Source organism: Geobacter sp., assembly GCF_027327745.1.
GTDB lineage: Bacteria > Desulfobacterota > Desulfuromonadia > Geobacterales > Geobacteraceae > Geobacter.
Window position 1 is genome coordinate 1 of record NZ_DAHVYG010000038.1, and the last position, 45,242, is coordinate 45,242.

40 protein-coding genes, 3 tRNA genes and 1 pseudogene are annotated in these 45,242 nt (G+C 62.9%); 9 read left to right on the forward strand and 35 right to left on the reverse strand.

Annotated elements, in window-relative coordinates:
- Window positions 1–444 precede the first annotated feature (444 nt).
- Entirely contained in the window at window positions 445–597 is a 153-nt protein-coding gene (locus tag M6689_RS08320) for a hypothetical protein (protein WP_298270177.1), read from the reverse strand.
- Between the two features lie 185 nt (window positions 598–782).
- Between M6689_RS08320 and M6689_RS16285 the strand changes: the two genes are divergently transcribed.
- Window positions 783–1,178: a type II toxin-antitoxin system PemK/MazF family toxin gene (locus tag M6689_RS16285; protein ID WP_366949739.1), complete on the forward strand. Its 396-nt coding sequence runs from the start codon at window positions 783–785 to the stop codon at window positions 1,176–1,178.
- 263 nt (window positions 1,179–1,441) lie between these two features.
- Here the strand turns inward: M6689_RS16285 and M6689_RS08325 are convergent.
- The 4 genes from M6689_RS08325 to radA form a co-directional block, all read right to left on the reverse strand.
- Window positions 1,442–1,517 (reverse strand) — tRNA-Ala (locus M6689_RS08325).
- 58 nt (window positions 1,518–1,575) lie between these two features.
- Entirely contained in the window at window positions 1,576–3,375 is a 1,800-nt protein-coding gene (locus M6689_RS08330; protein WP_298270179.1) for an ATP-binding protein, read from the reverse strand.
- Between the two features lie 54 nt (window positions 3,376–3,429).
- Window positions 3,430–3,786, reverse strand: coding sequence for an RNA polymerase-binding protein DksA (dksA, locus tag M6689_RS08335; RefSeq protein WP_298270181.1), 357 nt, complete (start codon window positions 3,784–3,786; stop codon window positions 3,430–3,432).
- A gap of 97 nt (window positions 3,787–3,883) precedes the next feature.
- A complete protein-coding gene (gene radA, locus M6689_RS08340; RefSeq protein WP_298270183.1) occupies window positions 3,884–5,236 on the reverse strand; it encodes a DNA repair protein RadA in 1,353 nt (450 codons plus the stop codon).
- Between the two features lie 142 nt (window positions 5,237–5,378).
- Between radA and M6689_RS08345 the strand changes: the two genes are divergently transcribed.
- Together M6689_RS08345 and M6689_RS08350 are read left to right on the forward strand one after the other, a co-directional pair.
- On the forward strand, window positions 5,379–7,049 hold the full coding sequence (locus tag M6689_RS08345; RefSeq protein ID WP_298270186.1) for a HEAT repeat domain-containing protein: 1,671 nt from the start codon (window positions 5,379–5,381) through the stop codon (window positions 7,047–7,049).
- Complete coding sequence (locus M6689_RS08350; RefSeq protein WP_298270190.1) at window positions 7,042–8,409, forward strand: HD domain-containing phosphohydrolase; 1,368 nt, start codon at window positions 7,042–7,044, stop codon at window positions 8,407–8,409. Before M6689_RS08345 ends, M6689_RS08350 begins: the two co-directional genes overlap by 8 nt.
- A 3-nt stretch (window positions 8,410–8,412) precedes the next feature.
- Here the strand turns inward: M6689_RS08350 and M6689_RS08355 are convergent, their stop codons facing one another.
- Complete coding sequence (locus M6689_RS08355; RefSeq protein ID WP_298270192.1) at window positions 8,413–8,997, reverse strand: HEAT repeat domain-containing protein; 585 nt, start codon at window positions 8,995–8,997, stop codon at window positions 8,413–8,415.
- Between the two features lie 111 nt (window positions 8,998–9,108).
- Between M6689_RS08355 and M6689_RS08360 the strand changes: the two genes are divergently transcribed.
- Both M6689_RS08360 and M6689_RS08365 read left to right on the forward strand, forming a co-directional pair.
- Window positions 9,109–9,447 carry a hypothetical protein gene (locus M6689_RS08360; protein WP_298270194.1) on the forward strand — a complete coding sequence of 113 codons (339 nt, stop codon included), beginning with the start codon at window positions 9,109–9,111 and terminating at the stop codon, window positions 9,445–9,447.
- Window positions 9,448–9,572: 125 nt separating this feature from the next.
- Entirely contained in the window at window positions 9,573–10,553 is a 981-nt protein-coding gene (locus M6689_RS08365; protein ID WP_298270196.1) for a beta-ketoacyl-ACP synthase III, read from the forward strand.
- Here M6689_RS08365 and M6689_RS08370 read toward each other — a convergent pair.
- On the reverse strand, window positions 10,540–11,601 hold the full coding sequence (locus tag M6689_RS08370; protein WP_298270198.1) for a chemotaxis protein CheR: 1,062 nt from the start codon (window positions 11,599–11,601) through the stop codon (window positions 10,540–10,542). The genes M6689_RS08365 and M6689_RS08370 overlap by 14 nt on opposite strands.
- Before the next feature lie 120 nt (window positions 11,602–11,721).
- Here M6689_RS08370 and M6689_RS08375 point away from each other — a divergent pair, with 120 nt between their 5' ends.
- The gene (locus M6689_RS08375) at window positions 11,722–12,048 is read left to right on the forward strand and encodes a hypothetical protein (RefSeq protein WP_298270200.1); all 327 of its coding nucleotides are present in this window, start codon (window positions 11,722–11,724) and stop codon (window positions 12,046–12,048) included.
- Window positions 12,049–12,053: 5 nt separating this feature from the next.
- Here M6689_RS08375 and M6689_RS08380 read toward each other — a convergent pair whose 3' ends face one another.
- The 5 genes from M6689_RS08380 to M6689_RS08400 all read right to left on the reverse strand — a co-directional run bounded on the left by M6689_RS08380 (window position 12,054) and on the right by M6689_RS08400 (window position 17,330).
- Complete coding sequence (locus tag M6689_RS08380) at window positions 12,054–13,145, reverse strand: chemotaxis response regulator protein-glutamate methylesterase (RefSeq protein WP_298270203.1); 1,092 nt, start codon at window positions 13,143–13,145, stop codon at window positions 12,054–12,056.
- Between the two features lie 2 nt (window positions 13,146–13,147).
- Window positions 13,148–14,023: an HDOD domain-containing protein gene (locus M6689_RS08385; RefSeq protein ID WP_298270205.1), complete on the reverse strand. Its 876-nt coding sequence runs from the start codon at window positions 14,021–14,023 to the stop codon at window positions 13,148–13,150.
- Window positions 14,024–14,058: 35 nt separating this feature from the next.
- Window positions 14,059–14,898, reverse strand: a complete 840-nt coding sequence (locus M6689_RS08390; RefSeq protein WP_298270207.1) for a protein-glutamate O-methyltransferase CheR — start codon at window positions 14,896–14,898, stop codon at window positions 14,059–14,061.
- 47 nt (window positions 14,899–14,945) lie between these two features.
- Window positions 14,946–16,769 (reverse strand): chemotaxis protein CheA, encoded by a 1,824-nt coding sequence (locus M6689_RS08395; RefSeq protein ID WP_298270210.1) that lies wholly within the window; start codon window positions 16,767–16,769, stop codon window positions 14,946–14,948.
- Window positions 16,770–16,835: 66 nt separating this feature from the next.
- Window positions 16,836–17,330 (reverse strand): chemotaxis protein CheW, encoded by a 495-nt coding sequence (locus M6689_RS08400; protein ID WP_298270213.1) that lies wholly within the window; start codon window positions 17,328–17,330, stop codon window positions 16,836–16,838.
- A gap of 492 nt (window positions 17,331–17,822) precedes the next feature.
- Between M6689_RS08400 and M6689_RS08405 the strand changes: the two genes are divergently transcribed.
- Window positions 17,823–19,217, forward strand: a complete 1,395-nt coding sequence (locus M6689_RS08405) for a sigma-54 dependent transcriptional regulator (protein ID WP_298270215.1) — start codon at window positions 17,823–17,825, stop codon at window positions 19,215–19,217.
- Window positions 19,218–19,226: 9 nt separating this feature from the next.
- On the forward strand, window positions 19,227–19,991 hold the full coding sequence (locus M6689_RS08410; RefSeq protein ID WP_298270218.1) for a lytic transglycosylase domain-containing protein: 765 nt from the start codon (window positions 19,227–19,229) through the stop codon (window positions 19,989–19,991).
- 84 nt (window positions 19,992–20,075) lie between these two features.
- Here the strand turns inward: M6689_RS08410 and M6689_RS16290 are convergent.
- From M6689_RS16290 to M6689_RS08515, 22 genes and pseudogenes are all read right to left on the reverse strand, one after another.
- A pseudogene (locus M6689_RS16290) lies at window positions 20,076–20,204 on the reverse strand (FAD-dependent oxidoreductase); the annotation flags it as partial.
- Window positions 20,205–20,276: 72 nt separating this feature from the next.
- Window positions 20,277–20,354 (reverse strand) — tRNA-Glu (locus tag M6689_RS08415).
- 51 nt (window positions 20,355–20,405) lie between these two features.
- A tRNA-Lys gene (locus M6689_RS08420) sits at window positions 20,406–20,481 on the reverse strand.
- A gap of 59 nt (window positions 20,482–20,540) precedes the next feature.
- On the reverse strand, window positions 20,541–21,833 hold the full coding sequence (locus M6689_RS08425) for an adenylosuccinate synthase (RefSeq protein WP_298270220.1): 1,293 nt from the start codon (window positions 21,831–21,833) through the stop codon (window positions 20,541–20,543).
- A gap of 13 nt (window positions 21,834–21,846) precedes the next feature.
- Entirely contained in the window at window positions 21,847–23,151 is a 1,305-nt protein-coding gene (locus M6689_RS08430; RefSeq protein WP_298270222.1) for an ATP phosphoribosyltransferase regulatory subunit, read from the reverse strand.
- Window positions 23,152–23,322: 171 nt separating this feature from the next.
- Window positions 23,323–24,843 (reverse strand): VCBS repeat-containing protein, encoded by a 1,521-nt coding sequence (locus M6689_RS08435; protein WP_298270224.1) that lies wholly within the window; start codon window positions 24,841–24,843, stop codon window positions 23,323–23,325.
- A 44-nt stretch (window positions 24,844–24,887) separates the two neighbouring features.
- Window positions 24,888–25,217 carry a nucleotidyltransferase domain-containing protein gene (locus tag M6689_RS08440; protein ID WP_298270228.1) on the reverse strand — a complete coding sequence of 110 codons (330 nt, stop codon included), beginning with the start codon at window positions 25,215–25,217 and terminating at the stop codon, window positions 24,888–24,890.
- Window positions 25,184–25,579: a HEPN domain-containing protein gene (locus M6689_RS08445; protein ID WP_298270231.1), complete on the reverse strand. Its 396-nt coding sequence runs from the start codon at window positions 25,577–25,579 to the stop codon at window positions 25,184–25,186. The genes M6689_RS08440 and M6689_RS08445 overlap by 34 nt, the downstream gene beginning before the upstream one ends.
- A 164-nt stretch (window positions 25,580–25,743) precedes the next feature.
- A complete protein-coding gene (locus M6689_RS08450; protein ID WP_298270234.1) occupies window positions 25,744–26,019 on the reverse strand; it encodes a hypothetical protein in 276 nt (91 codons plus the stop codon).
- Between the two features lie 119 nt (window positions 26,020–26,138).
- Complete coding sequence (locus tag M6689_RS08455; protein ID WP_298270236.1) at window positions 26,139–27,476, reverse strand: hypothetical protein; 1,338 nt, start codon at window positions 27,474–27,476, stop codon at window positions 26,139–26,141.
- Between the two features lie 533 nt (window positions 27,477–28,009).
- Entirely contained in the window at window positions 28,010–28,414 is a 405-nt protein-coding gene (gene mce, locus M6689_RS08460) for a methylmalonyl-CoA epimerase (RefSeq protein WP_298270238.1), read from the reverse strand.
- A 72-nt stretch (window positions 28,415–28,486) separates the two neighbouring features.
- Window positions 28,487–30,142 carry a methylmalonyl-CoA mutase family protein gene (locus M6689_RS08465; RefSeq protein WP_298270241.1) on the reverse strand — a complete coding sequence of 552 codons (1,656 nt, stop codon included), beginning with the start codon at window positions 30,140–30,142 and terminating at the stop codon, window positions 28,487–28,489.
- Between the two features lie 93 nt (window positions 30,143–30,235).
- Window positions 30,236–30,871: a dTMP kinase gene (locus M6689_RS08470; protein ID WP_298270243.1), complete on the reverse strand. Its 636-nt coding sequence runs from the start codon at window positions 30,869–30,871 to the stop codon at window positions 30,236–30,238.
- A 42-nt stretch (window positions 30,872–30,913) separates the two neighbouring features.
- Window positions 30,914–33,793: a biotin carboxylase N-terminal domain-containing protein gene (locus tag M6689_RS08475; RefSeq protein ID WP_298270245.1), complete on the reverse strand. Its 2,880-nt coding sequence runs from the start codon at window positions 33,791–33,793 to the stop codon at window positions 30,914–30,916.
- Window positions 33,794–33,961: 168 nt separating this feature from the next.
- Window positions 33,962–35,686 (reverse strand): carboxyl transferase domain-containing protein, encoded by a 1,725-nt coding sequence (locus tag M6689_RS08480; RefSeq protein WP_298270246.1) that lies wholly within the window; start codon window positions 35,684–35,686, stop codon window positions 33,962–33,964.
- A gap of 233 nt (window positions 35,687–35,919) precedes the next feature.
- On the reverse strand, window positions 35,920–36,483 hold the full coding sequence (locus M6689_RS08485; RefSeq protein ID WP_298270248.1) for an XRE family transcriptional regulator: 564 nt from the start codon (window positions 36,481–36,483) through the stop codon (window positions 35,920–35,922).
- Between the two features lie 292 nt (window positions 36,484–36,775).
- A complete protein-coding gene (locus M6689_RS08490) occupies window positions 36,776–38,038 on the reverse strand; it encodes a (Fe-S)-binding protein (RefSeq protein WP_298270251.1) in 1,263 nt (420 codons plus the stop codon).
- 56 nt (window positions 38,039–38,094) lie between these two features.
- Complete coding sequence (locus M6689_RS08495) at window positions 38,095–39,474, reverse strand: FAD-linked oxidase C-terminal domain-containing protein (RefSeq protein ID WP_298270254.1); 1,380 nt, start codon at window positions 39,472–39,474, stop codon at window positions 38,095–38,097.
- Window positions 39,475–39,545: 71 nt separating this feature from the next.
- Window positions 39,546–40,805 carry a nickel-dependent lactate racemase gene (gene larA, locus M6689_RS08500; protein WP_298270257.1) on the reverse strand — a complete coding sequence of 420 codons (1,260 nt, stop codon included), beginning with the start codon at window positions 40,803–40,805 and terminating at the stop codon, window positions 39,546–39,548.
- A gap of 9 nt (window positions 40,806–40,814) precedes the next feature.
- Window positions 40,815–42,029, reverse strand: a complete 1,215-nt coding sequence (locus M6689_RS08505) for an FprA family A-type flavoprotein (protein ID WP_298270260.1) — start codon at window positions 42,027–42,029, stop codon at window positions 40,815–40,817.
- Between the two features lie 44 nt (window positions 42,030–42,073).
- Window positions 42,074–42,187, reverse strand: coding sequence for a rubredoxin-like domain-containing protein (locus M6689_RS08510; protein ID WP_298270263.1), 114 nt, complete (start codon window positions 42,185–42,187; stop codon window positions 42,074–42,076).
- A gap of 15 nt (window positions 42,188–42,202) precedes the next feature.
- Window positions 42,203–42,664, reverse strand: coding sequence for a Fur family transcriptional regulator (locus tag M6689_RS08515; protein ID WP_298270266.1), 462 nt, complete (start codon window positions 42,662–42,664; stop codon window positions 42,203–42,205).
- Between the two features lie 231 nt (window positions 42,665–42,895).
- Between M6689_RS08515 and M6689_RS08520 the strand changes: the two genes are divergently transcribed.
- Complete coding sequence (locus tag M6689_RS08520; RefSeq protein ID WP_298270268.1) at window positions 42,896–44,950, forward strand: sodium-translocating pyrophosphatase; 2,055 nt, start codon at window positions 42,896–42,898, stop codon at window positions 44,948–44,950.
- A 63-nt stretch (window positions 44,951–45,013) separates the two neighbouring features.
- On the opposite strand, the gene M6689_RS08525 is transcribed toward M6689_RS08520, so the two are convergent.
- A partial coding sequence (locus tag M6689_RS08525; protein WP_298270271.1) for a sodium/proton-translocating pyrophosphatase occupies window positions 45,014–45,242 on the reverse strand: 229 nt, incomplete at its 5' end.

Below are 45,242 nucleotides of genomic sequence, written 5' to 3' on the forward strand. Positions count from 1 at the left end.
TCGTCATGAAAGGAGATTCCTATCGGGCAAAGACACGCCCACAGTCACCAGTACCTTTTTCCACATTCACCGGACCCACCGAAGAGTGAACTGCTCAATTCCGTTGGTTCAAGGGGTGCTCAATTACGGTGGTTCTTGACACCGCAGGCGCGGGGATGAACCGTTTACAATCAGCTTAACATTGAAGGCGGTTTTGAGGTGGCCTTCTTTAAAGGGTCTGCATGGATAGATGGTACCATGTCGATGTTACGCCCGCGCCAGACCACCAGACAAGATCAGACGATGAGTTTGCAGCAATTCTTGCTTAAATGGGACAAAGCAAGCGGCTCCTTCCGAGTGAGCGCCCCGCAATAGGCTGGAGCGAGTCTTGCCCCATGGCAAGCTCCCCAGAGATATTACTTGCGGGGCGTTTCTTTTTCTTGACCGCTACCCACAGTTTTGCGGTCAAAGCAACCCTTTGCCCTCGCCTCCGTCCGCCTGTTTCGGCTTCCTCCCCGGTTTCTTGCTCTTAGGCGGATCGTCCCCCATCCTCCGCACCTGCTCTATGGCGTCCTGTACCATCTTCAGCTTCGCCGCCTGGATGTCTTTCGCTTTCACGAGTTTACTCCTCTTCGTTTCCAGCAAAAAAGCACCGGTGCTGTGTGATGTCTTCAGGTCGACGAAGCTGTGAGGTTTTTGCACGTGCAAAATGGTCAAAGAGTTAGTATCTTTCCAGTCCGCCAATACAGAAAAGGTCAAGGGAGCTTGGGTATATGCCGTTATCGTTTCATCCGCAACAGGGCATGGTGTTAATCTGCGACTTCACTACCGGCTTCAAGGCCCCGGAAATGGTGAAAAGACGCCCCGTAGTAGTGGTCTCTCCCCGCCCCAGGCGAAATACCCAACTTTGCATTGTCGTCCCTTTAAGTACAACGTCACCTTCACCGGTAGAACCCCATCACCATTGCCTTGAAGCGGCCTCCCTTCCTGGTTCGCTCGCAGCGAGGCAGACTTGGGCAAAATGTGACATGCTCATGACGGTTTCTCTTGACCGGTTAGATCGGGTAAAAATGGGGAGAGACAAAGCAACTGGAAAACGGCTATACTTGTCTGGTTCTGTGACCTCTGATGACTTTCGGGCCATCCAAAAGGCAATCCTTGCCGCGCTTGGGTTAAAGCGATTGACAGGAAGTCTCTGATAGTGGATACTAAAACTGTTCCCGCTCTTCACCTTTTGGTGAATCGGGCTTGTGAGACTCCCGCAAGGGAGCCACCCTTGGCAACTGCGATGACAAGCTAGCCAGGGGTGCCGTTTCAAAGCCTCGTGTCTGACCGGCACGGGGCTTTTGTTTTTTGTGTCGATTTCATTTTATTCCATCTCTAGCCATACCCCAAGAGGTTACACAAATGCCGGAAACGAAAACAGGCACCTGCAAATAAATTGCAGGTGCCTGTTTTTATTTGGTGGAGACGAGCGGGATCGAACCGCCGACCTACGCGTTGCGAACGCGTCGCTCTCCCAGCTGAGCTACGTCCCCGATGAATGCCGAAATGCTCCTTTTATACATGAAAGAACGAAGCTTGGAAAGGGAAAATTTACGGTTTGAGGGGGATCGTGACCGTGAATTCGGCTCCCCCTTCGGGGCGGTTGGCCACGGTGATCCGCCCGCCGTGGTTCGTGATGATCCGGTGGGAGATGGCGAGTCCGAGGCCGGTGCCGGTCTCCTTGGTGGTGAAGAACGGGTTGAAGATGGTGTGGATGACATCCAGGGGGATGCCGCTGCCGGTGTCGGAGACCTTCACCGCCACGGCGCGATTGCCGTTGAGAAGTGTGGGGGAGGTCTCGATGGTCAGGGTGCCGCCGGGGTCCATGACTTCGTTAGCGTTGCTGAAGAGATTTATGAAGACGTGCCGCAGGTGCTGGCAATCCCCAAGGAATGAGGAGAGTCGCGTCGTCAGCCGCTTTTCGATCCGGATCCGTTTCTCTTCCAGCGGCATTGCCACGACGCCGAGGGCATCTTCGAGGATCTTGTTGATGCTGCAGCGGGTGTAGCAGATGGTGGTCTTCTTGGAGAAAACGAGGATATCCGAGAGCAGTTTCTCCAACTGCAGCACTTCGCGCTGGATGAGGTCGGCGTGTTGCCATTCTTCGGACTCTGCGGCTACGCGCTTTTTGAGGCGCGCGGCAAAGCCGCCGATGGAGACGAGGGGGGTCTTGAGTTCGTGGGTGATGGTGGCGGCCATCTTTCCGATGTCAGCGAGTTTTTCCTCCTGGAGAAGCCGCTCCTGGGTTTCATGGAGGTTGCGGTTGGTGTCTTCGAGCCGGTTGAAGAGGATGGAATTTTCGATGGCCATCCCCGCCTGGTTGGTGAACAGTTGCAGGAGGTTGATCTCGTCGGAGGGGATGGGGCGGCCGCTCAGCTGGTTGTCGACGAAGATCGCCCCGATGACCCGTTCTCCGGCGATGAGGGGGGCGATGGCACAGGGGGCCGAGCCGAAGCGCCGCAGGAACGGGCGGTCTACCGGTTGCTCGCGTGACGGACGCTCCGCCAGGATGACGGTACGGTCGAGCACCGCGCGGGAGATCAGGTTCCGTGTGCCGTCGAGGGGGAGTCTCGTGGCCTTGACCAGGGAGTCGAATTCAGCCATGGGGCCTTCGTCTCCGGTGGCGACCGGGGGTTCCTCGTCCAGGGGGATCGCCGGGGTTTCCAGGCAGGTCATGCCCATCATCCCCTGGAGCACCTTCGACCGCTCGTTGGCGAGAAACAGCATGGCCCGGTCGAAGAGGGGGGTGGGGCCAGAGGTGAGGGAGGAGAGGATCAGGCGGATGAGCCGGTTGAGTCTGATGGTGGAAAGCATGGCGTTGCTGATCCGGTTGAGGAACGAGAGTTCCCGGATCCGCCGGTCCGTTTCCTCGAACTGCTTCAGGCAGCGGATGATCCCTGCCGCCACGATGAGGATCACCTGGAGGAGTTCCTCTTCGTCGTCCGTGAGCGTGCCGGGACGCTGGGAGCCGAGGGAAACCACGCCGATCAGCCTGTCGCCCTCGGTGAGGGGGTATGCGGCGATCTGCCGTTCGTTTCCGACGCAGGGCTCATCCTTGTAGAGCGCCGTCACGCCGCGTCGCAGATGTCTGGCGGTGGCTGCGCATCTCCCGGCAATTCCTGTGCCGAAGGGGATGTTGCTGGGAAAGGGTCCGTCGGGGAAAAGGGTCGATATCTGCTGGGTGAGAAGTCGCGTCTCGCCGTCGGAGATGAAGAAAGTGACGGACGCACAATGGAACGCCTCGGCCATGAGGTGGGCGAGGGATTTCAGCCGCTCGTGGTGGGGGCGGTCAGGGGTGTTGGCAATCCGGATCGCACTGCTCACTATCCCGAAATGATCTTGAACAGCCATTCAGACTCCGGTTGGGGGTTCAGGCAGGATGGATGCGAGGAGCGGATGGAGGGGTCAGGGGCGCTTTTCCTTCCGTTCCTGCTCCATTTTGCAGTCGATGCAGAGCGTGGTGACCGGCCGGGCCTTGAGGCGGGCTTCGCTGATGTCTTCGCCGCAGACCTCGCAGGTGCCGAAGGAGCCGTCGTCGATCCGCTCCAGGGCGTCCTTGATCTTGTTGATGAGTTTGCGCTCGCGGTCGCGGATGCGCAGTTCGAAGTTGCGGTCCGACTCCTGGGTGGCCCGGTCATTGGGGTCGGGGAAGTTGGTGGAGTCGACCGTCATCTCGGATACGGTCTTCCCTGCGTCCTCCAGGAGGGAACGCATTTCTTCGTTGAGGATCGATCTGAAATACTCCAGTTTTTCCCTGTCCATGCAACGATTCTCCCTTTGCTCGCTAAATCATATAGATAGTAGGTGAATCGCGGCGGCAAGTAAAGAAAAAAAGTAGAACGCAATACCCGCAATCCGTTCAGAGGAGCCGCTCCAGCGCCTCCTCCACCGAACGGACCCCGATCACTTCCATGCCGGGGAGGGGGGCCACCTGCCTGATGCTTCCCGCCGGGATGACGGCGCGGGTGAAGCCGAGCTTCGCCGCCTCGCGGACTCTGGTCTCCGGCTGGGTGATGGCCCGCACCTCGCCGGCGAGGCCCACCTCGCCGATGACGACCGTCTGCGGGTCGATGACCTTGTCGAGATGGCTCGACGCCAGGGCGGTCACCATGCCGAGGTCCGCCGCCGGCTCGTTCAGCCGGGCGCCGCCGGCGGCGTTGAGGAAGATGTCGCTTCCGGAGAGGTGGAGCCCCACCTTCTTGTCGAGCACCGCCACGAGGAGCGCGAGGCGGTTGTGGTCGACGCCGAGGGTGGTGCGCCGCGGCATGCCGAGGGAGGAGGGGGTGACGAGGGCCTGCAGTTCCACGAGGAGGGGGCGGCTCCCCTCGATGGTGGTGACGACGGCGGAACCGGAGACCCCCACGGGGCGCTCGGAGAGGAAGAGGGCCGAGGGGTTCGCCACCTCGCGAAGCCCCCCCTCTTTCATCTCGAATACCCCGATTTCGTTGGTGGAGCCGAAGCGGTTCTTCACCGCCCGCAGGATCCGGAAGGCGTGCCCCTGATCCCCCTCGAAGTAGAGGACGGTGTCCACCATGTGCTCCAGGACCCGCGGCCCCGCCAGGGCGCCGTCCTTGGTCACGTGGCCGACGATGAAGGTGGGGACCCCGCTCCGCTTGGCGACCACCATGAGTTTGCCGGCACACTCCCGGACCTGGCTCACGCTGCCGGGGGCCGATTCCAGGCCGGCGGCGAACATGGTCTGGATGGAGTCGATCACCACGGCCCGGGGGCCAAGTTCCGCAATCTGGCCGAGGATGGTTTCGAGGGAGGTCTCCGCCAGGACCAGGAGTTTCGGTCCCCTGATGCCGAGCCGCTCGGCACGGAGCCGGGTCTGGCGGGCCGACTCTTCCCCCGAGACGTAGAGTACCGCCCCGGCGCTTTCGGCGAGATGGTTCATGACTTGCAGGAGGATGGTCGACTTGCCGATGCCGGGGTCGCCGCCGATCAGGACCAGGGAGCCGGCCACGAGGCCGCCGCCCAGGACCCTGTCGAACTCGGAGATACCGCAGGAAAGCCGCTCCTCGGTCTCGCCCGCCACCTCGCAGAGCGGCACCGCCTTCGCGCCGGAGCTGCGTGAGGGTGCCCCCCCCTTTTCCCGGCCCCTTACCTCTTCGGCAAGGGTGTTCCAGGCGCCGCAGTCGGGGCACTTGCCGAGCCACTTGGGGGACTGGTAGCCGCACCCCTGGCAGACGTAAACGGTAGTAGTTTTCATCGGTTTTCTCCTCGATGCCTGCGAAGGGATAGTAGAACGATTGCCGGGGGCTTGTCAATTGAAGGGGGCGGGTTAAGCGTTTGACAAAGATTTGGGCCGTGGCTACTATGAACGTGTGCCGGGCCAACGACGAGAGATGGCGATGGAAATCGGAAGGGGGGAGACCAGGATGCGCAACGCCGATACTCTCCCGCGCCGTTACGGCGCCGCCCTTGCGGAGCTTCACAAGGCGCTGAAGGCGCTCGGCTTCTACCCCGACGGTCATCCCAGGCGTGCCGAGGCCATGGAGCGCGCCTGCCGCCTTCTGCGGGAAGCCCTGGGGGGTGAGGAGCTCGTACTCGTCATCGGGAGGGCCGGTTTCCTCGCCACCGACGGGGGGGCGGCCGTCGAGCAGAATCCCATGACCCTCTCTCTCGCCCGCGAACTCTTCATCCGGCGGGTCCGCCGCCTCACGATCCTCCCCGACCTCTCCTGCGCCGATCTCTCCTCCTTCCTCTCGCTCCTCACCCTCGACCACCGCGCGCTGCCCGCCGCGGGGGGGATGGAGGGGGCGATGGCCGGGAAGGGGATTACCACGATCTGGGTCAACGAGATCGACCTGACGGAGATCCTTCGCAAGCGCCGGGCGGTCGAGGCGGCTGCCGACGAGGCGGCGCCAGAGACACCCGTCGCGGCGGGAGAGATGCCTCTCCCCGCCGGGGCCGTGGCGGCCCCCGTGGAAATCCCGCTGTCATTCGGGGTGCTGGGTACCTTCGACGAGCTTGCTGCTCCCGAGCCGCCTCCCGATGGGGGGGAGGTGGAGGAGCTTCTTGCCCGCCTCGACCTTGAGTATGCCGACGGCCGTTACGGGGAGCTTGCCCGGCTTCTGGTGGAGGAATGCGACCGACTCAAGGAGCGGGAGGAGTTCGGGCGGCTCTTGCCGATCCTGGACGGGCTCCTCGGCCAGGGGTGGAACCGGGCCAAAAGCCTCGTCAAGCGAAGTTACGCCCTCCTCGCCTTCGAGCAGGCTGCCTCGGGGGCGATGGCCGAATACCTCGCGCGCCTGCTGGAGGAGGCGGGGGGGGATGAGCGGGAGCTGCTCTACGCCATCTTCCGGCAGCTCGGCTACCAGGCGGTCGGCCCCCTCATCGAGCGGCTCGCTTCGGCCGAAACCCTGGCGGCGCGCAGAAATCTCGCGGCAGCCCTGGTGGCGGTGGGGGAGGAGGCGGTGTCACTTCTGGCGGAAAAGCTGGGGGACGAGCGGTGGTTCGTGGTGCGCAACGTCGCCTCGATCCTGGGGGAGATCGGAGCCGCGGAGTGCGTCGCCCCCCTGGCGGAGGTCCTCGGCCACCCCGACGGTAGGGTGCGGCGGGAGGTGGTGCGGAGCCTCGCCATGATCGGCGGCGACAGGGCGGAAGCCGCCCTGATCGGGCTTCTCGGCGATTCAGATCCCTCCGTCGCCCGTCAGGTCGTCGTCTCCCTCGGTCAGATGCGGAGCCGGGCCGCCGTCGACCCCCTCTGCGCCCTTCTTGCCGACCGGGATCCGCTGCTGCGGTCGCTTCCCCTCAAGAAGGAGGCGGTGCAGTCCCTTGGCAGGATCGGCGACCGTCGGGCGGTTTCCGCCCTCGCGGAGCTGTTCGACGGCCGTCGCTGGCTCGCCCGGCAGCGCTGGGAGGAATTGAGGATCGCCGCCGCCGCCGCCCTGGGGCTGCTGGGCGATCCCTTGGTCCTGTTCCTCCTTGAACGCTTTGCCGGCGGCGGGGGACGGCTCGCCGTGGCCTGCGGCGAAGCCGCTGCGGCCATTCGACGGTCGATGGAGGATTCCCATGTCTAGCGTCTCCCTCCCCCTGGCGCAACGGGTGGTGCTGCTCCTCTCGGGGACGGTCAAGGGGGTTGCCCTCTATCCCGAATCCCATCCCGCCATCCTCCACCCCCTCCAGGAGCTGGCGGGAGTCTTCGGCACCCTCCTGGCCGACCGTGACGAGGTGCGGTTCGGCGTCGTCGACGGGGTCCTCTTCTTCGAACAGCACCTCTTTTTCACCCCGAGCGCGGCGGTGGAGGAGCTGACGGAGCTCCTGGTGCGCAAGGGGGTGGAGTCCGTCACGGTGGCTCCCGGCCTGGTGGCCGATGAGCTGCGGCGGTTTGTGCTGCTTCTTTCCCGGCGGCAGCTGGGGGGGGGCGAGCTGGCCCAGGCCCTGCTGCGGGAACGGGTCGTCCACATAACCCTCCTCTTGGTCGACCGGGACCGCGTCCGGGAGGACGAGGAGGTGTACGACGACGAACTCAAGCCCCAGGCCACCTACCGGCAGGCCCTCACGGTGGTTGGGGGGATCTTCCGCGACATCGAGAGCGGGCGGATCCCCAACAGCGACAAGCTGCGGGCCGTGGTCGACCAGGTGGCGGTGCTGACCATCAAGGATCCGGCAACGCTCATCGGCCTCGCCATGATCAAGGATTACGACAATTACACCTTCTACCACAGCGTCAACGTGGGGGTACTCGCCATGGCCCTCGGCTCGGCCCTCGGCATCAGGGGCGAGGAACTCCAGGAGCTGGGGATGGCGGGCTTTCTCCACGACGTGGGGAAGACGCGGGTGGAAAAGACGATCCTCAACAAGCCGGGGCGGCTCTCCAGCGACGAGTACGAGGAGATGATGCTCCATTCGGAGAACGGCGCCCGGATCATCGGCGAGATGGAGGGGATCACCCCCCGGGTGGCCCAGGCGGTGCTCGGCCACCATATCCGCTTCGACCGGACCGGCTATCCGCCGTGGGCGCGGACGCTTCCCTTCGACCGGTTCTGCGACATCATCGCCGTGGCCGACTGCTACGATGCCATCACGACGCTGCGGGTCTACAAGTCCCCCCTCAATCCGAAGGAGGCCGTGGAACTGCTCCGGGGGCTGGCCGGCTGGCATCTCGACAGCGCCCTAGTGGAGAAGTTCATGGAGATGATGGGGCGCTATCCGGTGGGGACCCTGGTCCGCCTCGACACCAACGAGATTGCGGTGGTCTGGCGCCCCGACCCCCACGGGGGGGAGCGGCCGACGGTCAAGATCGTCATGGACGGAAGGGGAAAGATGGTGGATCCCCCCTTGGTGAGGGATCTGGCGAGGGAGGCGGAAGGTGCGGGGATCGTGGCGGTGGTCGACCCGCTCCTGAAGCTGATCGACGTGTCGAAATACCTGGAGTGACCGTCACTCCTCCAGGGGGAGGAGGCCCAGGGCGGTGGCGGCTGCCTCGCGGGTCCGGGGGTGGGGTGATTGGAGGAGGGGGGCGATCCGCTCCTCAAGGTGCGGGGCGCCGATCCTGCCGAGGGCAAGGGCCGCCTCGGCGTCGAGGAGGCCGTCGCCGGCGTCGAGGAAGGGGAGGAGGAGCTGCACGGTCTCTTCCCCCGGATAGCCGCCGAGGGCGGCAATGACCTTGGCCCTCACGGCCGTGCCCGGTTCCGAGAGCCGGTCGGCCAGCAGCGGAAAGGCCCGCGGCGGCGCCAGGTCGCCGAGGACCTCGATGGCGGCCGCCTTGATGTCCTCCTCCGGGCGTGAGGCACAGTAGAGGAGGGGAGGAAGGACCCGGTCGCCGCCGATCCTGCCGAGGGCATAGATCGCCTTCACCTTGGCCCCCCGGTCCCCTTTCCTGAGGAGCTCCACCACCTCGTCGAAGTTGCCGACTCCCTCCAGGCGCTCCAGGGCACGGGCGGCGGCAAGGCGTACTTCCTCCGCCGGGTCCTTGAGGAGCGGCACCAGCCGTTCACGGCGTTTTCGGGTTGCACTGGTTTCCATGGCTATGGCATTAGTAGCAGAATTGCAGGACGGCAACAACTCTAATTCTACCCCGGCGCGGCGTCTCCGCAACGACACGGATGGCGCACCGGGATCACGAAAGGGAATCCGATGAAGCTCAACATCAAAGCCGCGCTCCTCTCCGGCCTGGTCCTGCCGGGGCTCGGCCAGTTTGCCAGCGGTCGCAGGGTGCGGGGGGGGATTCTCCTCGTGCTGGCGAACATCTTCCTCCTGGCGGCGGTCTTTCTGCTGCTGCGGGAGATGGGGCCGGTTTTCGTGGAGGCGAAGCTTACCGGCAAGGTCGATGCCGCCGCCATCGCCGCCAAGGTGTCCCGCGGCGCCCCGGCGGCCAGGGCGCTTCTCGCCTGCTTTGCGGGGCTTTGGTGTTTTGCGGTCGTTGACGCCCTCTTCGACCGGGGGCCGCGGCGCGACGATACCCCCGGGGAATAACGGGGGCCGCCGGGATTATCGGTTTGACATTTTTTACCAAAGTGTGCGATAAAATGGGGAATTCATAGCACCGGCCCCCGCAAGGGGGCTTACGTGTGTCTGGCAGCGGAAACGGAGCAGGCGTCATGTACTATTCTGAGATTGTGGCCACAGGCGGATTCGTCCCGGAGCGGGTCGTTCCCAACGATTTTTTCAACTACCTGGTGGAGGATGCCGACGAGTGGATCCGCTCGCGTACCGGCATCGGCGAGCGCCGCTTCGTCGCCCCCGACGTGGCGACCTCGGACCTCGCCACCGAGGCGGCGCGCCGCGCCCTTGAGATGGCCGGGATGCCGGCCGATGAGCTCGACTGCATCATCGTCGCCACGTCGACTCCGGACATGATCCTTCCCTCCACGGCCTGCATGGTCCAGAAGAACATCGGGGCCGGCAACGCCTTCGCCTTCGACATGAACGCCGTCTGCAGCGGGTTCGTCTACGCCGTGGAGACGGCGGACAACTTCATCCGCTCCGGCAAGTACCGGCGGGTGATGGTGATCGGCGCCGACACCTATTCCAAGATCCTCGACTTCGACGACAAGGGGACCTGTCCCCTCTTCGGCGACGGCGCCGGCGCCCTCATCCTCGGCAGGACCGAGGAGAAGAAGGGGATTCTCCAGAGTGTGGTCCGAAGCGACGGCGGCGGCTGGGAGTTGATCCAGGTCCCCTCCTCCGGGTCCCGCAGCCCGGTCACCGCCGAGACCATCGCGGCCCGGGAGAACACCTTCAAGATGGCCGGCAAGCAGGTCTTCGTCTTCGCCACTGACGTCATCCCCAGGATCATCGCCGACGTCACCGGCGGGGCGGGCATCGAGGTGGGGGAGATCGACTACATCATCCCCCACCAGGCCAACGTCCGGATCATCGACTTCATCTCCAAGAAGACCGGCCTCGGGAAGGAGCGCTTCCTCCTGAACCTCCACCGCTACGGCAACACCGCCGCCGCCTCCGTGGGGCTCGTCCTCGACGAGAACCTGCGCAACGGCACCATCAGGCCGGGACAGCTGGTCCTGATGATGGGGTTCGGCGGCGGGCTCTCCTGGGGCGGTGCCCTCATCCGTTTCTGATCCCCGCAATCCCTTCGCCGGCGGCCGTCACCGTCAGTCCCGCCGCGGCAAATAGCTCCCCGATCCGCTCCGGCGGCACCGACCGCTTCCATCCATCGTGGAAGCGGTCGGCCGCCAGGACGATACCCCCCGCCGCCAGCCGGCGGGCAATTCCCGCCACCGTCTGTTCCAGGTCGTTGCGTTCATGGATGAACGGTCCGCCGAGGATCCCGTTGCAGAGGATGATGTCGTAGCGATCCCCCGCCGCGGCCGAGAGTTCGCCGGTGGCGAAGCCGATCCGTGAAAGCCCCCCTTTCGCCCGGAGCTCCTCCCGGACCAGGCGAAACGCCTCCTGCCGTGGCGGGTCGTGGGGGAAGAGGCCGTGGACGGCGGCGAAGATTTCCAGCGGCTCGCGGCTCAGGCCGAGGATGCGAAACCCGCCGGGGTGGCATCCGGCATCGAGGAGGAGCCGGGCAAGGGCGTAGCTCCCCTCGCCGGCGCCGCAGGCGAGGTCGAGGCAGCGAAGCCGCTCCCGCCGGGGTGAGCCGGCGCTCCGGAGCCAGCGGCGCAGAAAGGCCCCCTGTTCGGGATAGCGGTCGAACCGGGCGCCATGGCGGCGGGGGACGAAGAGCGAGAAGAGAAAGGTGCGGCGCAGTTGGTCGTCGGCCGCCAGTTGCTCCAGGAGCCGGGCGGGGTTGGCCGTCCGGAACGGGGGATCGAGACGCCCGGCGCAGTCGGGCCAGCTCGGGGCGCGGCGAAACGGGGTCCCCTCCAGGGAGGCGTCGAGACGGAGCGCCAGCCGCAGGAGCCGGCGGAAGGCGGCTCGCACCTCCACCAGCGGGATGAGAAGTGCCGTAGTGGAACGGATCTCCGGAGTGATCACCCCCCCGGGGGCCCAGAGGGCGAAGGGGGCCGTGGCGGCGTAAGTGGCAAAGCGTTCGTGAAGACGCCCGATGCGCCGCCGCAGATCGGGATCGTCGAGCCGGCCCGGGGCGAGGATGAGCCCCAGGGCGCGCTCCGTCCCGGCGGGGTCGGTTACCGGGGCCTGGATGGTGAGGTGCTGTTCCATGGATCGCGAAGGGTGTCGGGATACGGGGAGCGGAGGTGGATCGTCCGGCGGGGGACCGCACTATTGTACGTTGCGCTCCGCCACCTGTCTACCGTCATGAAAGTGAGGAATGCCGTGAAGATGTACGAACGATGCCGGGTTTTTGTCCTGGTGGCGGTGAACGCCGTGCTCCCCCCCACGAAAAAGGGCGGCCCCCGGCTCCCGGCAACCGCCCCCCCCGGCGCATCGGCGCCGCCGGGGTTCATCCCCGTGCCGCCGGCCGCCATCCCCTCCTACCTCACCCACCCCGAAGCGCTCGTGGACGGGGAGGGGGAACTCTCCCTGTTTTTCATCGGCGCTCCGGCGCTGGCTGCGCCCTTTTTTCTTTTTCGCCTCAAGCGGCTCGGGTTTTCCCGCTGCCGGGCCGCCGTCCGCCATGGCGGCATCGCCCTCACCGCCCGGCGGTGATTTCTCTACCCGGCGATTCGTGCGATTTCCGGCCCGATCTGGGTCAGGGGGAGGACCGAGTCGGCTACCCCTCCCTCCACGCAGGCCCGGGGCATCCCGTAGATGGTGGAGGTCGCCTCGTCCTGGGCGATGGTCGTACCCCCCTTTTCCTTCAGGTGCTTCATCCCCTTGAACCCGTCGGCCCCCATGCCGGTCAGAATCACCCCGAGCATGGCGCCGTTGCAGGCGTCGGCCAGGGAAGTGATCATGTGGTCCACCGAAGGGACGTAGATGTACTGGGGACAGTCGGTGGTGGCGAGGGTCCGGACCGCCACGCCGTTTCCCTGCCGTACGAGGGCGGTGTGGCGTCCCCCCGGGGCCACGAGAACCACCCCAGGCTGGAGGATGTCGCCGTCGCTTGCCTCCTTGACCAAGAGGGAGCACTTGGTGTTGAGCCGTTCGGCATAGGGGCCGGTGAACGCCTTCGGCATGTGGATCGCCACCATGATGCCGTGGGGGAAGTTCGCCGGGATCCGGCCGAGGACCTCCTGGAGGGCGACCGGCCCGCCGGTGGAGGCGCCGATCCCGACGTACTGGGGCCTCTGGAGAGGGGGACGTGAAGCGGCCGGCCGCGGCGCCGGAGCAACCCGTGGCATGACGGATGCCGCGGCGGGGGGGGCGAGCCGCCGGCCGAGGAAGGAGCCGGCGGTCCCCTTCACCTTGCGGAGCAGTTCCTCGCGGAATATCCGCTGGGCGTCGGTGCTGTCGGTGACGTTCTTCGGGATATAGTCGAGGGCTCCGGCATCGAGGGCCTCGAAGGTCGCCCGGGCCCCCTCGCAGGTCAGCGTGGAGACCATGAGGACCCGCGTCGGGCACTTGGCCATGATCTGCCTGAGGGCCGAGATGCCGTCGAGCCGTGGCATCTCGATATCCATGGTGATCAGGTCGGGGCGAAGCGCCAGGGCCTTTTCGACCCCTTCCACGCCGTCCACCGCCACTCCGACCACCTCGATGGCGGGGTCTTTTTCGAGGACGCTTCGTATCACCATCCGCATGAACGACGAGTCGTCGACCACGAGGACCCGCAGTTTGCCGCCTGGGTTGGGAAATATGGTCATCGTCACCTGTCCTTGAAGATATTCTGCACCAGTTCCCGGATCTCCTCCACCTGGTCGTCCAGTTCGTAGCAGAACCGCTCGACGTCGAAGTCCCCCAGCCTCGACCCCTCCCCCTGGACCATTCCCCACGCCGGTTCCTCCGCCAGGGAAAAACTCACCCACTCCTTCCCGCCGTAATCGAGGCGCCGGACCGTGCAGAAGAGGTCCGCGAGGTTGACGATGGCCACAAGCCGCGGGTCGTTCGTTGCCCGGAGGGGGGTGTGGTGGCAGGAGATCACTTCGCAGTAGTCGTCGGGGAAGTTCCACTCCCGGGCCATGCAGAGGCCGATCTCGCAGTGGGTGGTCCCGAACTCCTCGAATTCGGCCTCCACGAGGAGGTGGGGGCGCTCCTTCATCCGGTCGACGAGACGCTGGAACTCTGTCCGGAAGTAGTAGCTCAGGAAGACCTCGCCGATGTCGTGGATGATCCCCCCGATGTACGCCTTTTCCGTGTCCCGGTAGCCCGCCTTCCCGGCAATAATCCGGGCGACGATGCCGACGCCGAAGGAGTGCTCCCAGAACGGCTTGACGCCGAGGACCCCGTCCTTTCCCTCGAAGCTCTGGATGAAGGCACAGGTCAGGATGAACTCCCGGATGTGCCGCAGCCCCAGGTAGATGAGGGCCCCCTTGAGGGAGGTGATCTGCTGGGAGGGGCGGTAGAGGGGGGAGTTGACGATCTTGAGGACACGGGCCGCCATCACCTGGTCGGTCAGGATCAGGTCGGCGATCTCGTCGATATCGACTTCGGGCTGGTCGAGGAGGGAGAGGACCCGGGTCGCCACGGCGGGGATCGTCGGCAGGTCCGTCATCCCCTTGATGAGGTCTACTGCCCGTTCCATTCTTGCTGTTGATTCCACGCGCTCCGCACCGCCTTTCATTTTTTGTAGGCAAACCCACCGGGGAAATGGACCGTCTTGAACCGGTCGTTGACCCCGTGGAGCGATTCGGACTGGCCCACGAAGAAGTAGCCGTAGGGCTGGAGGTTGTTGTAGAAGTGCTGTACCACCTTCGTCTTCGACGCCAGGTCGAAGTAGATCAGGACGTTGGCGCAGAGGATGAAGTCGAAGCTCTTCATGAAAACCATCTTGGCGTCGTCGTAGAGGTTCAGGGAGGAGAAGCTCACCAGCTTCTTCACCTCGGGGGAGAGGACGTAGCGCCCCCCCGCTTCTTCGCGGAAATACTTCTTGAGGTAGAATTCCGGGGTGTTGCGGACCGCGTAGGAGTTGTAGACCCCTTCCCGGGCCTGGGCGAGGACCGTTTCGTTGATGTCGGTCCCGACGATCTCGACGATCCAGTCCTTCAGTAGCGCCGCCCGCTTCTCCAGCAGGATCATGGCGAGGGTGTAGGCTTCCTCCCCCGACGACGAGCCGGCGCTCCAGATCCGGAGCTTGCGGAAGCCGATCTTTCCCTTGGTGGCAACGATCTCGGGGAGAAATGCCGTTTCGAGGGCCTTGAGCTGGGGGGGGCTGCGGAAGAAGCAGGTTTCGTTGGTGGTGATCTCGTCGAGAAGCTTCGAGAGCTCCGGCGACTTCCCCGCGCCGCTTCTCAGGAACCCCAGATAGGAGGCGACGCTGGCAGCCTTGGTCTCTTCGAGCCGCCGGGTGATCCGGCTCTCCAGAAAGTACTTCTTGCTGGTATGAAAGTAGATGCCGCAGTGGCTGTAGATGAAGTCCCGCAGGACCTCGAAGTCCTTGTCCGATATCTGTGCACTCATTACTCGATCCGTGTTCGTGACGTGGGGTGGCTGCGCGTCGCGGAGGGTCAGGCAGCGATCCGTCCGCCGCCGCTCCCGTCGCTGTTCTCCAGGAGGCCGGCCGGATCGATGATGAGGGTCACCCGCCCGTCCCCCAGGATGGTGGAGCCGGCGATTCCCGGCAGATTCGCCAGGTATTTGCCGAGGGACTTGATCGCCACCTCTTGCTGGCCGAGGAGCCGGGACACCACTAGCCCCACCCGCTTCTCCGCCACGCCGACCACCACCACGTAGCAGGCGGTGCGGGCGCGGTCGCTCCCGGCCACGTTGAAGACCTTCTGCAGCCGCATGAGGGGGAGGACCGAATTGCGGAGCTTGAGCACCTCCTGGCCGCCGATGACGTGGAACTCCCGTTCCTCCACCCGCAGGGTTTCCAGGACCGCCGCCAGCGGGATGGAGTAGGTCTCATCCTCCACCTCCACGAGGAGCGACTGGATGATGGCGAGGGTGAGGGGGAGCTTGAGGATGAACTCCGATCCCTGGCCGAGCTCGCTCTTGATGTCGATGATCCCGTTGAGTTTCTTGATGTTGGTCCGGACCACATCCATGCCGACGCCGCGCCCTGACAGGTCGGTGGCCTTCTCCTTGGTGGAGAAGCCGGGAAGAAAGATGAGGTCGAGGATCTCCCGCTGTCCCATGGCCGCCAGCTGCTCGTCGGTGACAAGCCCCTTTTCCTTGGCCTTGCGGGCGATCCGGTCGGGATCGATCCCCTTGCCGTCGTCCTTGATGCTGATGACGATCTGGTTTCCCTCGTGGGCCGCCGAGAGGATGAGGGTCCCCTTGCCGGGCTTGCCGGCGGCCACCCGTTCGTCGGGGGTTTCGAGGCCGTGGTCCATGGCGTTGCGGATCAGGTGGATCAGCGGATCGCCGATCTCGTCGACCACCGAGCGGTCCAGCTCCGTCTCCTCCCCCAGGATCACGAGATCCACCTCTTTGCCGAGATCCCGCGCCAGGTTCCGGACGATGCGGGGGAATTTCTTGAAGACCTTTTCCACCGGGATCATCCGCATTTTGAGGACCTGCATCTGCAGCTCCGACGTGACGAAGCTGATCCGCTTGGAGAGCTTGCCGAACTCCTCGCCGAAGGCGCTGTCCTCGCCCCCCCCCTGGAAATCCGTGTTGAGCTGCATCATCCGGTTGCGCTCCAGCACCAGCTCCCCCACCTGGTTCATCAGGTCGTCGAGGCGCTTCACATCGACCCGGACGGTGGAGTTGTCGGAAAGATCATCCGCCTTCTTGTCGACATCCCTGGCTGCGGGAGGGGAGGGTGCCTTTGCCGGTGGTGAGGGGGCGGCGGCCTTCACCGGCGCAGGCTCCGGCGCCGCCTGGGGCTCGGGAGCCGGCGGGGGGGGGGCCGCGGTCGTCCCCTGTTCCGCCGCCGGAGCCGCCAGCGGCGGGGTGGCCGGTGCCGGCTGTTTGAGGACCGTCGCCTCCTTCGCGTTGTCCGAAAGGTAGGGGAGGAGCTTCGCGATGGTGCCGTCGATCTCCCGGTCGACGATATCCCCACCCTTGATGTCGCTCACCAGCAGCTTCACCAGATCCACCGCCTCCAGGATCACGTCCATGATCTCGGGGTCCACCGCCAGTTCGCTGCGGCGCAGCCGGTTGAGGACATCCTCGGTCTTGTGCGTGACCTTCACGAGGAGCTCGAAGCCGAGGAAGCTCGACGCCCCCTTGACGGTGTGGATCGACCGGAAGATGCCGTTCATCAGCTCCGTGTCCGACGGGGCCTTCTCCAGCGTTACCAGATCGTCATCCAGCTTTTCCAGCAGCTCGGTGGTCTCGGTCAGGAAACCTTCCAGGAGTTCCTGGTCTTCGCACTCTATTGCCATGCGCTACTCCTCACGAACAGAAATGAAGCCGGGGCGCGGCGCTTGCGCGCGTTCCGAACGTGGCTGCTACAGGATGCCGCTGAACATCTGCCGCTCGTCGCGGGAGATGAGCTTCTCCAGGTCGAGGAAGAAGAGGAGGCGTTCGGTCTGGTTGATGACCCCCGAGAGGCACTCCTGTTCCACGGCGCTGTTGACCACCGCCGGCGGCGGCTGGATCTCGCTCTCGGAGATCCGGATCACCTCCGACACCGCGTCGACCACAAACCCCATCAGCTCCCCGTCCATGTCCATCACCATGATCCGGGTCTGGCTGCTGGTCTCGCCTTCGGGAAGGCTGAAGCGCTTGCGCATGGAGATGATGGGGATGACCTTTCCCCGCAGGTTGATGACCCCCTCGATGTAGTGGGGGGTGTTGGGAACGCGGGTGATGGTCGGCATCCGGATGATCTCCCGCACCTTCAGGACGTTGACCCCGTACTCTTCCTCCTCCAGCTTGAAGCTGACCAGCTGAATGAGCTCGCTTCTCGCCACTTCCACCCTGGTTTGAAGTGCTGTCTCCATCGCCCTGTCCTCCTTTTTCCGCCCTGCGGAATTGAATCGTTGTCTCATGCCGCTGTTTCTTCTTCTGCCGCGGCTGCAGGGACCGGGCAGAGTATCCGGCAATGCAAATATCGTTCTTATTTGATGGCCTTCCGCCCGAATTTCCCCGGTCAATCGTGCGGCCGGATGGGGGCGGTGCCGCGCAGTTATACTCTTCGGCGCAGGCGGCGAAAATTTTAATAATATTTTTCGGCCCCGCAGCAGGTTCGATGCGTGGTTTCCCCTTCCGTTAGGTACGGTTCGTAAAATTGACACAATCCGGGGGCTCCATCCGCCATTGCTTCTTCAGAATCCGGGGAGGTCAGTTTTTTCAGACAAAAGTTGTTTTCAGCGGTTAGGGAAAAATATTTTTCCGGCGCACTCGTCATTTTGTTGACTTTTGTCATAATCCTGACTATGATGGTTTCCCACGAATCATCAGGTGATTTCGAGGCGTTACGTTCAGGGGAGACCATGGAAACAGCGAGACTGCTCATTGCCGACGACGACAAGAAGACGCGGGACTTTGTGACGGCCTTCCTCAAGTACAAGGAGTACGAGGTGGTGCAGGCCTGCGACGGTCAGGACGCCCTGGACAAGCTGGAGACCGAGGAGGTCGACCTTGTCATCACGGACCTGATGATGCCCCGGGTCAACGGCCTTGAGTTCGTCAAGAAGCTGAAATCGATGCGTCCCGGGACCGTCATCATCGCCTACAGCGCCTTCGGCAACCACGAGATGGCCTCCAACCTCCTCAAGGCGGGGGTTTTCTTCTATCTGGAGAAGCCGTTCAATCTCGACGAGCTGGAGACCCACGTCAAGCGGGGGATGGAGCACCAGTCCCTCCAGAGTCAGACCTATCGCCCCAAGCCGGCGATCAAGAACCGCTCGCTCATCCCGAACATCATCGGCGAGAGCTCCAAGATGCTTTCGCTCTTCGAGCTCATCGAAAAGGTTGCCGAATCCGATTCCACCGTCCTCGTCCAGGGAGAGTCGGGGACCGGGAAAGAGCTCGTCGCCCGCGCCATCCACGACCTGAGCAACCGCAAGACGCGCAACTTCGTTCCGGTCAACTGCGCCGCCATTCCGGACGAACTCCTCGAAAGCGAGCTCTTCGGCCACGTGAAGGGTTCGTTCACCGGTGCCGTCGCCACCCGCATCGGCCGTTTCGAGATGGCGGACCGCGGCACCCTCTTCCTCGACGAGATCGGCGACATGAAGCCGAACCTGCAGGTGAAACTCCTGCGGGTGCTCCAGAACCGGGAGCTGGAACCGGTGGGGGCCACCCGCTCCAAGAAGGTCGACGTCCGGATCATCGCCGCCACCAACCAGAACCTGGAGAAGCTCGTCGCCACCAAGGCTTTCCGGGAAGACCTCTACTACCGGATCTCGGTCATCCCGATCTTCATCCCGCCGCTGCGGGAACGCAAGGATGACATTCCGCTCCTCGTGAACACGTTCCTCGACCGCTTCAACCGCAACAAGAAGAGCAAGGTCAAGGGGATCGACAGCGATGCCACGGAGCTCCTCTGTCATTACGACTGGCCCGGCAACGTGCGCGAGCTCGAGAACCTCGTGGAGCGCCTGGTCATCCTCAAGGGGTTCGGCACCATCGGTGTCAAGGACCTTCCCGAGAAATACTCGGGGGTGACGATCGCCCCACCCTCCGAGGCGATGGCACTCCCTGACAGCGGCATCTGCCTCAACACCGTCGTGGAGGAGTTCGAGAACGGCCTGATCATGCAGGCCCTCAAGAAGACGGGGGGAAACAAGAAAGAGGCCGCCCTCCTCCTCAATCTCAAGCGGACGACCCTGATCGAAAAACTCAAGAAGAGAAAGCTCGACTCGATTGTCACATCTTTTGCATAAGACGTGGGTATGATCGATCCACTTGCACAACTCCAGGCGGCGGCCGCCGCCCGGGCGTCAAGGGAGCGGGGGGGCACCCCCACTTCCGCCGATGATGATGCCCGCTTTGCCACCCTCCTTGCCAAAAACCTCGACGGCGCCAAGACGCCGGAATCCGCCGCCAAAAAGGCCGTTGTCGCGGCCGAACTGCTCCGGCTGGAGATGATGCGCAGCGCCTTTTCCCTGGGAGAGCCAGACGGGGAAGTGGTCACGGCGTCCCCCTCCCGGGCGGTGGAACTCGTCCTCAAAAGCTTTGCGGAAAATGGTCGGAAAACCGACACGTTGTCCTCCGCCTCCGGCGATCTCCCCGCCGCCGACATCCCTGCGGCCCAGGAGCTGAATGCCGACAATGCCGGCAACTGGCTCGACGACGTCGTCCGGCGCGCATCCCGCCGCTATGGGGTAAATGTGGGCCTGATCAAGGCGGTCATCAAGGCGGAAAGCAATTTCAACCCCAACGCGGTATCTCCCGTCGGCGCCCGGGGGCTCATGCAGCTCATGCCGGGGACGGCGCGCGGCCTCGGGGTCACCAACTCCTTCGATCCGGAGCAGAACGTCATGGCGGGGACACGCTTTCTCCGTGATCTTCTGGATCGCTACGACGGCAACGTCGACAAGGCGTTGGCCGCCTACAACTGGGGACCGGGAAACGTGGACCGCAAGCCCCACCTTCTCCCCCGCGAAACCCGGGAATACCTGGCCAGGGTCAGACAGTACTATACCCAGTACGCGTGAGGTCTGGTCGGCATCAGCTTTCCGACCCGAAGCCCCGGGATTCTTCCCGGGGCTTCGATTACTCTTTCCGCTCGCCCGCCTGCCGGCCGTGCTCCCGAGGGGGAGGTAGATCTTCCTGCCGGTGACGAGATGGGTAGTTTCGCAGCAGTCGCCGCAGGCGTAGATGGCGGGGTCGCTGGTACGCATGCCGGAGTCGACGGCGATGGCCGAGGAAAGCAACGGACCGTCGTTGGACCGTGACAACGAAAAAAGCCCTGCCGCGCGAAGCGGAAGGGCTTCATTTTTTGGCGTCCCCTGGGGGATTTGAACCCCCGTCGCCGCCGTGAAAGGGCGGTGTCCTGGGCCGGGCTAGACGAAGGGGACGAAGGGAAAAGAACCCGGTGGGGTATCCCGACCGGGTTCTTTGCTGGTAGATGGTGAGCCGCGTTGGGATCGAACCAACGACCACCTGATTAAAAGTCAGGTGCTCTACCAACTGAGCTAGCGGCTCGTAAAGAGAAGACGATTATTATCAGACGATGTTCTGTGTGTCAATACTTTTTTGGCTTCTCATGCGAAGGGGTTTCTGATGGTGATCGTCTGGTCGCGGCCGGGGCCGACCGAAACGAGCACGATGGGGCAGCCGATCAGCTCCTCCAGGCGCTTCACGTAGCGTTGGGCGGCACCGGGAAGTTCATCGAACGCGCGGGCGCCGCTGATGTCGCTCCTCCAGCCCGGCATTTCCTCGTAAACCGGCGTGCACTTCTCGAATACCGCCAGGTTGGAGGGGAGTTCCTCAAGTGGTTTCCCGTCGTAGAGGTAGCCGGTGCAGATGCGGATGGCGTCGAAATCGTTCAGGACGTCCAGCTTGGTGAGGGCGACGCCGGTCAGACCGTTTACCCGCACGGCAAACCGGACCACCATGGCATCGAACCAGCCGCAGCGGCGCGGACGGCCGGTGGTGGAGCCAAACTCGCTACCCGCCTGCCGAAGCTTCTCCCCGTCGGCGTCGAGGAGTTCCGTCGGGAACGGGCCGCTGCCGACCCGCGTGACATAGGCCTTGGAGATGCCGATGATCTCGTGAATCTCCCGGGGGCTTACCCCGGTGCCGGTGCAGGCACCGCCGACGCAGGTCGATGAGGAGGTTACGTAGGGGTAGGTGCCGTGGTCGACGTCGAGGAGCGTTCCCTGGGCCCCTTCGAACAGGATCTTCTTCCCTGCCGCGATGTCGCGGTGCAGGACCAGGGTGGTGTCGGCGACATACTTGCGCAGGATGTCGGCGTAGCCGCAGTATTGCTCGTAGATCTCCTCGAAGGTGAAGGGGTCGGCGCCGAGCAGTTTCTCCAGGATGAAGTTCTTCTCTTCGAGGGCCTCCCGGAGTTTGCGGGCAAAAATCTCCCGGTCGAGGAGGTCCATGAGGCGGATGCCGCGCCGGCCGATCTTGTCTTCGTAGGTCGGGCCGATGCCGCGGCCCGTGGTGCCGATCTTCTTCTCGCCGCTCTTCGCCTCGCGGGCAAGGTCGATTCTCTTGTGGTACGGCATGATGACGTGGAGCGACTCGCTCACGAGGAGGGCGCTGTCGTTTCGGAGCCGCCCCTTTTCCTTGAGCCGGGTGACCTCCATGATGAAGACCTCGGGGTCGAGCACGACGCCGTTGCCGATGATGCAGCGTTTTCCTTCGTGCAGAATCCCCGAGGGAATGAGGTGGAGAATGGTCTTTTCCCCCGCCACGACGAGCGTGTGGCCGGCATTGTTTCCACCCTGGTAGCGGACCACATCGTCCGCATGCTCGGTGTAGATGTCGACTACCTTCCCTTTTCCTTCATCGCCCCACTGGGCGCCAACCACAACAACATTAGCCATCGCCTTCTCCTTATCAGGGGAGGATGTGGTGAGAAAAGCCGGTTCCCATCAGGAGCTCCTTCTTCACCGCGATCCCTCTTTTGTCGGCCACGCGAACAATGTAGACTTCGTCCTCTGCGCAATGCTCACCGCCGATGACCATCATGCGGAGGATGTTCATTCGCTTGGCGTAGTCAAGCGAATCTTCAAAGTCTCTGCGGATGATGTCCCGGGCGGTCGTGTATCCGAGCGTACGGAGGCGCTGGGCGATCTCCAGGGCCTCCCGCCGGTCGTCCTTCAGGTTGAAGATCAGGAAATCACGGGTCTTGCATGCCTCGACGTCGGGCTTCTTTTCCAGAGCGCTGAGCAAGGTGAGAATGTTGAATGCGAACCCGGTTGCAGGTGAGGGAAAACCGTACCGTGCCGTGAGGCTGTCGTACCGGCCGCCGCTGCAGACCGCCTCGCCCGTGCCGGCAACAAAACCCTCGAAGGTGAGACCGCTATGGTAGTTGAGGCCGCGTATTTCCCCCAGATCGATGGTGAGATGCTCCGCGACTCCGTGGATGTCGAGAATGTCCAGGACCTGGGCGATGTTATCGAGAGCCTGCCGCGACCCTTCGTTGACGACAATCCGCCGGGCGTCGGCAAGGACCTCGCGTCCGCCGAAAAGGCGCGGCAGCGCGGCAAGTTCTTCCTTGGAAGCGTCGGAAATTGCCGCGTTCTCAAGCAGGGTCTTCACGGCCGAAGCATCCTTCTTGCTGATCGCCTCCTGGAGCGCCGCGCGGATCGGGGCATCCAGGGCGACCGACGACATGATCCCCCTGTAGAACCCGACGTGTCCCAAGTCGAGCTTGAAATCGTCGAACCCGAGTCCGCGCAGCACCTCCACAGCCATCGCCACCATCTCGGCGTCGGCTTCCGGTGACTCCAGGCCGATCAGCTCCACGCCGGCCTGAAAGATTTCGCGGCTGCGGCCGGCCTGCAGCTCGGCGTGACGAAGGACCCGGCCGCTGTAGCAGAGGCGGAAGGGCAGGGGGTAGCCGCGCATGCGCGTTGCCACTATGCGGGCAACCTGGGGAGTGATGTCGGAGGGGATGGCGAGCAGCTTGCCGGACTGGCGGTCATCGAAACGAAAGGTTTTTCCCCGCAGATCCTCGCCAAGGCCGACGGCCATGACATCATCGAACTCCAGCAGCGGCGTGATGATCCGGCGAAATCCCCAGAGCTCGAAAACCTTCCGGATCTTCCCTTCGATATAACCGATCTTATCGGCCTTTTCCGGGAGGAAATCGGTGACCCCCTTGGGGAGAGGGGCTTCTATGGGAGCGGGATTCGTCAACGTTATTCTCTGTCAGGTGTCGCGGAAAAATGATGAAAATACGCGCAAAACGCGAAAAATCCTAGCAGTATAGCGTTCTGATGTCAATCAATTATATCCGGCGGAGGACAACAGAAAAGGGGACACATGAGTGTCCCCTTTGGAGTCCCGTTGGGATGAAAATCTACTTAGTTACTCCACCCTCTTCACCGCCACCACGCTGGCCCCTTTGCTGATGAGCCCTTCCTTCTTCACCACTTCCAGTGCCACAAGTTCCTTTCGGGCGGAGTCAAAGAAGTAGTCGGCCAGATAGTTCTGGCTCTGTTTGGTGTGCCAGATCTCGTCCAGGGACGAGCCGGTCCAGGTGAAGGCATAGACACTGCTCTTCTTGTAAGCGCGATTGTTGCCGATGACGAACATCCCCTCGTTCTTCGGCACGATAATCTCCCCCGCCGGGGTCACCGTGATCCGCTGCTCCAGGAATATCCAGCGGAACTGGTCGCCGGTGGTCCGGATGTTGGCCAGGTCTTCCCGCTTGAAGTAGGTCTCCGAGCCGCCGAATTTGTCGCTGCTCCGCCACAACTCCTCGCCTGCCGCCGAATAGACAATGAGATAGCCGTCGTCATTGATGACTACGTAGAATACGTTGCCGCTCGCATCCCTGAACCGGTTGAAGTTGTAGATCGTGCCGAAGCGGGGAAGCTTCAGGGGGGCGGTCAGCTCGTACCGGTCACCCTTTTTGACCACCTCGAAGACGTCGCCGTAATAGTCGCGGTCGGTGCTCATCTGCTGGGCGAAGATCCTGTGGTCCTTGCCGTTGAGGTCGATTCCCCGGAAGTAATAGGGGAGCCCGGCCGCAACGCGCTTGAGAGAGTCCTTCTCCGCCACCCAGACCTGCGAGGCAAGCGAGTCGCCGTCCACGATGGTCACGTAGGCCTCGGGAATCCCGTCGCCGTCCAGGTCGGCCGAATCGATGGCGATCACCCTCTCGCGGGGAGAAAAGGACACCTCGGCAACCAGCTTCAGGGAGTCTCCCTTGCGATAGAGGCGCAGGCTCTGCTCGTCGGTCAGGTAGTAATCCTGCGTTCCGTCGGCCGCCGCCTTGCCCGGGGCGATGCCGATGAGGGTGCCCGTGAGCCGCTGGCTCATCCATCCCCCCGTCGCGGTGCGGGTAAGTTCCTGGGGCTTCACGATGTCGCTGGTGGTGGATGCCTTCACCACATCCGTGGCCGGCCGGGGAGCGGCGGGGCGAACCACGTCTGAGGGAGCCGCCGGCACCGGCGCGGGAACCGGCTGTGGAGCCATCGCCGTCCCGGGCTTGACCTTCGCGGTGATCTCCGCTGCCAGGGCCTGGCCCAGCTTCCCGGCGGCGGGGATCAGTTCGTCCTGGCTCTCCCCCTGCTGGAACGACCGGGCGATGACCCGGCCGCTTGCGTCTTTGGCCACCGCGTCGAGGCTGAAGATCTTTCCGAAGGCGATGTAGCTTCCCTTCACCTGCACGTCGGCCCCCACGGGAGAGTCCACCGTAAGCACCGAATCGCTGCTCAGGCGCGAGGCGAGCAACGTCTGGAGGGTCGTCTTCAGCTCATCCTTGTTGGCGGCGCCGGTAATCGAGAACTCCGAGACGTAGACCCTGATCTGGGCGGCGAAAAGGGTGGAGGCGCTCATGAGGGCCACAATCAGAACTGCGCAGAGAAGGGAAAGTCTTTTCATCGTTGCTCCTGGGTTGAGTTATTAATAGTTGGATGCCTCTAGGGTCAGTTCTGGCGAATCTCGATGCCATTCTTGACAATCTCAGCCAATAGTGTCCCCGGGCGAATCTTTCTCAGCTGGGAAGGAGCGTAGCCCAGAACATCCATCGGGTAGGGGATGTCACGGGTTGCTCTTCCCAGTACTTTTGCTTTGTCCCACAGGCCCATCCGTTCGAAGTAGGGTGAGATGACAGCAAGGTCAATATCGCTGTCTTCATCGGCGAGACCCGTTGCCTGTGATCCAAAAATAAAGGCCTTTTGGACGGGCACACCAAGCGAGGCGAGGTTCTTCAGGTAACGCTCTACGATTTCTCTGACATCGATTGCTTGAGCCATTTTAGCAGTTTCCTCGTCTCTCCAAGAACTTCCCTGGCCCTTGCCTGGTTGAATTCCCTGGAAAGAGTACTAAGGTCTTCCGGATACCTGGTAACGATGCTCACATTGTCCAGCTGTTCAACAAATTCCATGAAATTTTCAGGCAAAGCAAGTCCGGCTTTTTTGTATAGCCGTACAAGACTATGGATTTTTGGGGGAGTGGAGTCGGGGAATGAATTGGCCAGGATTGCCTTCAGCATTTTTTCAAGGGCGAGGTGGCACATGAAAACCACGTACAGATACCGGCCAGCCTTGAGCATGGCCTCGGCGGTGCGCAGGTCGTAGTTCGATGTGGCTATCCAGTTCTTTACGGTTGGATTCATGGGCTCCGCCTTGGATTGGCCGATTATCGCAAACCGATCATCCCGATGTCAAAGCAATAGTGGCCTGATGGGGCGTGGGTAAAGCCTGGCGGGGTGCGGATACAAAAAAAGAGGGGAGAGTTGCCTCTCCCCTTCCATTTTGCCTGGTTGGTCGCAATCCGGACTTACTGGCCCCCCTGCAGCAGGGTGTCGAGCATGTCCTCGGCTTCCTTCAGCTTGGCGTTGAGTTTCTTGATCTCCTCGGCGGAGTAGACCTTCTTCCCCTTCTTGATCTCGGCGTTAAGCTTCCTGATCTTCTTCTGGATGCTGTCGACCTCGTTGGCGCAGTTTTTCGAGGCAAGGAGGCACTGGTTCTTTTCTTCCTTGGTCATTTGGGCAAGTGCCGGAACGGTTGCCGACATCATGACTGCTGCCATTACCATAACTGCAATCTTTTTCATTGGGTGACCTCCATCTGAGAAGTTTAGAACTATGGTTTAATTAGAGCAGCTTTTCGGATCTTGTCAAACGGGAAAAAAGAGCCGGAAGATCCCGGCTCTTTTTCTTAGTTTAACGTGGTTTAGAATGCGTAGTTCAGCACGACCCGGCTCAGGAACGGATCGTTGGGGATCTTGCCGGGAGCGGCGCCGCCGGTTCCCTTGTAGTAGTCGCCAAGGATCACGTAGGCACCCTGGAGGCTGGTGGTGAGGTTGTCGTAGAGCTTATACCCCACCTCGGCGTTAAGCTCGGTGCCCATGTATTTGCTGCTGGATTCGGTTACGGTGTTGCGCTTGGCCGTTGCCACGAAACCGGCGTTGGCGTTGGCGAAGACCTTCGGGGTGATGTTGGCATCGTAGCCGATGAAGCCGCCGATGATCCCCTGGCTCTGGTTGTCGGTGTTGTAGATTATGGCGTGGTCGTCGGTGGTCCCGAACTTGTCACGCAGGATGATCCGCATGTCGGCAGGGTAGAAGGTGTTCTCCGCGTTGGCACCGGAGGTGTGGTTCGTAACCGGCACGAAGGCATTGGAGGTGTTGCGGGTCGTATCCCCCTCGCCGGAGGTGTAGAGGAACTGGGCGCGGAGGATGCCGATGCCGACCTTTGCCTTGGCCCCGGCGTTGGCGGCCCAGGCGCTGACATGCTTGGTGCCGGCATTGCCGAACTGGTAGAGGGCGAAGCCGTCCACGGTCACCAGACCCAGGTTCGCCTCGCCATTGACGCCGACGGTGTGGACGATGACATCCTGCGCTGTGCCAGCTACTCCGTTTGCGAACGTAGAGTTGTCGTCATTGTACAGGTAGTACGACCCGCCGACGTTGAGGTTCTTGTTGACGGCATACTTGCCGTCGAGGATGAGGAGGTCGCGGGCGTTCTTCCCGGTGAGTCCGCCCCGGTCATCCAGGCGGAACCAGCCGAGGGCGTTGGTGAAGCTGCCGTACTTGGCGGTGGCGAGGGCGCCGGCCGCGTCGGCGTTGATGAAGATCCCCTTGTAGGCGTCGGTGAAGGGCTGCATGCCGACCTTCATGTTCACCGGGACTGCGGGGATGTTGAAATCGAGGTAGACGTTCTTGGTTTCGAGGTTGATCTGGTCCGCACCCAGGGCACCACCATCGTTGCGGCCAACCGTATAGGAATTGTCGCCCCACTGGGAGTCGATCTCGAAGTGGGTGACCAGTTTCAGATCGTCGTTGGCCTTGGCGATGTACATGAGACGAGCGCGCTGGTCGACGAAGTTCTTGGTCTTCGGATTGTCCGAGGGAGCGAGAAGGCCTGCGAACGCGCCCGCACCGTTATAGTTGGAGATCGTTCCCTTGACCCGGAACATGCCGTGGAACTCGTTCTCCAGTGCCAGGGCCGGAACCGCCGTCGCGGCGGTGACCGCACCGGCAGCGACTACTGCCAAAAGCTTCTTTTTCATCAGTTGCCTCCTTCATTGGTGATAAATTGCATAGAGTGAATTGGGTGCTGCAAGAGTTCGTACCTGAGGGAAAATCACCACCTTTCCGTTTTGAAAATGTCCAGAGCGAATAAACTGGTAAGTACCCCCTCCAAAAACAAGACCCTTTTCCGTTCCCTCCATCGAGGGACGAGAAAAGGGTCGTTGGCACGTCACGTTGCCTTGCACTTTGCCACGCGTGTGGTTTTGAAAACGGTTCTGGTCGGCATTGACACCCGCACTTTCATAACAAGGGTGAGATAATACTCATTCAAGTTGTGTTGTCAAGAACTATTCAGCTAACTATGCCTAACTGCAAAGCTTTTTTGTGAGGCTCCGATGCTGGGTCTCCGGACGTTTCGGGAAAAAGCAAAATGGCGTTCTAAAATTTTGGGGACACTATAAATCTTTCCCCGAGATTGTCAAGAAAAAAATCACGATTTTGCGTCGAGCTGACGCGGTGTTAGAGCAGTTTTACGATTTTTGATACGCAGGTTTCTCATCTTTCGTAGAGGTCAGTGGCCCCCTTGGCAGAGTTCCGTCAGCACGCCTCCGCTGCTCTTGGGATGGACGAAGGCGATCCGCGTTCCGTGGGCCCCGTGGCGCGGTACGCTGTCGATCATGCGGGCGCCGTCGGCCATGAGCCTGGCGATTGCTGCTTCGATGTCTTCCACCTCGTAGGCGATGTGATGGATGCCGGGACCGCTTTTCTCCAGAAACTTCGCGATGGGACTTTCGGCAGAGGTCGGCTCCAGGAGCTCGATCTTGGATGCGCCGATCTGAAGAAAGGCGACTCTCACCTTCTGCTCCGGTACTTCCTCCGTACCCTTGAACGTCATGCCGAGCCGGTCGCGGTAGAAGGGGATCGTTTCTTCGAGGGATGCGACGGCGATGCCGATGTGATTGATTTTGGTGAGCATATTTACCCCGTGAGATGTGAGAAGTGAGACGTGAGAAGTAGAGACGTCTCACTTCTCACGTCTCACAACAGATTACAGCACCACCGTCTCCCGGTGGACACCGAAGACGTCGCGCAGGACGTTGGCGATTTCGCCCAAGGTGGCGTAGGCCTTTACGGCACCCAGGATCGGCGGCATGAGGTTGTCGGTACCTTTGGCGGCCTTTTCCAGGGTCGCAAGGGCCTCCCGGACCTTTGCCTCGTCCCGCTTCGCTTTCATGGCGGCCAAGGCCTTCTTCTGGGCGATCTCCACCTCTTCCTTGATCTTGAGGAGTTCGGGCTGGGGCTCGTTCTGGATGGTGAACCTGTTGACGCCGACGATGATCATCTCCTCGGTTTCGATGGCCCGCTGGTAGGCGTAGGCCGAGTCCTGGATCTCCTTCTGCTGGAAGCCGCGGGAAATGGCCTCGACGGCCCCGCCCAGCCGGTCGATCTTCTCGATGTACTCGGTGGCGGCCTTCTCGATCTGGTCGGTGAGGGACTCCACGAGGAAGCTTCCCGCCAGGGGATCGATGGAGTCGGCCGCCCCCGATTCGCAGGCGATCACCTGCTGGGTGCGGAGCGCGATCCGGACGGAGTCTTCGGTGGGGAGGGCCAGGGCCTCGTCGCGGGAGTTGGTGTGGAGCGACTGGGTCCCTCCCAGAACAGCGGCCAGGGCCTGGATGGTGACCCGCATGATGTTGTTGTCGGGCTGCTGGGCGGTGAGGGTGCAGCCGGCGGTCTGGGTGTGGAAGCGAAGCATCATGGAGCGCGGATCCCTGGCGCCGAACCGCTCCTTCATGATCCTCGCCCACATCCGGCGGGCCGCCCGGAACTTGGCCACCTCTTCCAGGAGGTTGTTGTGGGCGTTGAAGAAGAAGGCAAGCCGCGGGGCGAACTCGTCGACCTCGAGCCCCGCCTTGAGGGCCGCCTCCACGTAGGCGATGCCGTCGGCCAGGGTGAAGGCGACTTCCTGCACGGCGGAGGAGCCGGCCTCCCGGATGTGATAGCCGGAGATGGAGATGGTGTTCCACTTGGGGACATGGTCCTTGCAGTAGGCGAAGATGTCGGTGATGATCCGCATCGACTCCCTGGGGGGGTAGATGTATGTCCCCCGGGCCATGTATTCCTTGAGGATGTCGTTCTGGATGGTCCCGGAAATCCTGTCGGGGGAGACCCCCTGTTTCTCGGCCACTGCAATGTACATGGCCAGCAGGATCGCCGCGGTGGAGTTGATGGTCATGGAGGTGGAGACCTGGTCGAGGGGGATGCCGTCGAAGAGGATCTCCATGTCGGCCAGGGAGTCGATGGCGACCCCGACCTTCCCCACCTCGCCGGCGGCCATGGCGGCGTCGGAGTCGTATCCCATCTGGGTCGGAAGGTCGAAGGCGACGGAGAGGCCGGTCTGCCCCGCCTGGAGGAGATACTTGTAACGCTCGTTGGATTCCCTGGCGGTGCCGAAGCCGGCGTACTGGCGCATGGTCCAGAAGCGGCCCCGGTACATGGTCGGCTGCACGCCGCGGGTGAAGGGATACTGGCCGGGGAACCCGAGGTTATCCTCATATTCCGGGTAGTCGAAGCCGGGGGTGAAGCAGCGCTCCATCTCGATGCCGGAGGTGGTCCGGAATTCCGCCTTGCGCTCGGGGGCCTTGGCGATATTTTTTGCCACGACAGCATCCTGCCAGGCCTGTTTTTTGTCGCTGATGCTCATGGATCTCTCCTTCTGGTGTGTTGATGATCATGCCCCGAAAAAAGCGACGGCCCCGGCAGTGTCTTCCGCAGGGGCGCGTCGGGAGCCTTCCGGTCAGAGGATGTTCGTGACCACGTTCCAGATGTCGGCGTTTATCTCCTCTTCCGGCCTGCTGGTCGAGGCGTCGATTCTGACGCCGTGCCAGCGGGGGATCTCCCGGAGATAGAACTCCCGCATCTTTTCGTAGTATTCGATCCCCCCTTCGTGATGGATCTGCAGGACATCCTCGATCCGTTCGAAGGCCTCCTGGGCCGGCACATCGAGGAACAGGGTCAGGTCCGGGTAAATCTCGTCCTCGAAGAGAAAGCCTCTGGAAATCTTGTCGAGGTGGCGCAGTACGTCGAAATGCCCGGTATAGCCGCTCACCCAGGCATTGGCCAGGGAGGAAATGCTCGATTGCTTGCACAGGACGATCTTGTCCTGCTGCAGGGCAGGCTCGACGATGTTCTTGAATATTTCCGCCCGCACGGCACCTTCGAAGATGAAGTCGGCCCTGGCATTCTTGCCGAACGGCCAGTTGATCATGTTGGCAATCCCCAGCTCCTGGGCCCGCCCCGAATCGGGGTTGGCGCATTCGACCACATCGTATTTCAGCTCCACCAGCGCCTTGTGCAGGCCGACGATGGCCGCCTTGACCTGCTGGCCGGAGCCGCTGATCCCCTCGACGACAATAAGCTTTCCTTTTCTCACGGTGTCCTCCCGAGCGTAAGAGTTGTTTGTGCTTCCAGTCGGTCAGAGAACGGCCCTGAGGTAGGCGGAGGTCCGTTCGCGCCTGAGCTGCTCGATCTCCTCGGGGTTGACCTCGACGAACTTCTCGTCCGGGGTGACCTTGAAGAGCGGCTGCCCCTTCTGGACGATGCTGCCGTCGGCCCCCTGCATGATGATCCTGTCGATGGTGCCGGAGAAGGTCGCCCGGACCGTGTTGAACATCTTCATCACCTCGATGATGTAGAGAGGCTGCCCCTTCTCGAAGTGCATCCCTTCGGTCACGAACGACGGCATCCCCGGCGCCTCCTGGCCGTAGTACATGCCGCCGCACATGGCGACGATCTCGTCGGCCTTGGTGGCGGGGGGCGGCACCAGCACCTTCTTCATCCGGGCCTGCAGCTCCGGGTCGTTCAGATAGTCGGGGATGGTGACTTCCAGGTCTTCCTCCACCCTGAAGTCCCAGAACCTGACATTCTCGGCGATGACGAAGAGCATGCCGAGGAGCTCCAGGCCGGCCTCGAAGCCGACGTGGGCGCACTGGATCTCGCTCCACTCCGCGGGGGAGAATTCGCCCTGGGGCTTTTCCTTCACGAGGATGGCCGAGAGCTTGTCGAATTCGTGGAGGCCGAGCCCGAAGCGCTCCGAGAGGGTCTTGTAGAAGCGCAACCCCTTCTGGAGGAGGTCGTTGTCGTGGCTCCAAATGACCTCCGCCGCCGGGGCGGCCGGGTCATAGGCCATGTCGAGATAATCGTAGGTGTCGGCCAGGATCACGAAGGGATTGTCGTGCCAGACCACCTTTCCGTTTTCCATGGTGAAGTTTTTCCGGTTGATGGAGAGCCATCCCGAAAGGAGGTGCGGATCGGCCAGCAGCCGGTCCATGGGGCGGGTGACGAGGGTCCCCTTGCGGTCGAGGATGGCGGACATCTCCTTGGCAGCCTTCGGGTCGTCGGGGAACTGTTCGGCCATCTTCTTGGCGTAGGCCTTCTTCATCTGCATGAAGGCGAAGACCGTGTCGAGCAGGTTGGCCTCTTCCTTGAGCCGGCCGACCAGGGTCAGGTAGGGGACGCCGAAGCGGGTGGTCGGCTTGGCCATGACGTTCTGGCCGATGAACCAGTTGACCAGCCCGTAGTGGAACTCCAGGTTGGTGGCCAGGTCGGTGCCGCGCAGGGTGGTCTTCCCCAGCACCTCGGAGAGCTTCAGGTAGCTGGCGAGGCGGTCCTCCCCCTTGGTGAGGAGGAGGGCGATGTTGGAGTCATAGGCCCCCGCCACCTTGTAGCGCATGAACATGCCGGTGTCCGGGTTGACCAGGCAGATTCCCTGGTCGTCGCGGATCTCACCCTCGATCGGCTTGGACCAGTAACGGATCATGCCGCCGGCATGGGGGGAGAGGGAGGCGTCGGTGGCGTTCAGGCGTGCCTCGGCGCCGGCACCGAAACGGGGAACCCGCTCCGGCTTGGGGAGGCGCTTCTTGTGTTTCACCAGCAGGGCCATCGCCTCCACGAGGGATTCGACGATGAAGAAGTCGTTCTCGTTCTTGGGATTGGTGAACTTGAGGGAGTAACAGAGCTCGGAGACCCGGTGCTCCACCTGGATCCGGGTGTTCACCTCCATGAAGTAGTAGCGGTCGCGGTCGACGATGCACTCGAAGGTGGAGGCGGAATCGAGCCCCACGGCGGCGCCGAACTTGGCCGCATCCTCTTCCATCCGCTTCAGTACCTTGAGGTCGCTCTCCAGGGCCTTCACTTCGGCCTTGCGGCCGGCCGCCTTCGCCTTTTCGATGGCCAGGGCAAGCCCTTCCTGGGTCACGGAGACCTCCAGCAGCTTCTGCTCGTGCATCTGCAGGGAGCAGTCGCGCCCCCCCAGGGAGACGCACCACTCGCCGTTCCCCACCAGCTGGATCTCGTTGTGGCGGGTCTGCTCGATGTTCAGTTCGATCAGGATGTTCTTGTTGTCGCCGACGCCGTTGGCCTTGACTTCGTTCAGCACCTCCCGGACCAGCCCGGGGGCCTCGGCGGCCGCTTCCCTGACCTGGGCTGCGGTCGGCTCCTTGACGTTCAGGAGCGAGGCGCCGAGGATCCGCTGTCCCTTGCCGCCGCCGCCGCCGATGGCCTTGAGGCGGATCCGGCTCCCGGGGTACTCGGTGAACATGTTCGCCGCTTCCACCTGGACCTGGGCGCAGAGCTCCTCGATGGAGTAGAGGTCGATCCCCTTGGCGTAGGAGGCGTAGAGGATCTCGTCGGCCAGCTCTTCCAGGGAGAGCTTGGTATCCTCCAGAGTCTTCGGGTCCATCTCCAGCCCCTCGGCCGTCACCAGGGCCAGGAGCGCCTCCCGGGTCGGATGCTTTTTCACCAGGGTCCGGGCGGTGACGTTGTTGATGCCGGGGGTGACGCTGACCCCGACCTCTAGGGCGGTCCGCTTGGCCTCGTCCTTTTTGCCGGCATCGGCCTGGGTGCGGGAGTTGGGGCCCATGAAGGAGAGGCCGGCGTGCTCGATGGCCGCCACGAACTCCTCGTCCTCGGCCATGAAGCCGTAGCCGGCGAAGATGGAGTCATAGCCGTTGTCCTTGGCGATCTGGATGATCTGGCCGATCCGCTCGACCCGCTCCTCCTTGCTGGCGCCGGTGTAGTCGGGCACCCGGTGAACGCGGGTGGAATCGGTCAGCTGGCGCAGCTCCGGGGCCAGGGCGTTGGGGTAGACGATGGAGTCCTTCTCGGAGAGGAGGATGCCGTAATGGGTGATCCCCATCTCTTCAAAGACATCCATGGCCTCCTTGCGGATGGGACCGCGGCAGACGATGAGCGGCTTCAGATCCTCGCAGGCGAAGGAACGGACCCACTCGGAATCGGACGCGCCGAGACGGCGGTTCCGGTGAATCAGGGGGTTGTTCGTGTACAGGTCGGTCATTGGTCTCTATCTCCAATCGAAAAGATATGAAAATCTTGGAATCCGCCACAGAGGCACGGAGACACGGAGAAAAACCGTAACAAAAGCGAAATCAAAAAAACGCAGTCCTTGAAACCAGATTTATTGACGTTCTCCGTGCCTCAGTGTCTCCGTGGTGGATTTTGACTATCAGTGGAACTCACGCTGCGGACCGCCCATGGGCGACGGCTTGTAGTGCCGCATCAGGAAGGCGATGTTTTCGCCCAGGACCTGGCGCAGGTCGGTCGGCATGACGATGGAGGAGATGGAGCCCAGGGCCAGACCTTCCTTCGGGTTCATCAGTTCTTTTTCGTACCGCTGGTTCAGGGCCGCTTCCTGTCCCTTGAGCCACTCGGCGGCTTCCTTTTCCGCATCGCGTTTGGCGGTGCCGGGCTCCGTTCCGCCCTTGACCCGCTCTTCGGTCCCCCTCCTGGTCATGTCCGCCGCCGCAGCGCGGATCTTGCGGAGTTCGTCCTTGTAGACGAATTCCTTCCCTGCCGGACCCATGACGGCGAGGCGGGTGGTGGGGAGCGCCAGCACCAGGTCGGCGCCGGTGGGGTAGTTGTTGTAGGAGGCGTAGGCGCCGCCAAAGGCGTTGCGCAGGATCAGCAGGATCCGCGGGGTGCGGACGTCGACGATGGCGTCGAGCATGGAGCGGCCGGCCTGGACGATGCCGCGGGACTCCTGCTCGCGGCCCGGCAGGAAGCCGGTGGTGTCTTCCATGAAGATGATCGGGATGTTGTAGATGTTGCAGAACCGTACGAAGCGGGCGATCTTCACCGCCGAGTCGCAGTCGATCTGACCCGAGGCGACGGCCGAGTTGTTGGCGACGAACCCCACGACCTGCCCCCCCAGGCGGCCGAAGGCGGTGACCGCCTCCCGGGCCCGTTCCGGCTGCAGCTCGAAGTAGTCGCCGTGGTCGCAGATCTGCTGGATGATGATGGAGACGTCGAACGGCGTGTTGAAGCCGGTCGGCGAGTTGAAGGCCTTTTTCAGCAGGGTGTTGATCTCCCAGGTCTTGCGGTCCAGGGGATCGCTGGTCTCCTGGAGCGGCGCCCCCACGCTGTTGTTGTCCGGAATGTAGGAGAGGAGGCGCACCGCCGTCCGCAGGGCCGCCACTTCGTCGGCCACCGTCAGGTCGGCAACGCCCGATTTGCCGTGGACCTTGGGGCCGCCCAGCTCGTCGGGGGTGATGTCCTCGCCGAGGACCGACTTGACGACCCCCGGGCCGGTGAGGCCGAAGAAGGTGTTGGCGGGCTGGATGACGAAGCTTCCCTGGCGCGGCAGATAGGAGCCGCCGCCGGCGTTGAAGCCGAACATGCACATGATGGAGGGGACCACGCCGCTGATCTTGCGCAGGGCGGTGAAGGCCTCGGCGTAGCCGTCGAGGCCGCCGACCCCGGCGGGGACGAAGGCGCCGGCGGAGTCGTTCATGCCGATGAGGGGGATCCCCTTCTCGCCGGCCAGCTTGAAGAGGTTGGCGAGCTTGCGGCCGTTGGTGGCGTCGATGGAGCCGGCCCGCACGGTGAAGTCATGGCCGTAGACCGCCACGTCGCGACCGCCGATGTTCAGGATCGCGGTCACCAGGGAGGCGCCGTCCAGGTTTTTTCCCCAGTTCTGGTACAGGACGTTGGGCTCCTTGTCGGTGAGGACCTTGATCCGCTCCCAGACGGTCATCCGCTTCTTGAAGTGCTGCTTCTCGATCTGGTCGATGCTGACCGATTTTATAGGGCGCTGGATCAGGTCGTACCCTTCCTTCATCGCCTCTTCGTAAGGGCCGGTCGTGCGGGAAATCTCGCCCGGGATGGTGAATTCCACCTTCTCGGGGGGATCAAAGGGGTTCTTCAGGGACGGTTTAATCGCATTATTGGACATCTTCGCCATCCTTCCAGTTCGTAGAATTTTTTCCCAGCAACTGCGTCATTGCGGCCCCTCCTGGCATAGGTTTGTAGGTTGAACCGTGACAGGGACTCCGCGGGAATGCTTGGCCGGTGAGGGTTCCCGGAAACGGTGCGGTTACGTTTTTGTATACGGGGCGGGGTGAAAAAAACGGGCGCTCATCGGATGAAAAGGCCCGTATGCTTGTCAGTGTCGGCCCGAAGGAGCGACTAGCGGGTCACCACGGCGAGCACCCTGACTTCGCTGCCGTCCTTGGAGAGGAGGCGGTGCTTCAGGGATGAATCAAAGTAGACGCAATCCCCCTCTTCAAGGGTGATGCGTTCGTCTTCCACGAGGAGTTCGGCGGTCCCTGCCGTGACGAAGAGGAACTCTTCGCCGTCGTGGCTGTAGGTGTTTTCTTCGGAGGCCTTTTCCGAGATGGTGAGGAGGAACGGCTCCATCTTCTTGTTCTGCTTGCGGAACGAGAGCGATTCGTAGGAGTACCCCTGGCTGGTGCCGGCGCGGGAGATGACCCGGGGAATCACCTTCCGCTCCCCCTTGCGCACGACTTCGTAGCGGTACTCTTCCTCTTCCTCGGTGAAGAATATTCCGATCTTTACGTCGAAGAACTTTGCGATCTTCGAGAGCGTGGCGATGGGGGGGGAGACGTTGTTGTTCTCGATCTGGGAGATGAGGGCGGGCGAAAAACCTGTCTCGCGGGCCACCGCCTGCAGGGTCAGCTTTTTTGCAAGTCGGAGCTTTTTGATCTTCGCCCCGATGTTGTAGTCGGTCATCAACAACTCCGGAAGACAGAGAAATAAAACCGGTTTTTACCGTTGCTGTTAATACCTTACTTTGCCGTGTACTGTCAATAAAATATTTTTTATCTTGACTTAAATCGTCAGATTTGGCGCAGCGTTATCAGTGGGAAGGATCGGGGAGGAAAAGATGGTTTTAAAACGATTTTATTGAGAGTAAAAATCGGCCGGGGAGGGAGGTTCCCCGGCCGGGAGGATTCTACCCGAAAATCTGCCCTCGATCTGCCATTCTCTCGTTACGATTCCCTAAGTCCGACAGACATTATGTCTAGCGGAGGGAGCGGGCGAGGACTTCGAGGGTGTGCATGACGCGGGTCCGGGTGCCGCGCTGCTTGAGGCCGTCGGAGAGCTGCATCATGCAGCCGGGGCAGCCGGTGACCACCGCCTCGGCGCCGGTCTTCTCGATGGCGGCGCTTTTCCCCTCGTTGATGGCGAGGGAGGTGTCGTAGTGATAGACGTTGAAGGTGCCGCCGAGACCGCAGCATTTGTCCGCCCCCTCCATCTCCACCAGTTCCACGCCGGGGGCGCCGGCCAGCAGCTCCCGGGGCTGGCGGGTGATGGCGCGGGTCCGGAGGTGGCAGGGGTCGTGGTAGGTGATTTTCAGCGCCTCGCCGGCGCCGGTCTCGGCGGGATGGAGCCCGAGCTTCTGGAGAAGCTGCGCCGCGTCGACGGTCTTGTCGGCGATCGTCCGGATCCGTTGGGCCAGCTCCGGATGACGCTTGCCGATGAGGGCCGGATAGAACTTGTGGAGTGCCCCGCCGCAGGTGGCGCAGGCGGTCATGATGTAGTCGGCCTCGTATTTCTCCAGGGCCGCCAGGTTCTTCTCCGCCAGGGTCCTGACGGTATCCAGGTCGCCGCCGGACATGCCGGGAAGGCCGCAGCACTGCTGCTCCTTCGGGATGATGACGGTGCACCCCAGGTGGCGGAAGAGGGCGAGGGTCGCCTCTCCCACCCCGGTGTAGACGAAGTTGGTCATGCAGCCGACGAAGTAGACGACCCGCGGTTTTCCCGGCTCCCCCCGGATGACCTCGGGGTGGCGATTCATGAACGGTGTGCGGGCGATCTGGGGGATGTGGCGCCGGTTCCCGACGAAGGGGAGGGGGAAGCGGAGCCGAAGCCCCGAGGTCTTGGGGACCTTGCGGAAGAAGAGCGGTCCGAGGATGGCAGCGGCAAGGGCGCCGAACGACATCAGCTTCCGATTCCTGATCACCTGCCCCACCGCCTTGTGGAAGGTGGTGAGCCCCCGCTTCCGGGCAAGGGCCTCGCGGGCAGTGATGACGATCTCGTCGGTTGGGACCTCGTTGGGGCATTTCTCGACGCAGCTTCCGCAGAGGAGGCACTTGGACATGACCGCGTAGGTCTGGTCGTCGAGGGAGATGTCCCCCTTGAGGAGGTGCTGGGCCACCGCCACCTTGCCGCGGGCCACCGCCGGCTCCCGCTGCAGGGCGGCGAAGGCGGGGCAGTGGGCGCGGCAGGCGCCGCACTTGACGCATTTCTTCAGCTCATGTTCGACTCGTTTTAACGGATCCACAATCGAAACCTTTCAATCTGCCACGGAAACACAGAGACTTCTCTCGTGCTGCCCTTCTATGCGGGGAACATCTTCCCCGGATTGAGGATGTTGTTCGGGTCCAGCGCCTTTTTTACCGCCTGCATCGTGGCGATCTGCACCGGCGAGAGCTCCAGCGGGATGTAGGGCTGCTTGGCGAGCCCCACGCCGTGCTCGCCCGACATGGTCCCCCCCAGCTCCAGCGCCGCCCGGAAGATCTCCTCGATGGCCGCGTGGGCCTTCTCGTCCATCCCCGGAATCTCCTTGTCGATCATGACGTTGACGTGGATGTTGCCGTCGCCGGCGTGGCCGAAGTTGACGATGGGGATGCCGTAGCGGGTGGCGATGGCGTCGATCTTCCGGATGACGTCGGGGACCCGGCTGCGTGGGACCACGATGTCCTCGTTGTACTTGGTCGGGTTCACGTCGCGAAGAGAGGGGGAGACGAGGCGCCGCACCTTCCAGAGCTGTTCCGACTCGGCGGCGTCCTTCGCCACCTTGAACTCCACGAGGCCGAGGGGCTTCACCACCTCGTGGATCCGGGCCGCCTGTTTTTCGATCAGCTCCCGGTCGCCGTCCACCTCGATGAGGAGCACAGCCCGGGCCGCCGCCGGCAGCCCCAGATTGAAGCGCCGGTCGACGCACTGGAGCGTGGCGTGGTCCATGAATTCGAGGGTGGTGGGGATGATCTTGTTCCCGATGATGGTGGAGACCGCCCGGGCCGCCCCGTCGATGGAGTCGAAGATGGTGAGCATGGTCTTCTTCGCCTCCGGCAGGGGGAGGAGCTTGAAGATGATCTTGGTGATCACCCCCAGGGTCCCCTCGGAGCCGACGAGGAGGCGGGTCAGGTCGTAGCCGACGACCCCCTTGTAGGTCTCGCCGCCGGTGCGGATGATCTCTCCCGAGGGGAGGACCACTTCGAGCCCCATGACGAAGTCGCGGGTCACGCCGTACTTGACCGCCCGGGGGCCGCCGGCGTTCTCCGCCACGTTGCCGCCGACGGTGGAGAACTTGAGGGACGCCGGATCGGGGGGGTAGAAGAGGCCGAGCTTTTCCACCGCCAGCTGGAACTGTTCGGTGACGACCCCCGGTTCCACCTCCGCCACCAGGTTCTCGGTGTCGATGCGCAGGATCCGGTTGAGCCGCGTCGTCACGAGGACGATCCCTCCCCCCTTGGGGAGCGCCCCGCCGGTGAAGCCGCTGCCGGCCCCCCGGGGGAAGACCGGGAACCGCTCCGAGTTGGCGAGCTTCAGGATGGCGGCGATCTCTTCCGGCGTGCCGGGATGGACCACCGCATCGGGGAGAAACTCCATCTGGGTGGCGTCGTAGCCGTAGCAGAGAAGATCCTGGCGGTCGGTGGCGACGTTCTCGGCGCCGACGATGGTTTTCAGTTCATCAATGATGCGGGTGGCAATCATTATATATATCCATCCTTGTAGGGGCGATCCTTGTGATCGCCCGGGAATCTGGCAAACATAAGGGTTTGCCCCTACATCTTTACCGGCAGCACCGTTCCCCCTTCGGGGATGACGTACGCCGCATAGTCGGCCGGAAGGTGCTCCGCTGCCTTTGTCATGGCCTCGTCAAGGGTCTTGGCGGGGACCAGCCCCATGGTCCGCACCTCCTCCGGCGGAAGTTCCGAAACAAGGATGATTCTGAATCGCTGCGCCTTCTGGAGCAGCGAGTAGGCGGTCTGGCCGTTGATCTCGTAGTGGCTGCGCAGGCGCGCCTCAAATTCGTCGAGCTCCCGGAAGCGGAACCAGTCGAAGAAGGTGGCGTTGCCGTAGCCGTCCCGGCACTGGGCCAGCAGGACCATTACGCCATCTTCCTTCAGGGCCTGGCTCCCGTACTCCATCGACTTGTGGGCCTGGATGACGTTGATGTCCTTCGGGAAGCCGCCGCAGGAGACAACGACCAGGCCGGCCTTCTCCCTGAGCGGATAGGCGAAGCGCCCGGCGTAGTACCGGCACCCCTCCTCGTGGGCCTCCCGCCAGTGGCCGGCGAAGGCGGCGATGATCCGTTTCTCCGGCGAGAGCACCGTGTTGAGGATGAATGCGGGCTCCACCATGGCGCACGCCTCGTCCATGGCGGCGTGGACCGGATTCCCGGCAAGGTTGCCGGTGGCGGCGAGGGGGTTCTTGCCGCTTCCCTCCCCCGGATTGAGGACGGCGAAGTGGCTCGCCATGCAGGACCTGCGGGCCGCCACCCCGGGAAGGATGCTCTTGCGTCCGCCGCCGAAGCCGGCGAAGTAGTGGAAGCCGATGGTGCCGGTGAGGATCACCCGGTCCGCCTCCACCACCCGGCGGTTCACCTCCACCTCCACCCCGCCGGAGGTCCGGCCGATGAAGGCGAGCTCCCCCGGGTCGTCGCAGTCGTGGTCGACGATCCGGATCCGACCGAACAGCGGCCCGGCGATACTTGCGTGTTCGTGTTCCGTCTGCTTGCGGTGGATGCCGAGGGCGACGAGGATTTCGATGTCCCCCTCTCGGATTCCAGCCGCCACGAGCCGCTCCAGGAGGAGGGGGAGGTAGATCTCGCTTCCGGTGTAACGGGTGATGTCCGAGGTGACGATAACGACCCGCTCGCCGGGGCGAAAGGTGCGGATCGCGTCGGCGCAGCGGTCGAGGGCGGCGCCGATGATCGTCTCCGGCGAATCCGCCGGCGCGGTTACCGCAGGACGGATGACACCCAGAAGCCTCTGGGGGGGAAGTTTCAACGGGAACGATATGTCACCGTATTTCAGCTCCATGGTTCTCCTTCAAAACCCCTGGTGGTACTCCGCCACCTGGCGGGCGAAGGCGCGGCCGAACTCGAAGCATGCCTCTTCATCGGCCCGCGACGGGCGGTAGGGGATCTGGATCCCCGGCTCCACCGTCTGCAGCCCCATCCGCTTGAACTCCTCGTACGCCTCCTTCACGGCGCCGCCCCCCCAGCCAAAGCTGCCGAAGGCCCCCACGATCCGGTTTTTGGGGCGCAGCCCCCGCAGGTGGGTGAGAAACTCGGCGACGGTGGGGTAGAGGATGTTGTTGAGGGTCGGCGAGCCGACGAGGGCCCCCTGAGACTTCCAGAACTCCTTGATGGCGACGCTCATGGGGGTGGCCCGCAGCTTGATGATCCGGCAGTCGAGCCCCTCGGCCCTGATCCCCTCGGCAATGGGGACCGCCATCTTCTCGGTGCTCTGCCACATGGTGTCGTAGATGATGGCGACCGACCTGCGGGCCTTGCCGCCGGCCATTTCGAGGTACTTGTCGAGCACCTTCCGGGGGTTCTTCCGCCAGATGAGTCCGTGGTCCGGGGCGATCATCTCGATCTCGATCCCCTTGGCCTGGATCTCCGCGATCTTGCTCTTCACTATCTGGCCGAAGGGCATGAGGATGTTGGCGTAGTAGTCGATGACTGCATCCTCCAGCTCCGCCCCGGAGTCGGAAGACTCGAATTCGTCGTCGAAGCGCGCGGCCGACGCCACGTGCTGGCCGAAGGCGTCCTGGGTGAAGAGGATCTTGTCCTCCCTGGCGTAGGTCACCATGGAGTCGGGCCAGTGGAGCATGGGGGTCTCGATGAACTCCAGGGTCCGCTTCCCGATGGTGAGGGTGTCGCCGGTCTTGACCGTCTTCATGTTCCAGCGCGAGATGTCGAAGAACCGCTCGATCCCCTTGCGCCCCTTTTCCGAGATATAGATGGTGGCGTCGGGGGCAAGCGCCATGATCCGGTCGAGGCTCGTGGCGTGGTCGTTCTCGATGTGGTTGATGATGACGTTTTTGATCCGCGCCGGGTCTATGACGCCGGTGATGTTCTTGACGGTGTGGCAGGCAAAGTCGTATTTGACCGTATCGATGAGGGTGATCTCTTCGTCGACGATCAGGTAGTTGTTGTAGGTGGTCCCCCGCGGCGTCTCGTAGCCGTGGAAGTCCCGCACCGCCCAGTCTACGGCGCCTACCCAGTAGATATCCTTCTTTATCTCGACAGCTTTCATCGGCTCAAATCCTCCTTGCGTGTTAACCGGCATCCGTTAGCCGGCTACTCGTTGATCTCCTCGAACTGGTCCCGACCGACCCCGCAAACGGGGCAGACCTCGGGTGGCTCGGGTCCTACGTGGATATAATCGCAGATGGTGCATCTCCATTTCTTCATTGGTGGCCCTCCACTTTATGGTGATTGAGATTGAACTGTGCGGCAGTCGGGGCATACCCCGCTGAACGTGATGGAAAAACCGGCGATGGTGAATCCCCCGTACTCTTCAGACGGCAGGGGGAGGAGTTCGAGGGCCGGGTCGGAGACATCCTGAATCTTCTGGCAGTGGGTGCAGTAGAGATGGTGGTGTCGCGCCGTGTCGGCGTCGAATCGGGCCCGTGCCTCGGGATTGCTGACCTTCTGCACGACGCCGATCCCTTCGAGCGTTTCGAGCACCCGGTAGACGGTGGTGCGGGAAATCCCCCGCACTCTCCCGCGGACCGTGTCATAGAGCTGGTCCGCCGACGGATGGTCCCTGCGCTCGGCCAGGGCCTCGATGATCACACGACGCTGCACGGTGATGGCCAGGCCGTTTCGACGGCACTGTTCTTCCAGTTGCCGTATCTTCTTTTCTTTAAAATCATGTTGTGTTTGCATGGTGTTTGGTATTTTATTGCAAACAGACCAGGCTGTCAAACTGTTTTGCGTAAATCCCGAGAAGTGGCCGCTGTCTTGCCAGCCGCGAAAGACGGGAGGTAAACAAGCAATTTTTAACATTGACAAACCCCCCAGTTTCTTATAACAATTTTCCGTTTTTACTCGGCGGCGGAGTGCCGGGTCAAGGCGGGATCAAGGCCTTTCGCGGGCTATTCTTGAGGAGGTTAGTCAATGGAACAGTATGCAGTCTTTTTTGCCCTGGCGTGTGCCGTGGCGGCCGTCGCTTACGGCCTCGTTTCGGCCCAGTGGATTCTGGGGCTCCCCCAGGGGAACGAGCGGATGAAGCAGATCGCCGCCGCCGTCCAGGAGGGGGCCGGGGCCTACATGAAGCGCCAGTACACCATCATCGCCGTGGTCGGTGCCGTCATGTTCGTGGCGCTCTTTGCCACCCTCGGGGCGAAAACCGCCGTCGGCTTCGCCATAGGCGCCCTGTTTTCCGGCCTGACCGGTTTCATCGGCATGTTCGTCTCGGTCCGCGCCAACATCCGGACCACCGAGGCGGCCAAGTCCGGGATCCACAAGGCCCTGAACGTTGCCTTCAAGGGTGGCGCCATCACCGGCATGCTCGTCGTAGGCCTGGGGCTCCTGGGTGTCGCCGGCTACTACATGGTGCTGCAGCAGCTCATGCCGGGCGCCCCGGTCAAGGATGTGGTCAGCCAGCTGGTGGGTCTCGGTTTCGGCGGCTCGCTCATCTCCATCTTCGCCCGCCTCGGCGGCGGCATCTTCACCAAGGGGGCCGACGTGGGGGCCGACCTGGTGGGTAAGGTCGAGGCCGGCATCCCCGAGGACGATCCCCGCAACCCGGCCGTCATCGCCGACAACGTGGGGGACAACGTGGGCGACTGCGCCGGCATGGCCGCCGACCTGTTCGAGACCTACGCCGTGACCCTCATCGCCGCCATGCTGCTGGGGGCCATGGCCTTCAATAACTTTGCCGGCGCCGTCAGCTACCCGCTGATCCTGGGCGGCATCTCCATCGTCGCCTCCATCATCGGGACCTTCTTCGTCAAGCTGGGCGCCAACCAGAAGATCATGCCGGCGCTCTACAAGGGGCTCATCGCCTCCGGCGTCCTGGCCTGCATCGCCTTCTACCTGGTCACCGTCCGGATGTTCCCGGCTGGCAACCCGACCGGCCTTGCCGCCACCAACATCTTCATCTCCGCCCTGGTGGGGCTCGTGGTCACCGGCGCCATCTTCTGGATCACCGAATACTACACCGCCACCGAGTACGCCCCGGTCAAGCACATCGCCCAAGCCTCCACCACCGGCCACGCCACCAACATCATCGCCGGCCTCGGTGTCTCCATGAAGTCCACCGCCCTGCCGGTCATCGTCATCGCCGCCGGGATCATCGTCGCCTTCAAGTGCGCCGGGGTCTACGGCATCGCCATCGCCGCGGTCTCCATGCTCAGCCTCACCGGCATCGTCGTCGCCATGGACGCCTACGGGCCGATCACCGACAACGCCGGCGGCATCGCCGAGATGGCCGGACTGCCGAAGCAGGTGCGCGACATCACCGATCCGCTCGATGCGGTCGGCAACACGACCAAGGCGGTGACCAAGGGCTACGCGATCGGTTCGGCCGCACTGGCCGCCCTGGTGCTGTTTGCCGACTACACCCACAACCTGCAGGCGGCGGGCAAGCTGGTCGCCTTCTCGCTGTCCGATCCTGCGGTGATCATCGGCCTGTTCATCGGCGGTCTCGTACCCTACTTGTTTGGCGCACTGGCGATGGAGGCGGTCGGACGCGCCGCCGGCGCAGTGGTGAACGAGGTGCGGCGGCAGTTCCGCGAGATCAAGGGCATCATGGAAGGCACCGCCAAGCCGGATTATTCGCGCGCCGTCGACATGCTGACCCGCGCGGCAATCCGCGAGATGATCATCCCCTCGCTGCTGCCGATCCTCGTGCCGGTGGTACTGGTGGTAGTCATGAACTACCTGATGGGCCCCGGCGCCGGGATCAAGGCGCTCGGCGGCCTGTTGATCGGCACCATCGTCACCGGTCTGTTCGTCGCGGTATCGATGACGACCGGCGGCGGTGCCTGGGACAACGCCAAGAAGTACATCGAGGAAGGCAATTTCGGCGGCAAAGGCTCCGAGGCGCACAAGGCCGCGGTTACCGGCGACACCGTCGGGGATCCGTACAAGGACACGGCGGGGCCGGCAATCAACCCGCTCATCAAGATCATCAACATTGTCGCGCTGCTGATGATTCCGCTGCTCTGAGGCCTCACAGCTCGGTCTGCGACCGCAGGCCGCCCTTCGCAGAACCCGATCTGATCAGATCGCTTACAGCAGCGGCACCAGCAGCAGCGCCACGATGTTGATGATCTTGATCAGCGGGTTGATGGCCGGGCCGGCGGTGTCCTTGTACGGGTCGCCGACGGTGTCGCCGGTGACCGCGGCCTTGTGGGCCTCGCTGCCCTTGCCGCCGTGGTGGCCTTCCTCGATGTACTTCTTGGCGTTGTCCCAGGCACCGCCGCCGGTCGTCATCGATACCGCGACGAACAGACCGGTG

Bases quoted from the DNA above. Each gene is read 5' to 3' on its own strand.
- M6689_RS16285 (WP_366949739.1), top strand. From the start codon at position 783: ATGGTGTTAATCTGCGACTTCACTACCGGCTTCAAGGCCCCGGAAATG.
- M6689_RS08330 (WP_298270179.1), bottom strand. From the start codon at position 3,375: ATGGCTGTTCAAGATCATTTCGGGATAGTGAGCAGTGCGATCCGGATT.
- dksA (WP_298270181.1), bottom strand. From the start codon at position 3,786: ATGGACAGGGAAAAACTGGAGTATTTCAGATCGATCCTCAACGAAGAA.
- radA (WP_298270183.1), bottom strand. From the start codon at position 5,236: ATGAAAACTACTACCGTTTACGTCTGCCAGGGGTGCGGCTACCAGTCC.
- M6689_RS08345 (WP_298270186.1), top strand. From the start codon at position 5,379: ATGGAAATCGGAAGGGGGGAGACCAGGATGCGCAACGCCGATACTCTC.
- M6689_RS08350 (WP_298270190.1), top strand. From the start codon at position 7,042: ATGTCTAGCGTCTCCCTCCCCCTGGCGCAACGGGTGGTGCTGCTCCTC.
- M6689_RS08355 (WP_298270192.1), bottom strand. From the start codon at position 8,997: ATGGAAACCAGTGCAACCCGAAAACGCCGTGAACGGCTGGTGCCGCTC.
- M6689_RS08360 (WP_298270194.1), top strand. From the start codon at position 9,109: ATGAAGCTCAACATCAAAGCCGCGCTCCTCTCCGGCCTGGTCCTGCCG.
- M6689_RS08365 (WP_298270196.1), top strand. From the start codon at position 9,573: ATGTACTATTCTGAGATTGTGGCCACAGGCGGATTCGTCCCGGAGCGG.
- M6689_RS08370 (WP_298270198.1), bottom strand. From the start codon at position 11,601: ATGGAACAGCACCTCACCATCCAGGCCCCGGTAACCGACCCCGCCGGG.
- M6689_RS08375 (WP_298270200.1), top strand. From the start codon at position 11,722: ATGTACGAACGATGCCGGGTTTTTGTCCTGGTGGCGGTGAACGCCGTG.
- M6689_RS08380 (WP_298270203.1), bottom strand. From the start codon at position 13,145: ATGACCATATTTCCCAACCCAGGCGGCAAACTGCGGGTCCTCGTGGTC.
- M6689_RS08385 (WP_298270205.1), bottom strand. From the start codon at position 14,023: ATGGAACGGGCAGTAGACCTCATCAAGGGGATGACGGACCTGCCGACG.
- M6689_RS08390 (WP_298270207.1), bottom strand. From the start codon at position 14,898: ATGAGTGCACAGATATCGGACAAGGACTTCGAGGTCCTGCGGGACTTC.
- M6689_RS08395 (WP_298270210.1), bottom strand. From the start codon at position 16,769: ATGGCAATAGAGTGCGAAGACCAGGAACTCCTGGAAGGTTTCCTGACC.
- M6689_RS08400 (WP_298270213.1), bottom strand. From the start codon at position 17,330: ATGGAGACAGCACTTCAAACCAGGGTGGAAGTGGCGAGAAGCGAGCTC.
- M6689_RS08405 (WP_298270215.1), top strand. From the start codon at position 17,823: ATGGAAACAGCGAGACTGCTCATTGCCGACGACGACAAGAAGACGCGG.
- M6689_RS08410 (WP_298270218.1), top strand. From the start codon at position 19,227: ATGATCGATCCACTTGCACAACTCCAGGCGGCGGCCGCCGCCCGGGCG.
- M6689_RS08425 (WP_298270220.1), bottom strand. From the start codon at position 21,833: ATGGCTAATGTTGTTGTGGTTGGCGCCCAGTGGGGCGATGAAGGAAAA.
- M6689_RS08435 (WP_298270224.1), bottom strand. From the start codon at position 24,843: ATGAAAAGACTTTCCCTTCTCTGCGCAGTTCTGATTGTGGCCCTCATG.
- M6689_RS08440 (WP_298270228.1), bottom strand. From the start codon at position 25,217: ATGGCTCAAGCAATCGATGTCAGAGAAATCGTAGAGCGTTACCTGAAG.
- M6689_RS08445 (WP_298270231.1), bottom strand. From the start codon at position 25,579: ATGAATCCAACCGTAAAGAACTGGATAGCCACATCGAACTACGACCTG.
- M6689_RS08450 (WP_298270234.1), bottom strand. From the start codon at position 26,019: ATGAAAAAGATTGCAGTTATGGTAATGGCAGCAGTCATGATGTCGGCA.
- M6689_RS08455 (WP_298270236.1), bottom strand. From the start codon at position 27,476: ATGAAAAAGAAGCTTTTGGCAGTAGTCGCTGCCGGTGCGGTCACCGCC.
- mce (WP_298270238.1), bottom strand. From the start codon at position 28,414: ATGCTCACCAAAATCAATCACATCGGCATCGCCGTCGCATCCCTCGAA.
- M6689_RS08465 (WP_298270241.1), bottom strand. From the start codon at position 30,142: ATGAGCATCAGCGACAAAAAACAGGCCTGGCAGGATGCTGTCGTGGCA.
- M6689_RS08475 (WP_298270245.1), bottom strand. From the start codon at position 33,793: ATGACCGACCTGTACACGAACAACCCCCTGATTCACCGGAACCGCCGT.
- M6689_RS08480 (WP_298270246.1), bottom strand. From the start codon at position 35,686: ATGTCCAATAATGCGATTAAACCGTCCCTGAAGAACCCCTTTGATCCC.
- M6689_RS08485 (WP_298270248.1), bottom strand. From the start codon at position 36,483: ATGACCGACTACAACATCGGGGCGAAGATCAAAAAGCTCCGACTTGCA.
- M6689_RS08495 (WP_298270254.1), bottom strand. From the start codon at position 39,474: ATGATTGCCACCCGCATCATTGATGAACTGAAAACCATCGTCGGCGCC.
- larA (WP_298270257.1), bottom strand. From the start codon at position 40,805: ATGGAGCTGAAATACGGTGACATATCGTTCCCGTTGAAACTTCCCCCC.
- M6689_RS08505 (WP_298270260.1), bottom strand. From the start codon at position 42,029: ATGAAAGCTGTCGAGATAAAGAAGGATATCTACTGGGTAGGCGCCGTA.
- M6689_RS08510 (WP_298270263.1), bottom strand. From the start codon at position 42,187: ATGAAGAAATGGAGATGCACCATCTGCGATTATATCCACGTAGGACCC.
- M6689_RS08515 (WP_298270266.1), bottom strand. From the start codon at position 42,664: ATGCAAACACAACATGATTTTAAAGAAAAGAAGATACGGCAACTGGAA.
- M6689_RS08520 (WP_298270268.1), top strand. From the start codon at position 42,896: ATGGAACAGTATGCAGTCTTTTTTGCCCTGGCGTGTGCCGTGGCGGCC.